We start from the raw sequence: 55889 nt of genomic DNA, 5'->3' as shown, positions 1-55889 counted from the left end.
ATGATGGAGCATCTGGGCTGCGTCGGCACGCAGGCGGTGGGCGACTGCAACATCCGGCCATGGAACGGCGAGGGATCGTGTACGCGCGGCGGCTACCCGTGTATCGCCTGCACCTCGCCGGAATTCGAGGAGCCGGGGCATACCTACACCGAGACGCCGACGATCGCCGGCATCCCGGTGGGCCTGCCCTCGGACATGCCGAAGGCGTGGTTCATGGCGCTGGCGTCGCTGTCGAAGGCGGCGACGCCGCGGCGGATCGACGTGAACGCGCATTCCGACCGCATCCGCGTCGCCCCGGCGCCGAAGCGCGAGACATGAGCGAACGGCAGCTTCTGGTCGGGCCGTTCAACCGGGTCGAGGGCGACCTTGAAATCCGGCTTGACGTGGCCGAGGGCCGGGTGGCGGCGGCCTGGGCCAACTCGCCGCTGTTCCGGGGCTTCGAGATGATGCTCACGGGCCGCGACCCGCGCGACGCGCTGACGATCACGCCGCGGATCTGCGGCATCTGCTCGATCAGCCAGTCGGCGGCGGCGGCCTTCGCGCTGGCCGAGGCGTCGGGGGCGGAGATGCCCGAGCAGGGGGCGCTGGCGGCCGCGATCCTGCACGGGGTCGAGAACCTGGCCGACCACCTGACGCATTTCGCGCTGTTCTTCATGCCGGATTTCGCGCGGCCGGTCTATGCGGGCCGGGCCTGGCACGGGCGCGCGGTGGAGGCGTTCACGGCGCAGGAGGGCTCGGTCGCGCGGGCGTTGCTGGAGGCGCGGGCGCGGCTGTTTCACATCGTGGGGCTTCTGGGCGGCAAGTGGCCGCACACCCTGGCGATCCAGCCCGCTGGGGTGACGCGGACGCCGGATGCGCGCGACAAGGTGAAGATACAGACCGCGCTGCGGGCGCATCGCCGGGCGCTGGAGACGGTGCTGTTCGGCGCGCGGCTGGAGGAGTTCGCGGCGCTGGACAGCGTGGCGGGGCTGGAGGCCTGGGGCACGGGGGCCGCGGGGCTGTTCGGCGAGATCGCGGCGGATCTCGGGCTGGCGACGCTGGGGCGCGGGCCGGGACGGTATCTGTCCTGCGGCGCGTATCCGATGCCCGAGGGCCGGGCGACGCGGGCCGGGGTCTGGGAGGCGGGCGCGCTGCGCGCGTTCGACCCGGCCGAGGTGGTCGAGGATCTGAGCCACGCGTGGATGCTGGGCGGCGCGGCGCATCCCGCCGAGGGGGTCACCGCGCCGGACGAGGACATGCGCGAGCCAGGCTATTCCTGGTGCAAGGCGCCGCGGCTGGCGGGCGGGACCGTCGAGGTCGGCGCGCTGGCGCGGCAGGTGGTGGACGGGCACCCGCTGGCCCTGGCGCTGGCGGACGAGGCCGGCGTGCGGGCGCGCATCGCCGGGCGGCTGCTGGAGATCGCGCGGACGCAGCTCTGGCTGGAGGACTGGGCGGCGCGGCTCGACCCGGCGGCGCGGTTCATGGGGGACTGGGACCTGCCGAAGGACGGGGCCGGCGCCGGGCTCGTCGAGGCGGCGCGGGGCACGCTGGGCCACTGGCTGCGGATCGAGCGCGGGCGGATCGCGGGCTACCAGATCGTGGCGCCGACGACCTGGAACTTCTCGCCCCGCGACGCCGAGGGCGTGCCGGGGCCGGTGGAGGCGGCGCTGGTCGGCTGCCCGGTGGTCGAGGCCGAGGAGACGCCGGTGGCGGTGCAGCACGTGGTGCGGAGTTTCGACCCTTGCATGGTCTGCACGGTGCACTGAGCGGGGCGGCCGGGATCCCGGCGGCTCTGCCCCCGTCCTTCGGACGCCCCCGGAGTATTTGGGCCAAGATGAAGCCATGACGTCGGGCATGCGGATCCGGGTGCGCGGGCAGGTGCAGGGCGTGGGGTTCCGGCCCTTCGTCTGGCAGCTGGCGCGGACGCACGGGGTGACGGGCGAGGTGCGGAACGACGCCGAGGGGGTGCTGGTCTTCGCCCGCGGGGCGGGGCTGGACGCCTTCGTCGCGGCGTTGTCGGCGGAGGCGCCGCCGCTGGCGCGGGTGGACGCGGTGGAGGCGGCGCCCTGCGAGGTGGCCGAGCGGGCGGACTTCGTGATCGTGGCCTCGGGCGGGCCGGGGGCCGAGACGCGGGTGACGCCGGACGCGGCGAGCTGCGCGGACTGCGTGGCCGAGATCTTCGGTGACGGGCGGCGGCGCGGCTACGCCTTTACCAACTGCACCAATTGCGGGCCGCGGTTCAGCATTCTCACCGGGCTGCCCTATGACCGCGGGCAGACGACGATGGCACCCTTCGTCATGTGCGCGGCGTGCCGGGCGGAATACGAGGATCCCGGCGACCGTCGGTTCCATGCCCAGCCGGTCGCCTGCCCGGAGTGCGGGCCGCGCGTCTGGGTCGAACGGGACGGGGTCGAGGTCGCGGGCGACTGGCTGGCGCTGGCGGCCGAGGCGCTGCGGGACGGTGGAATCGTCGCGGTGAAGGGGCTGGGCGCGTTTCACCTGGCCTGCGACGCGACCGATGCGGCGGCGGTGGCGCTGTTGCGGGCGCGGAAGCGGCGGCCGGCGAAACCGTTCGCGCTGATGGCGCCGCTGGAGGTGGTGCGGCGGTATGCGTCGGTCTCGGAGGAGGAGGCGGCGCTGCTGCAGGATCCGGCGGCGCCGATCGTGTTGCTGGAGAAGGCCGGCGCGGCACTGCCGGAGGAGGTGGCGCCGGGGCAGGCGACGCTGGGCTGGATGCTGCCCTATACGCCGTTGCACCACCTGTTGTGCGGCGCGGTCGGGCGGCCGCTAGTGATGACCTCCGGCAACCTGTCGGGCGCGCCGCAGGCGATCGGCAACGCGGAGGCGCGGGAGACGCTGGGCGGTTTCGCGGATGCCTTCGTGATGCACGACCGCGAGATCGCGCGGCGGCTGGATGACAGCGTGGAGCGGATCACGCCGCAGGGGCCCATGGTGCTGCGCCGGGCGCGCGGCCGGGTGCCGGGGACGCTGCCGCTGCCCGAGGGGTTCGGTGGGCGGCAGCTGGTGGCCTATGGCGGGCAGATGAAGGCCGCGATCTGCCTGGTGAAGAACCGGCAGGCGTTGCTGGGGCACCACCTGGGGGAGCTGGACGAGGCGCTGACCTGGGAGGCGTTCGTGCAGGCGGACCGGGATTATGCCGCGCTGTTCGATCATGCACCGGAGGCCGTGGCCTGCGACCTGCATCCGGGCTATCGCGCGACGCAGCACGCCCACGGGCTGGGCCTGCCGGTGGTGGAGGTGCAGCACCATCACGCGCATCTGGCGGCCTGCCTGGGCGAGACCGGGTGGCCGCTGGACGGGGGCCGCGTGGCGGGGATCGTGCTGGACGGCACCGGATTCGGGCGCGACCGGACGGTCTGGGGCGGCGAGCTTTTGCTGGGCGATTACAGGGGTTTCTCGCGCGAGGCTCATCTTTCGCCGGTGCCGCTGATCGGCGGGGACGTCGCGGCACGGGAGCCGTGGCGGAACGCGGTGGCGCAGCTGGATGCCGCGGGGCTGGGCGAGGTGGCCGACGCGATATTCTCCGACCGGCCGCTGGGAATGCTGCGGCAGGCGGCGGCGCAGGGCGTGAACGCGCCGCTGTCCTCCTCGGCGGGGCGCCTGTTCGATGCTTTCGCGGCGGTGCTGGGGTTTTCGGGCGCGCAGAGCTACGAGGGCGAGGCGGCGATGGGGCTGGAGGCGCTGGCGTTGCAGGCGCGAGAGCGGGGCGCGGGCTACCCGCTGGACTTGGCGGGGTCGGTGCTGGACGCGGCGCCGCTCTGGGCGCGCTGGCGGGCGGACCGGGACCGCGGCGTGGCGCCGGCGGAGATGGCGTGGCGGTTTCACGCCGGGCTGGCGCGGGGCTTTGCCGGCGCGGCGCGGCGGCTGGTGGAGACCGGCGCGGCCGAGGCGGTGGTACTCTCGGGCGGGTGCTTTCAGAACGCGCTGCTGCTGGAGTTGACAGTGCAGGCGCTGGAGGGCGTGCCGGTGCTGGTCCATCGGAAGGTGCCGGCGAACGACGGGGGGCTGGCGCTGGGACAGGCGCTGGTGGCGCTGGCCCGGCTGGAAAGCACCTGACCGGCGTCCGCGCGGGGCGGTAAGCGGGAGTCCGGCCGCGGCGGACCAATTCCATCAAGAGTATCTGGCAAGTCCCTGGAAACGCGCGCTTTTCCGGCGCTTTCCGATTCCTTCGGCGCTTCCCCTTCGCACACCGTGGCATACCGGCATGATGGCCCAACCCGCGCCCGCCGCGATGCCGGCGCGACGCAAGGCAAACGGAATGGAGGAGGGCCGACGTGAGCCGGATCGAGACATTCTACGAGGTGATGCGGAGCCAGGGGATCACCCGGCGCAGCTTCATGAAATACTGCTCGCTGACGGCGGCGGCGCTGGGGCTGGGGCCGGCCTTCGTGCCGAAGATCGCCCAGGCGATGGAGACCAAGCCGCGCACGCCGGTGATCTGGGTGCACGGGCTGGAATGCACCTGTTGCTCGGAGTCGTTCATCCGCTCGGCGCACCCGCTGGCCAAGGACGTGGTGCTGTCGATGATCAGCCTCGACTACGACGACACGCTGATGGCGGCGGCGGGCCACCAGGCCGAGGCGGCGCTAGAGGACACCATCGAGAAATACAGGGGCAACTACATCCTGGCGGTCGAGGGCAACCCGCCGCTGAACGAGGACGGCATGTTCTGCATCGTCGGCGGCAAGCCCTTCGTGGAGCAGCTGCGCCACGCGGCGAAGGACGCCAAGGCGATCATCTCGTGGGGCGCCTGCGCCTCCTACGGCTGCGTGCAGGCGGCGAAGCCGAACCCGACGCGGGCGACGCCGGTGCACAAGGTGATCACCGACAAGCCGATCATCAAGGTGCCGGGCTGCCCGCCGATCGCCGAGGTGATGACCGGCGTGATCACCTACATGCTGACCTTCGACCGGCTGCCGGAGCTCGACCGGCAGGGGCGGCCGAAGATGTTCTATTCCCAGCGGATCCACGACAAGTGCTACCGCCGGCCGCATTTCGACGCGGGCCAGTTCGTCGAGGCCTGGGACGACGAGAACGCCAAGAAGGGCTATTGCCTGTACAAGATGGGCTGCAAGGGCCCGACGACCTATAACGCCTGTTCCACGGTGCGCTGGAACGAGGGCGTGTCCTTTCCGATCCAGTCGGGCCACGGCTGCATCGGCTGTTCCGAGGACGGGTTCTGGGACCAGGGGTCGTTCTACGACCGGGTGACCGACCTGACCCAGTTCGGGGTCGAGGCGAATGCCGACCAGGTCGGCATGGCGGCGGCGGGCGTGGTCGGCGGCGGCATCGCGCTGCACGCCGCCGTCTCGGCGCTGAAATCCGCACAGAAGAAAACGCAGGACAAGCCTGCCAGCGAGGAGGTCTGATAGATGGTCATTCAAACTCCCAACGGCTTCACGCTGGACAACTCCGGCAAGCGCGTCGTGGTCGACCCGGTCACCCGGATCGAGGGGCACATGCGCTGCGAGGTGAATGTCGACGACGACAACATGATCACCAACGCGGTGTCCACGGGCACCATGTGGCGCGGGCTGGAGGTGATCCTGAAGGGCCGCGACCCGCGCGACGCCTGGGCCTTCACCGAGCGGATCTGCGGCGTCTGCACCGGCACGCATGCGCTGACCAGCGTGCGGGCGGTCGAGGACGCGCTGGGGATCACCATCCCGGACAACGCGAACTCGATCCGCAACATCATGCAGCTGAACCTGCAGATCCACGACCACATCGTGCATTTCTACCACCTGCACGCGCTGGACTGGGTCAATCCGGTCAACGCGCTGAAGGCCGATCCGAAGGCGACGTCGGAATTGCAGCAGGCGGTCAGCCCGTCGCACCCGCTGTCCTCGCCGGGCTATTTTCGCGACGTGCAGAACCGGCTGAAGAAATTCGTGGAATCGGGGCAGCTGGGGCTGTTCAAGAACGGCTACTGGGACAACCCGGCCTACCTGCTGCCGCCCGAGGCGGACCTGATGGCGACGACCCACTACCTGGAGGCGCTGGACCTGCAGAAGGAGATCGTGAAGGTCCACACGATCTTCGGCGGCAAGAACCCGCATCCCAACTGGCTGGTGGGCGGGGTGCCGTGCCCGATCAACATCGACGGCACCGGGGCCGTGGGCGCGATCAACATGGAGCGGCTGAACCTGGTGTCGTCGATCATCGACAAGTGCATCGAGTTCAACACCAACGTCTATCTGCCCGATGTCAAGGCGATCGGCGGGTTCTACAAGGCGTGGCTTTATGGCGGCGGGCTGTCGTCGCAGGCCTGCCTGGCCTATGGCGACATCCCCGAGCATGCGAACGATTTCTCGGCCGAACAGCTGCACCTGCCGCGCGGCGCGATCATCGGCGGCGACCTGGCGACGGTGCATGACGTGGATCAGCGCGATCCCGAGCAGATCCAGGAATTCGTGGATCACAGCTGGTACACCTACGGCGAGCCGGGCAAGGGGCTGCACCCCTGGGACGGCGTGACCGAGGCGAACTACGAGCTGGGGCCGAACGCCAAGGGCACGAAGACCAACATCGAGGAGCTGGACGAGGCGGCGAAGTATTCCTGGATCAAGGCGCCGCGCTGGAAGGGCCACGCGATGGAGGTGGGGCCGCTGGCGCGCTACGTCGTCGGCTATGCCTCGGGGCACGAGGAGATCAAGGGCCAGGTCGACGGGCTGTTGCGCGACATGGACCTGCCGCTGGAGGCGGTGTTCTCGACGCTGGGGCGGACGGCCGCGCGGGCGCTGGAAAGCGAATACTGCGGACGGCTGCAAAAGCATTTCTTCGACAAGCTGGTGCGGAACTGCGTCAACGGCGACACCGCCACGGCGAATGTCGAGAAGTGGGATCCGTCCACCTGGCCGAAGGAGGCCAAGGGCGTGGGCGCGACCGAGGCGCCGCGCGGCGCGCTGGGCCACTGGGTCCGGATCAAGGACGGGCGGATCGAGAACTACCAGTGCGTGGTGCCGACCACCTGGAATGGCAGCCCCCGCGATACCGCCGGCAATATCGGTGCGTTCGAGGCGTCGCTGATGAACACCAAGGTGGAACGGCCCGAAGAGCCGGTGGAGATCCTGCGCACGCTGCACAGCTTCGACCCGTGCCTGGCCTGTTCGACCCACGTCATGTCGCCCGACGGCGACGAGCTGGCCAACGTCAAGGTGCGCTGAGGGAGGATCACCATGAGACATGCAATCGCGATGTTCGCACTGACGGCCGCGCCGGCGCTGGCGCATCCGGGGCACGGGGTCGAGGGGCCGGCGCATTGGGCGCTGTCGCCGCTGCACGGGCTGGGGCTGGTCGGGGTCGCCGTGGTTCTCTGGGCGCTGCGCGCGCGTCGGAAGGAGTGAGGCGATGCCGGACGACCTGATCCATTCCCCGAACGTCAAGGTCGAGCCGCTGGTCAGTTCCCAGTTGGCCGGCGACGCGACCCACGAGGACGTGGAGAGCATCCGCCTGCGCACCAGCGTATTCGTCTACGAATGGCCGGTGCGGCTGTGGCACTGGCTGAACGCGGCGCTGATCCTAGTGCTGATCGGTTCGGGCTGGCTGATCGCCTCGCCCCTGCCGTCGATGGAGTTCGCCGAGGCGACCTTTCAGTTCGTCATGGGCTATACCCGGTTCGCGCATTTCGCGGCCGGGCAGCTTCTGACGGTGGCCTTCGCCGCCCGCATCTACTGGGCCATCGTGGGCAACCACCATTCCCGGCAGCTGTTCTACGTGCCGGTGTGGAAGAAGCGCTGGTGGCAGGAGGTGTGGTTCGAGCTGAAATGGTACGCCTTCCTCGAACGCGAGCCCAAGAAATACGTGGGCCACAACCCGCTGGCGCAGATCGCGATGTTCTTCTTCATGACCATCGGGATCAGCTTCATGATCCTCACCGGCTGGGCGCTTTACGCCGAGGGCGCGGGGCAGGGGTCGTGGCCCGACATGGCGATGGGCTGGCTGATCGGGCTGGTGGGCAACACGCAGGTGCTGCATTCGGTCCACCACCTGGGGATGTGGTTCATCGTGATCTTCATGATGATCCATATCTACGCCGCGATCCGCGAGGACATCATGAGCCGGCAGTCGATGGTGTCGACGATGATCTCGGGCACCCGGACCTTCAAGGACGACCGGCCGGACTGATCGGTTTCCAGCGGCGACGCGAAGCGGAACGGGCCTTTCGGGGCCCGTTTTTCTTTGCTGGTCGCCGGGTTTTCGGTCATCGTGTGAAATGGAAAGAAACTTTGCACGTAGTGGGCGGCCAATACTGGCCCGGCTCTGTGAAATGGCAAAAATATCAGGGGTTTGCCCGATTTCTCTCTCAGGTGGGAGAATCGCTGCCGCCCGGCGGGCGAAACCGTAGATTGGCTTCCACAGGCGGCGCGGGGGAGCGCGCCGGCGACGCGAGGGAGGGTGACATGGGGCGCAGGGCGCTGATCCTGGGTATCGGAAACCTGCTTTGGGCCGATGAGGGGTTCGGCGTGCGCTGCGTCGAGCATCTGGCCGGAACGCTGCGCTACGGCACGGAGGTGACGGTGCTGGATGGCGGGACGCAGGGCCTGTACCTGCTGCCGTTCCTGGAGGAGGCCGACGTGATGGTCGTCTTCGACGCCGTCGATTACGGCCTGGCGCCAGGCGAGATGAAGGTGGTCGAGGGCGACGAGATCCCGGCCTTCATGGGCGCCAAGAAGATGTCGCTGCACCAGACCGGGTTCCAGGACGTGATCGCGACGGCGCAGCTGATGGGGTACTGCCCCGGCGAACTGGTGCTGATCGGCTGCCAGCCCGAGGAGCTGGAGGATTACGGCGGCGGGCTGCGCGCGGTCGTGGCGGGACGGATTCCCGAGGCCGTGCGCATCGCGCGGGAGTGGCTGGCCGACCGCGGCTTCACGGCCGAGGCGGGGCGGACCGAGACCCCCGACCTGGCGGACGCCGCGATCCGGCAGGCGGCCTATGAAGACGGTCGGCCCGCCGCGGAGGAGGCCTGCCGCACCGGCGACGCGCGCTTCTTCCCGGAGCGGGCCTGATGTGCGTGGGCGTGCCCATGCGTATCGCCGCGGTGGACGGCATCGCCGGCACGACCGCCTATGGCGAGATGGTGGATTTGTCCCTGACCGGTCCGGTGGCGCCGGGCACCTGGGTGCTGACGCATCTGGGCTCGGCGCGCGAGGTGATCTCGGCCGAGGAGGCGCGGCTGATCGCCGACGCGCTGGACGGGCTGCGGTCGGTGATGGCGGGCGGCGGGGCCGGCGGGGCCTTTGCCGACCTGGAGAACAGGGACCCGGCGCTGCCGCCGCATCTGGAAGCGGCGCGCGCGGCGGGCAAGCGCGAAGCATGAGGGAGACGGGCATGGGACATCCGCTGATCGACAGGCTGACGGACGAGCTGGGCTGGCCCCGGCTGGAGACGATGGCGGAGGTGCGAGCGTGCGTGGCCGAGGGCACGCATTGCCTGTTCGTGCCGGGCGACCCGCGGCGCAACCTGGAAAGCGCCGATGTCGCGGTGATCCTGCCAGAGCTGCGGATCGCGTTCCAGCGGGCCTTCGACTGCGCCGTGGTGGGCGACGGCGCGGAGACCGAGCTGCGCGAGGCGGTGCGGGTGCTGAAGACGCCGAGCCTGATCTTCTTCCGCGACGGCGCGTTCCTGGGCGGCATCCCGAAGGTGCGCGACTGGAGCGACTACTTGGCCCGCATCCCGCAGATCCTGTCGGCCGAGCCGGCGCCCGTGGCCTGAGGAGATATCGCGATGGTTTCCAACTTTCACCTTCCCCCCGTCGGCTACGGCCCCGGCTCGCAGCCCGAGGACGAGACGCTGGAATACATGCCGCTGCCGCAGGACATGCGCACCTTCTCGGCGCATATCCCCGAGGTCGAGGACGACGCGGCGCTGGCCCCGGCGCTGACGCTGATGGGCCGGGTGGCGGCCGCGGCCGGGCGCGTGGCGCAGGGCGGGCCGGCGGACTGGTTCGACCTGTCGGGCCTGGATGCGGCGAACCGGCGGCTGGTGGCGGAGACCATGGGCGAGGGCGAGGTGGCGATGAAGCTCCGCGGCCTGCCGGCGCTGCGCGTGCAGGAAAGCGTCTTCGCCGGGATCTGGGTGGTGTCGGGCGCCGGGGTCGACGCGATCGAGGTGGCCACCGTCCCTGCGCAGGCCCGCGCCCGCGCCTTCGAGCCGTACCGGCCGCAGGACACCGCGCCCCCCGGCGCCGGGGTCGTGAATGCGCCCGCCCTGCTGGCGGAGCTGTCGGACAAGTCGCGCGCCTTCGGCGGCGACCTGCACGTGGTCAACCTGACGCTCCTGCCGCATACCGAGGAAGACCTGGCCTGGCTCGACGCGCGGATGGGCGAGGGCTCGGTCGATATCTTGTCGCGCGGCTACGGCAACTGCCGGGTCCGGGCGACGGCGATGCCGCATGTCTGGCGGGTGCAGTTCTTCAACTCGATGGACGCGCTGATCCTCGACACCTTCGAGGTCACGGAAATGCCCGAGGTCGCGCTGGCCGCGCCCGAGGATCTGGCCGACAGCGCCGGGCGGCTGCGCGACGTGCTGGAGGCGGTGCGATGAGCTTCGAGGGTAGCTATCTGGGCGCCAACGACCGGATCAGCGCGCAGGCGGTGATGGAATGCAAGATCTGCTGGACGCCCTACGACCCGGCCGAGGGCGACGATTTCCGTCAGGTGGAGCCCGGCACGCCCTTTGCCGATCTGCCCGAGGACTGGTCCTGCCCGAACTGCGACGCGCCGAAGGAGCAGTTCATGGTGCTGGAGGACCCGGGCGCGGACGCGCTGCGGGAGGCGGCGCGGATCGGCGCCGTCACCGACCGGCTGGTGGCCGATTTCCGCGAGGTCTATCACGCCAAGATGCGCGACGTACCGATCGTGAACAAGGTACTCCAGGTCGAGGCGGTGGGGTTCCGCCGCCATGGCGAGGTGCTGCTGGGCGTGCTCGTCAGCCCCTGGTTCATGAATCTCGTCATGCTGCCGGACGGCGCGGACTGGTCCGGGCTGACACCGGGCGAGAAGGAGGTTATCTCCTTTCCCTCCGGCGATTACGAGTTCCTCCACAACACGCGCGAGATGACGGGCGGATACAAGGCGTGCTCGCTGTTCTCGCCGATGGCCGAGTTCACCTCGCAAAAGCAGGCGACGGACGTGGCGCGCGCGGTGATGTCGGCGCTGTTCGACGAAGCGCACCGGGACGAGACCGACCGCGCGGCGGAAATCCGGGCGGCGCGTGAGGCGGAACTGGCTGCGGCCGAAGAGGGCACGGAGGGGGCCGATGAGGCGTTCCCCGAGGCGCCGAGTCGCCGGGCGGTGATCACCGCCGGGATGTCCGAGGGCTGATGCGCCCGGCGGGCCGCATATCCCCGCCGCTGGTGGCGGAGGCGGCGCCGGGCCTGCCGGTGGCGCGCCACGTCGCCGGGCGGTCGCCGGACGAGGTGCTGGCGCTGCTGCCGCGGCTGTTCAACCTGTGCCGGGCGGCGCAGGGGGCCGGGATCGCGGCTGCGCTGGGGCGCCCGGTGGACGCGGGCGGGATCGCGGCGGAATGCCTGCGCGACCACCTGATGAAGTTCCACGTGACCTGGCCGCGCTTCTTCGGCCGGGCGCCGGTGCCGCTGCCCGAGGGATGGGCGGAGGGCGGACGCGGGCTGCTGACCGCGCTGTTCGGAACGGACCGCGCGCCGCGCACCGCAGAGGACTTCGCCGCCTTCCGAGGAAGCGGGCGCGCGCTGGCCGATCCTCTGCGGCGGATCCGCGACAGCTTCGCGCCGCACGAGGCGGTCGCGGAGGGGCTGGCGCCGGTGACCTTCGCCACGCTCTGGGACGGCGCCCCGGTGGAGAATTCCGTGGCGGGGCGGCACGCCCGTCACCCGGTGATGGACCATGTCGCCCGCACATACGGGCGTGGGCCGCTTTGGCGCGCCACCGCACGGCTTTACGATATCGAGGCCGCCGCACTGGGACAGTTGCCGGTGATCGCGGCGGAAGACGGCAGGGCAATGGTGCCCGCGGCGCGCGGCGCCTATGGCGTGCACATCACGGTCGCCGAGGGGGTCGTGACGGAGCTGGCGCGGGTCACGCCGACCGACGCCCTGCTGGCCGAGGGCGGCATCCTCGACCGGACACTGGCCGCGCTTCCCGCCGACAAGGCCGGGCTCGGGCCGCTGCTTCTGGACATCCTCGATCCGTGCAGCCCGGTGCGGCTGCGGGAGATGGCGGATGCATGAGATGTCGCTCTGCGAGGGGATCCGCCGTGTGGTGGAGCGGGCCGCGGCCTCGGACGGGATCGCGCGGGTGACGCGGGTGCGGCTGGAGATCGGGCGCTTTGCCGGGGTCGAGAAACACGCGCTGTCCTTCGCCTGGGACATCGTGATGAAGGGGTCCAAGGCCGAGGGCGCGGCGCTGGAGATGATCGACCTGCCGGGCGTCGCGCTGTGCTACGACTGCATGAAACAGGTGGAGATCGCCGACCGGCTGGACCCGTGCCCCGACTGTGGCGGCGGCAGGCTGATGCCGGAGGGCGGCGACGAGATGCGGATCAGGGATATGGAGGTGGTCTGATGTGTACGGTTTGCGGATGCGGAGACGCGGCGGTCGAGGGGCATGGCCACGACCATGGGTCTCACCACCATCATCATCATCACCACGGCCACGATATCCATTTCGGCCGGGGCGCCGCGGGTGTCGAGGTCGGCGGGATGAGCCAGGAGCGGCTGGTCGAGATCGAGACGGGCATCCTGTCGGAGAACGATCGCTTCGCGGCGGCGAACCGGGAAAGGCTCGCTGCGCTGGGGACTTACGCGGTGAACCTCGTGTCGTCGCCGGGCTCCGGCAAGACCACGCTCTTGTGCGCCACGATCCGGGCGATGGAGGGCCCCGTGGCCGTCATCGAGGGCGACCAGCAGACCACCAACGACGCCGACCGCATCCGCGAGACGGGCGCCCCGGCGGTGCAGGTGAATACCGGCAAGGGCTGTCACCTCGACGGGCACATGGTGGGACACGCGCTGGATCACCTGGAGGTCGGCGCGGGCACGACGCTGTTCATCGAGAATGTCGGCAACCTCGTCTGCCCGGCGGCCTTCGATCTGGGCGAGGATGCCAAGGTGGCGATCCTGTCCGTCACCGAGGGCGAGGACAAGCCGCTGAAGTATCCCGACATGTTTACCGCCGCGCGGCTGGCGCTGCTGAACAAGGTCGACCTGGCGCCGCATTGTGATGTCGATCTGGACCTTTACGAGGCGAACCTAAAGCGGGTGAACCCGGGGATCGAGGTGATCCGCCTGTCGGCGCGCACCGGCGAGGGGCTGGGCGACTGGATCGGCTGGCTGCGGGCGCAGGCGGCCGCCAAGCGGGCGCCCGAGGCGGCCGAGTAGATGGCCGAGACGCTGCCCACCGTCCTGATCGTCGACGACGAGCCGCATTCGGTCGCCGCGATGCGGATGGCGCTGGAGGACGACTTCACCGTGCTGGAGGCCGCGGACGCCGCCGCGGCGTGGCGGCTGATGGAGGAGCACTGGGTGCAGGTCGTCGTCTCGGACCAGCGGATGCCGGAGAAGACCGGCATCGAGCTTCTGACCGAGGTCCGCGACCGCTGGCCGGAGACGGTGCGGATCATCGTCACCGGCTACACCGAGACGAACGACATGATCCAGGCGATCAACGACGCCGGCATCTACCAGTTCATCACCAAGCCCTGGCATCCCGACCAGCTGTTGATGGCCGTGCGCAACGCCGCGCGGCTTTTTTCGCTGGCCCGTGATCACGAGCGCGTCACGATGGAGATGCGTTACCTGGGGACGACGGCGAGCGCCAAGCTGGAAGAGCGCCGCCGTATCGCGCAGGCGGGGCTGGGCTTCGACAACGTCCTGCGCGGGGCGAATTCGCCGCTGAACGCCACCATCGGGCTGGCGCGGCACTACGCGAGCTTCGATGTCCCGGTGCTGATCACGGGCGAGCCGGGCACCGGCAAGACCGAACTGGCGCGGGCGATGCACTATGGCTCGCTGCGGGCGGACCGGCCGTTCTTCGAACTGAACTGCGCCGGGCTGTCGGACGACGTGATCGCGGCGGAGCTGTTCGGCATGAAGCGCGGGGCGGTGCCGGGCATGGTGCAGAGCAAGGTGGGGCTTCTGCAGAAGGCCGACCGGGGCACGCTGTTCCTGAACGGGATCGACGCGCTGTCGGACGCGATGCAGATCGCGCTCTTGCGCGTGGCGCAGGAGGGGGCGTTCCAGCCGGTCGGCGGCCACGAGACGATGAGTTCCGCCGCGCGGCTGCTGACCGGGGCGCATGGCGACCTGCGGGCGAAGATGGCCGAGGGCGGCTTCCGGTCGGACCTGTTCCATGCGCTCGCGGTGGGCGAGCTGCAAGTGCCGCCGGTGCGGGCGCGGCGCGGCGACGTGGCGATCCTGGCCGAGCGCTTCCTGCACGACGCGGCGCAGGAGCATGGCAAGCCGGTGCGCGGGCTGTCGAAGCCGGCGCTGGAGTTCCTGGAGGCCTATGGCTGGCCGGGCAACCTGCCGGAGCTGCGCAACGAGGTGACGCGGATGCTGATCCTGGCGCAGGACATGACGCTGGGGCCCGAGTTGATCTCGCGCCACATCCTGCAGGCCGGCCCGCAGGGCGCGACGCCGGTGGCGGGGGACCTGTGCCAGCTGGAAGGCACGCTGAAGGAGCGGGTGGAGCTGATGGAGATGCGGATTCTCGGCGAGACGCTGACCCGTCTGAAATGGAACAAGTCGAAGGCGGCGGCCGAGCTGGGGCTGAGCCGCGTGGGCCTGCGCGCCAAGCTCGACCGCTACGGGATCGAGCCGCACGCGGCCGTATCGGAGGAGGAGTGACATGTGTCTGGGTATTCCCGGCCGGATCGTGGAGATCACGGATGCGGCGCGGCTGATGGCGATGGCCGACGTCTCGGGCGTGCGGCGCGAGGTGAACGTGGCCTGCGTGGCCGGCGCGGCGCTGGACGACCTGGTGGGGGCATGGGTGCTGATCCACGTCGGCTTCGCGATGGCCGTGATCGACGAGGACGAGGCAGCGGAGACACTGGAGGCGCTGCGCGGGCTGGGCGAGGCGCAGGAGGCGCTGGAACAGATAGCGGAGGGCGCGAAAGCGTTGGCTGAACAATGAGATACGTGGAAGAGTTCAGAGACCCGAAGGCGGCCAAGAGGGTTCTGGCCGCGATCGCCCGGGTGACTGGCGAGATCGGGGCCACCGCCGAAAACCCGGTGCGGATCATGGAGATCTGCGGCGGGCACACCCATGCGATCTTCCGCTACGGCCTCGACAAGCTGACGCCCGGGGGCATCGAGTTCATCCATGGCCCCGGCTGCCCGGTCTGCGTGCTGCCGATGGCGCGGGTGGACGAATGCGTCGAGATCGCCGAGCGGCCCGGCGTGATCTTCTGCACCTTCGGCGATGCGATGCGGGTGCCGGGCACGAAGAAGTCGCTGCTGCAAGCCAAGGCCGACGGGGCGGATATCCGGATGGTCTATTCGCCGCTCGATGCGGTCGAACTGGCGCGGCGCAACCCGGGACGCGAGGTGGTGTTCTTCGGGCTGGGCTTCGAGACGACCACGCCGTCGACGGCCCTGTCGATCCAGCAGGCCGCGCGGGAGGAATTGAGCAATTTCAGCGTGTTCTGCAACCATATTACAGTGCCGCCGCCGATCCGCGCCCTGCTGGACGACCCGCATATGGTGCTGGACGGCTTCGTCGGGCCCGGCCACGTGTCGATGGTGATCGGCACGCACCCCTACGACTTCATCGCGGAGGACTACGGCAAGCCGCTCGTCGTAGCGGGGTTCGAACCGCTGGATCTGCTGCAGTCGGTGCTGATGGTGCTGGAACAGATCCGCGACGGGCGGGCGTCGGTCGAGAACCAGTATGCCCGCGTGGTGCCGGAACATGGCAATCCGGTGAGCCTGGCGGCCATCGCGGATGTCTACGAGGCGCGGCCGAGCTTCGAGTGGCGCGGCCTGGGCGAGATCGACGCCAGCGGACTGCGCATCAGGGATGCCTACAAAGCCTTTGACGCGGAAGAGAAATTCGGCATCGGTTATGCCGCCGGGCCGCGCGTGACGGAAGAGCCGGAAGGCTGCGGCTGCGGCGCCGTCATGACGGGCCGGATGAAGCCCACCGAGTGCCCGCAATTCGGGCGCGGATGTACGCCGGACACGCCGCTGGGGGCGCTGATGGTGTCCTCCGAGGGGGCCTGTGCGGCCTACTGGACCTATGGCGGCGCCCGCGCCGTGGAGGAGATGGCATGAACATGACGACGCGGGTGTCGCGGCTGCGCGGCGACCGGGTGACGCTGGCCCATGGCGGCGGCGGCCGGGCGATGCGCGACCTGATCGAGGAGGTGTTCACCGACGTGTTCCGGCCGCCCGGCCGCGAGGACCAGGCACGGCTGACCTCCGAGGCGCTGCAGGAAGCCGGCGCGCAGCTGGCCTTCACCACCGACGGCTACGTCGTGACGCCGGTGGAGTTTCCCGGCGGCGATATCGGCAAGCTCGCGGTCTGCGGCACCGTCAACGACCTTGCCGTCGGGGGCGCGCGGCCGCTGTGGCTGTCGGCCTCCTTCATCATCGAGGAGGGCTGCGAGATCGCGCTGTTGCGCCGGATCGCGGCCACCATGGCGGCCGAGGCCGAGGCGGCGGGGGTGCGCATCGTGACCGGCGACACCAAGGTGGTGGAGAAGGGCGGCTGCGACACGCTCTTCGTGACGACCTCGGGCGTGGGGGCGATTCCGCCGGGCCGCGATATCGCAGCGGTGAACATCCGGCCGGGAGACGTGGCGATCGTGAACGGTGTCCTGGGAGACCACGGCGCGACGATCCTGGCCGCGCGCGGCGACCTCGCGCTGTCGACGCCGATCGAAAGCGACTGCGCGGCGCTCGGTCACCTGATGGAGGACGTGATCGCCGCCGCGCCCGGCATGCGGGCGGCACGGGACCTGACGCGCGGCGGGCTGGCCTCGGCCCTGAACGAGATGGCGGCGGAGGCCGGCGTCACGGTGGAACTGAGCGACGAGGCGCTGCCGATCCGGCCCGAGGTGCGCGGCATGTGCGAGATCCTGGGGCTCGACCCGCTGTACCTGGCGAACGAGGGGCGGGCGGTGCTCTTCGTGCCCGAGGCGCAGGCCGAGGCGGCGCTGGCCGCCATGCGCGCGCGCCCGGAGGGCGAAGGCGCGGCCGTCGTCGGCCGAGCGGTCACGGCCGGTCGGATCCCGGTGGTGACGAAGACGGCGTTCGGCGGAACGCGCATCGTGGACATGCTCGTGGGCGAGCAATTGCCGCGCATCTGCTAGCCGCTCGGTCTGCCGCTCCGGCGTGCGGTCGTTCGGAGCGGCACAGGAAGACTGCCACCGTCCCGCCGCCTTGCTCGCCGCCCGGCGAAGGTGACGGTGCCGCCGAGACTTTGCCGATCCGGGGCGGGCCTATCAAATCAGCATGTTGCGGGGGTCGGCGATCAAACCCGAATAGTGGGCCAGGAAGCGCGCGGCATCGGCGCCATTGATGACGCGGTGGTCGTAGGTCAGGTCCAGGGGAACCATCGGCACCGGGCGCGGCGTGTCTCCGTCCCAGACGGTCACGGTCTCGGTTCGGGTGATGCCGAGGATGGCCACCTCGGGCGGGTTGACGATGGGCGTGAAGGCCGTGCCGCCGATCCCGCCGAGATTGGTGATGGTCATCGAGGCACCGCCCATCTCGTCGGGGCCGATCTTGCGCGCCTGGGCGCGGGCGGCGAGGCCGGCGATCTGGGCCGCGATCTGCCATAGGCCCTTGCGGTCGGCCTCGCGGATCACCGGCACCATCAGCCCGTGGGGCGTGTCCACGGCAATCCCGACATGCACGTAGTCCTTGAGAATGAGCGTTTCGCCGTCCGCGGACAGCGAGGCGTTGAAACGCGGGAAGGCGCGCAGGGCGCGGGCGAGGGCGGCCACGTGGAAGGCCAGCGCGGTGAGCCGGACGCCGCGCTGCCGGGCTTCCGCCTTCCACGCCTCGCGCAGACGCTCGATGGCGCCGACATCGGCCCGGTCGTGATGCGTGACGGCCGGGATCAGCGCCTGCGCGGCGGCGAGGTTCCTCGCGGCCACCTGCGCGAACCGGCTCGTGGGCTCCTCGGTGACCGGGCCGTAAAGGCCGTGGTCGACCTCCCAGTAGGAGGTGTCGCCGGCGGCCGGGGCCGGGGCGCCGCCGGAGATGTCCTCGGGGCCGATGGTGGTGCGGCCGAGCCGCTCGGCGAGCGTCTCGATGTCCACGCCCTTCTCCCGCGCGAGGCGCCGGGTGGAGGGGCTGGCGGTGATCTCTGTCATGTCCTCGCCCTACCAGTTGGCCGAAATGTACTGGGTTTCCATGAACTCCAGCATGCCCTCGTGCCCGCCCTCGCGGCCGAGGCCCGATTGCTTGGTGCCGCCGAACGGCGCCGCGGGGTCCGAGACAAGCCCGCGGTTCAGCCCGACCATGCCGTAGTCCAGCCGTTCGCAGACCTGCAGCGCGCGCTTGAAGTCCTCGCTGAAGACATAGGCCACGAGGCCGTACTCGGTGTCGTTGGCGCGCCGGATCGCGTCGTCTTGGTCGGTGAAGGTCTGGATCGCGGCGACGGGTCCGAAGATCTCGTCATGCACGCACTCGGCCGTGTCGGGCACGTTCGACAGCACGGTCGGTGGATAGAAATAGCCGGTGCCCTCGGGCGCCGTGCCGCCGCATTCCACGACGGCCCCCTTGGCGACCGCGTCGTCGACGAAGGCGGCGACCTTGTCGCGGGTCTCGGCATTCACCAGCGGGCCGACATCGACCGACGGATCGGTGCCGTCGCCCATCTTCAGGGCGCGCATGCGCTCGGCGAGACGGCGGGTGAAGTCGGCCGCGATGTCTTCGTGCATGTAGATGCGGTTGGCGGCGGTGCAGGCCTCGCCCAGGTTGCGCATCTTGGCGAGCATCGTGCCCTCGATCGCGATGTCGAGGTCGGCGTCCTCGAATACCAGAAGCGGCGCGTTGCCGCCCAGCTCCATCGCGGGCTTCAGCACCTGGTCGGCGGCACCCTTCAGGAGCTTGCGGCCGGTGCCGGTGGAGCCGGTGAAGCTGACCACGCGCACGCGCGGATCGTGCAACATGTGATCGACCAGCGCGCCCGTCCGTTTCGACGGCAGGACGTTGACGAGGCCCGGCGGCACGCCGGCCTCCGCCAGGAGCGGCATCAGCGCCAGCATCGTCAGCGGCGTCTCCGAGGCCGGCTTGATGACGACGCCGCAGCCGGCGGCGAGCGCCGGCGCGATCTTGCGCGTGCCCATCGCCGCCGGGTAGTTCCAGGGCGTCACCAGCACCGCCAGGCCGGCGGGCTTGTGCTGGACCACGATCCGCGCGCCGGAGGCGGGGGCGTGGGTGATTATGCCGTCGGCGCGCACCGCCTCTTCGGCGAACCAGCGGAAGAACTCGGCGGCATAGGCGGCCTCGCCGCGGGCATCCACGCCGGCCTTGCCGTTTTCAAGCGTGATGTAGCGGGCGAAGTCGTCGAGCCGCGCGGTCATCAGCTCCCACGCGCGGCGCAGCACCTCGGAGCGTTCGCGGGGCGTGCGGGCGGCCCAGTCGGCCATGGCGCGTTCGGCGGCGTCCAGCGCGGCGTCGGCATCGGAAATCTCGGCCGACGCGACCGAGGCCAGCACGGTTTCGGTGGCGGGGTTGATGACATCGAAGCGCTCGGGTGTCGTGCGCCATTCGCCGTCGATGTAGAGATCAGTGAAGTCCATGTCGGTCCCTGGATGTCAGAGCAGGTGGCGGAGCGGCTGCTCCACCCGGCCCGCGAAGTCGGAAAGAAGCCGGATCGCCGCCGTCGCGTCGAGATGCGCGGGGCTGCATTCCAGCGTGATGATCAGGCCGTCCCCGTTGGTGGACAGCGTCAGGACGGGGGTCGCCTCGCCGCCCATCTCGACGGTGCGCAGCGGGCTGCCGCGCAGGTCGCGGAGCGTGAGCGCCGGGGCGTCCTCTGTCGCGGCGACCTGCGACAGGGCCCGGCCGGCCGGCGTGGCGAAGACGGTGGATTTGCCGTGCCGTTCCACCGCCACCGCGCCCGGTTCGGGCAGCGAAGCGGCGGCGAGGCCTGCCAGGATCGCGTCGGCATCGTCGAGGCCGTGTGCCTCGGCGGCCCAGGCGACGAAGTCGGGCAGGCCGTCCGTCGCGGTTTCGGCGGTGAGGCGGCGGCCGGACGCCGGACCCTGAGGCGCCGGCGCGGCGGAGGGAAGCGCCTTCAGCGCCTCCAGATCGCGGACGTGGTAGGGCTGTTCATGGCCGGCGTCGACCAGCCGCCGAAGATCGAGCCCCTGTTCCAGCGCCAGCCGCCGCGCCTTGGGCGAGGCGAGGATGCGGCCGTCGCTGCGCGGCGGCGCGGCGGGACCGGACGCTGGGGCAGGGCGCTTTTCCGTCTTCGGGACGGGCAGCGCGTCACCGGGCGCGGCAGGCTCGGCGGTCGGCGCCGGCGTGTCGCGGGCAGAGCGGGCGACGGGCGCGGCGGGCTTGTCGGCGCTGATGATCGCCACCGGGTCGCCCACGGGCACGTCTTCGCCGGCCTCGGCCAGCGTCGCCGCGAGGAAGCCGTCGCAGCCCGCCTCGACCTCCATCGTGCTCTTGTCGGTCTCCACCTCGAACAGGATGTCGGAGGCGGCCACGGCGTCGCCGGGGGCCTTCAGCCAGCTGACCAGCTGGCCGGTATCCTGCGCCATGCCAAGCTGCGGCATCGTCACGGCGTGGCCCTCGGGCAGATCGCCGGACGCCGGGGCCTCTTCGGGCACGTCGGTGACGGGTGCGGGGCTGTCGTCCTCCGCGCTGTCGGAAATCCGGGCGATCACCGTGCCCACCGGCACGTCCTCGCCCGCGGCCGCCGTGACGCCGGTGAGAAAACCCGCCGCCTGTGCCTCGACCTCCATGGTGGCCTTGTCGGTCTCGACCTCGAACAGCGCGTCGCCCTTGGCGACAGCATCGCCCGGCGCCTTGAACCAGGACACGATCTTCCCCGCGTCCTGCGCCATGCCGAGCTGGGGCATCGTCACGTCATGCGGCATGGATCATCTCTCCGCCGCACAGCCTGCGGGCGTTCTCGACCACGCGGTCGGGGGTCGGCACAGTCAGGTCTTCGAGCGCGGGGCTGAAGGGCACGGGCACGTCCATCGCGCCCATGCGTAGGACCGGCGCGTCGAGATGGTAGAATGCCTTCTCGTTCAGGCGCGAGGCGATTTCGGCGGTCACGCCGTAGCTCTGGTGGCCCTCGTCGATGACGATGGCGCGGGAGGTCTTCCTGACGCTGTCCAGAAGCGTCTTGTCGTCCAGCGGCACGATGGTGCGCGGGTCGATCACCTCGGCGCTGATGCCTTCTCCGGCCAGGGCGTCGGCGGCCTTCTCGGCGATCTGCACCATGGAGGAGGTGCCGATCAGGGTGATATCGGACCCCTCGCGCTTCACCTTCGCCTCGCCGAACGGGATCAGGTACTCCTCCTCCGGCACCGGCGCCTTGTCCTGGTACATCAGCTTGTCCTCGAAGATGACGACCGGGTTGTTGTCGCGGATCGCGGTCTTCATCAGGCCCTTGGCCTCGTAGGCCGAGGATGGCATCGCCACTTTCAGCCCCGGGATATGCGCGACGATCGCCTGCAGCGACTGCGAATGCTGCGCGGCGGAGCGGCGGGTCGCGCCCATGTTCGTGCGCAGCACCATCGGCACGGTCAGCTTGCCGCCCGACATGTAATGCTGCTTCGCCGCCTGATTGCAGAGCTGGTCCATCACCAGGTAGATGAAATCGCCGAACATCAGATCGACGACCGGCCGCGCGCCGGTCATCGCCGCGCCCACCGCCAGGCCGACGAAGCCGGGCTCCGAGATCGGCGTGTCGATCACGCGGCCGGTGCCGAACTCCTCGACCAGCCCGGACAGCACCTTGAACGGCGTGCCCGCCTCGGCGACGTCCTCGCCCAGGATGAAGACCGTCTCGTCGCGGCGCATCTCCTCGGCCAGCGCCTCGTTCACGGCCTGGGACAGTGTGATCTCTCGCATTTTGCGCTCCTCAGTCCGCGTAGACATGCATGTCGACCTCTTCGGCCGGCGGGTAGGCGGCGGCCTCGGCATAGGCGACGGCTTCTGTGGCGTCGGTCTCGATCTCGGCGTTCATCGCCTCGATCTCGTCTTCCGAGGCGATGCCCTCGGAGACCAGCCAGCCGCGGAACCGGATGATCGGGTCGCGGTTCTCCTTCCAGTCCTTTTCCTCGTCCTTGGACCGGTAGTATTCGCGGTTGATGTCGCCGACGTGGTGGCCGTGGTAGCGGTAGGTCATCAGCTCGATGAAGAACGGGCCCTCGCCCTTGCGCGCGCGCTCGGCCAGCTTGCGGGTCAGGTCGTTCACGGCCAGCACGTCCTGCCCGTCGACCTGGTGGGATTCGATGCCGAACGCCTCGGCGCGGGCCATGATGGATCCGGCGGCGATCTCGTCGGTCTTCGTGTACTCGGAGTAGCCGTTGTTCTCGCAGGCGTAGATCACCGGCAGCTTCCAGAGCGCCGCCATGTTCATCACCTCGTACCACAGCCCCTGCGCCGTCGCGCCGTCGCCGAAGAAGCAGACGGTGACGTCGTCCTTGCCCTGCAGTTTCGCCCGCAGCGCCGAGCCCGTGGCGATGCCCATCGAGCCGCCGACGATGGCATTGGCGCCAAGGTTGCCGTGGTTCTGGTCGGCGATGTGCATCGAGCCGCCCTTGCCGCGGCAATAGCCCTCGGCCTTGCCCAGAAGCTCGCAGAACATCTCCCTGAACTCGGCCCCCTTGGCGACGCAGTGGCCGTGGCCGCGATGGGTCGAGGTGATGCGGTCGTCATCCGTCAGCGCCTCGCAGATGCCGACGGCGACGGCTTCCTCGCCGGAATACATATGCGTCAGCCCCGGCATCTTGGCCGACAGGTAGAGCTGGTTGGCGTTGTCCTCGAAGGTGCGGATGCGGACCATCTGCCGGTACATCCGCAGGTAGTCCTCGGTGTTTGTCTTTGCCTTGGCCATGGGATCCTCGCGCCGTGCGTCAGTATCGGTTGGCGATCGGCAGGTCTTCGGCCGGGAACAGGCTGATGACCTCGCAGCCGGTCTCGGTCACGACGACCTCTTCCTCGATCCGCGCGGCGGAGTAGCCGTCGGCAGCCGGGCAGTAGGTCTCGAGCGCGAAGACCATGCCGGTCTGGATCTCCATCGGGTGGTCGAGCGACACGGCGCGGCTGATGATCGGCCGCTCGTGCAGCGCCAGCCCCAGCCCGTGGCCGAATTGCAGCCCGAAGGCGGCGTCCTCGCTCGGGAAGCCGAACTCCTCGGCCTTGGGCCAGAGCTTGGCCACGTTGTCCGTGGTCACCCCGGGCCGGATCGCGTCGATCGAGGCGTCGATCCATTCGCGCGCCTTCACGTAGGCGTCGTTCTGTGCCGGCGTCGCGCGGCCGATGTTGAACGTCCGGTAGTAGCAGGTGCGATAGCCCTGGTAGCTTTGCAGGATGTCGAAGAAGGCCTGATCGCCGGGGCGGAAGTAGCGGTCGGTGAAGTTGTGCGGATGCGGATTGCAGCGCTCGCCCGAGATCGCGTTGATCGCCTCGACGTCGTCGCTGCCCATCTCGTAGAGCATCTTGTTGGACAGCGCGACGATGTCGTTCTCGCGTACGCCGGGCTTCAGCTCTTCCCAGATCATGTGGTAGACGCCGTCGACCATGCTGGCGGCCTGCGTCAGCAGCTGGATCTCGTCCCAGTTCTTGATCTCGCGCGCCGCCAGCATGATCTGCTGGCCGTCGACGACCTTCAGCCCCTCTTCCTGCAGCGCGTGGAACATCGCCGTTTCGGCATAGTCCACGCCCACCGGCATGTCGGCCATGCCCGCCTCCTTGATCAGCTGGGCGATCTGCTTGGCGTATTTGCGCATCAGCCCGAATTCCGGCGGGATCGTGCCGCGCATGCCCACGACGCCGGCCAGGCAATGGTCGGGCTCCAGCCAGTCGGAAAAGAGCTTGTGGTGCATCGCGGCCGAGCCGAAATCCCACACGTAGGGGCTGTCGTCCCCGGTCAGCAGGCAGAAACGGCACATCTTGTCGCGTTCCCACTCGCCGATCTTCGTGGCGCTGACGTAGCGGATGTTGTTCACGTCGAAGAGCAGCAGAGTGCCGGCCTGCGAGTTTTGCAGCGCCTGCCGGGTCCGGGCGAGGCGGTAGCGGCGCAGGCGGTCATGGTCGATCCGGCGTTCGAAATCGACCGACATGTGCCCCGAGGCGGGCAGGCGCTCGCGCCATTCCCAGTTGGGGTCGAGATCCTGCGGCGTCAGCAGGTTGGGCATGAGAGCTCGGGTCATTGGGCAACTCCGTTGGGTGCGTGCTCGCACGCTCCGTTTCTTGTTGGATGGGATGGGAAGGTGCGTGAAATCACGCACCCGACAGCGTCACTGGATGCACCAGCCGCCGTCGATGTGGATCATCTGGCCGGTCATGTAGTCGCTGTCGTCGCTGGCCAGGAACGACGCGGTGCCGGTGATGTCGTCGGGATAACTGACCCGCTTGATCTGCAGCGCGTCGCGGACGATGTCCTCGTAGGCCTGCCCCTCGCGGTCCTTGAAGCCGATATCGACGAGATCCTTGTCGAGTTGCTCCCAGAGCGGCGTGACGACGACGCCGGGGGCATAGCCGTTGACGGTGATGTTGTGCTCGGACAGGCCGATCGCGCCGCAATGGGTCAGGGCGAGGCAGCCGTATTTCGAGGTGCAGTACACGGTCACGTCCACCAGCGGCTTGCGGCTGGCGATGGAGCCCACGTTGATCAGCTTGTAGGGGTGATCCTCCATCGGGCCCTGCGCGATCATCTGGCGGGCCACCTCCTGCATGCCCAGCCACATCGCCTTGGTGTTGACGTTCATGATCATGTCCCAGTTGTCTTCGTCGATATCCATGAAGAACCGGGGCTTGTTCAGGCCGGCATTGAACAGGCCGACATTGATGGACCCGAAGGCGTCGACCGTGGCGGCGACGGCGGCGGCGTTGTCCGCGCGCTCGGTCACGTCCATCCGCACGGCGATGGCCTTGCCGTTGCCGGCGGCGTTGATCCGCTCGGCCGTCTTTTTGGCCTCGTCGCCGTCGAGATCGCCGACGCAGACATTGGCGCCCTGGGCGGCGAAGACCTCGGCATTGGCCGCGCCCATGCCGCGGGCGGCGCCCGTGATCAGGATGTTCTTGCCGTCAAGGCGTTTCGGGTCCATGTGATCCTCCCTATGTGACCGGTCTTCGCAGGGCTTCTTCGGCCCGCGCCTGGGCGCGCGCCAGGGCTTCGGACGGTGTGACGAAGCCGCGAAGCATGTCGTGCAGTTCGTGGCCGCAGATCGTGAAGAGCTCCGAGATCTGCGGGATCGGCGGGCGTGGCCAGAATTGCAGCTCGTCGCGCCAGGACATCTGGTCGACCGTCTCGAAGATCGGCGACAGGCGCCTGACCTCGGGGTCGGAGCCCACCGAGTAGCGCGGCGCCGTGCGGCTGCCGTTCTGGGCATAGAGCTTCTGCGCGGCGGGCGAGGTGAAGGAGACCAGCGCCTGCACGGTATCCGGCACGCGGTCCTCCGCGAGGTTCGCCGGGACGCACAGAACATAGCCCCCCACCGGCGCGATGGGCATTCCGTCGGGGCCGTGCGGGTGCGGCAGGTATCCGGTTCGGCCATGGGCCGGGCAGGCGCTGTCCAGCTCGAAATACGGGGCGAGAAGGGTATAGCCGTAGGCCATCGCCACCTTGCCGGCGGCATAGGGCCTGACCCGCTCGTACCAGGACATCGACAGGATGTCGGGCGGCGAATACGCCAGCAGGTCCATCAGGTATTCCGCCGCCGCGAGGGCGCGGTCGCTGTCGAGCATCGGCCGGACATCGTCGCGCGCCAGGTGGTCGGCGTCGAAGGCGCCGGCGATCTCGGGGATGTCGATGACCGGTTGGCCGAAATCGGCGCAGGTCATCATGAAGGTGTGCCCGAGCGCCGTGCCGCGGGCCGCGTTCCAGGCCACGCCATAGCGGCCGCGGCGGGGATCGTGGAAATGCCGCGCCGCCGCGATGACCGCGTCGGTGGTGGCGGGCGGCTCCAGGCCGGCCTCGGCGAACCAGTCCTTGCGGTAGAACATCAGCTCGGGCGTGGTCTGGCTGGGCACGCCATAGGGGACGCCGTCCCAATGGGCGGCACGCCAGCCGGCAGTGTGAAAGTCGCTGGGGTCCAGGCGCGCGATGTCCATGATCTCGGGCAGGGGGCGGATGACGCCCTTGGCGACGAACTCGCCCAGCCAGGGCAGATCGACGGCGATCAGGTCGTAGCGGCTGCGCGCCAGGGTGGCATTGCGCAGCCCCTCTTCGCGGAGCCGGTCGATCGAGAAGGCGCGCTGGCTGATATCGGTGCCGATGATCTGCTCGAACTGCCGCTTGAGGGTCTCCATGACCATGAAGGTCGGGTCGCCGTGGACGAGTATGCGGATGCCGCCGGGCAGCTTCAGCGCCTGCGGCAGCGCGCTGGGCGGCGGGATCGTCGCCTGTCCGGGCTGGTAGGAGCCGCCGAAATAGTAGTCGTTGGTGCGGTCGGGACGCTGCGCGCCGCCGAAGGCGCCGCGGCCGATCCTGTTGATCCGGTCCGCCAGCTGGTTGAAGGATTGCAACAGCTGCGGGCTGGGGTGCAGCGAGAAGCTCTTGCCCGATTTCGTGCGCGGGCGCTGCACGACCAGTCCGGCCGACTGGATCTCGGCCAGCTTGCGGGTGCCCGTGGCATAGGGCACGCCGGACGCCGCGATCATGGCCGAGGGCGACACGAGCCGCCCGTCGAAATGACACTGCAGCAGGTGCAGCAGCATGTTCATGTGCGGGTTCGGCGTGGTCGGGTCGATCGAATTGTCGATTTCGATGAAGATGTCGTTCAGGAAGCGGACGACGCGCTCGACCTCGGGATTCGCCGTCGCGACCTCGCCGGCCGCGACCTCCGGCACGACCTGTCCGGAATGAATATTTGTGGCGGCGGTCTGTTGCATGTCACCGGAGCGTTGGGGTCTGTCAGCGTGTTTGCGGGAGCGGGTCATGATGCCTCGGTCCAGGATGTTCAGATTGATACGATTCAAATATCGCGATCTGATCCAATCTGGATACGTGAAAGTCCAAAATGGATAATTCGGGACGTTCGAAACGCGGCAGAATCGCGCTGGATAGGGGAAGATTGCTGAAGGGGCCGGTCCGCCCCGGCTGGGAGGACAGCCGCAGTCAAGAACCGAAGACCCACAGGGACGACCCAAAGGGAGGATACCCAATGAAGATTTCGACCAGGTTCGCGCTCGTCTGCACGACCGCGCTGCTCGGCTCCGCTGCCGCCGCCGACACCATGACCATCGGCATCACGCAGAACAATGTCGGCGTCGACAGCTACCAGACGACCTATGAACAGGCGTTCATCGCCGCCGCCGAGGCCAACGAGAACGTCGAGGTGGTAGTGCTGGACGCCGGCGGCGACGTCGCCCGCCAGATCGCCCAGATGGAAGACCTGATCCAGCAGCAAGTCGACGCCATCATCATCTGGCCGACCAACGGCGAAGCAGTGATCCCCGCCGTCCGCAAAGCGTACCAAGCGGATATTCCGGTCATCGTGACCAACTCCAACATCGCCGAGCAGGGCTTCGACTTCGTCGCCTCCTTCTCGGGGCCCGACAACATCACCCAGGGCGCGCGCTCCGCCGAGATCATGTGCGACCGCTTCAAGGAGCTCGGCATCGAGGACGAGGCCCGGATCGTGCAGATCAGCGGCCAGCCCGGCTATACCACGGCCATCGAGCGGGCGAAGGGCTTCGAGGACCGTCTGCCCGAGGTCTGCCCGAACGTAACCCTGGTGGAGACCCAGCCCGGCGACTGGAACCGCGAGAAGTCGCAGCAGGTGATGGAAGCCTTCCTCGTCAAGTACGACGACATCGACGGTGTCTACGCCGGTGACGACAACATGGGCGTCGGCGCGCTGAACGCCGCCCGCGCCGCGGGCCGGGCCGAGGACATCGTCTTCGTCGGCGCGACCAACTTCGCCGTGGGCTACGACGCGATGGCGGACGGCGATTACTGGGGCTCGATCTACCAGTCGCCGGTAGACGACGCCGAGGCCGCGCTTCAGACCGCCATCGACGTGCTCAACGGCGAGGACGTGCCGTTCCTGAACTACTTCGACACGCCGAAGATCACCCAGGACAACATGGACGAGTTCGACAAGCCCGTCTTCTGATCACCTCCCTGGATGCGCGGGGCGGGTCCTGCCGCCTCGCGCGTTCCCTCAACGCACCAGGAACAAGCTGACGAAAGGGCGGCACCATGGCTCGTGTCTCGGGACGGTCGTGCATCGTCACCGGTGCCGCGCAGGGCATCGGACGCGCCATCGGCGAGGCGCTGCTGGACGAAGGCGCGCATGTCTGCTTCGCCGACATCAACGGGGCCAAGGCCGCCGCGGTGGCCGAGGAGAACGCGGACCGCGCGGCGCGGGCGAAGGCGAAGGTTACCCATGCCGCGGTCGACGTGACCGACCGCGAGCAGGTCCGGGCGATGATCGCCCACACGGTCGCGCAATTCGGCCGGCTGGACGTGAAGTTCAACAATGCGGGCGTGAACCGGCCGATGAACTTCCTCGACGTGACCGAGGAGAACTGGACCTTCATCATGGGCGTGAACGGGCTTGGCTGCCTGATCGGAATGCAGGAAGCCGCGCGGCAGATGATCGCCCAGGGCCGCGACGACAGCGGCATGGCGGGCAAGATCATCAACACCGCCTCCATCGCCAGCCGCCAGGGCTTCGACAACGTGGCGCCCTACTGCGCCAGCAAGTGGGCCGTGGTCTCGCTAACCCAATCCGGCGCTCGCGACCTGGCCAAGCATGGTATCACGGTGACGGGGTTCGCGCCGGGCGTGGTCGCGACCGAGATGTGGGAGCAGGTCGACAACGACCTGATGCAGATCGGCGCCGCCGACCGTCCCGGACAGGCGATGGAGGAATTCTCGGCCGAGATACTGAAGGGTCGGGTGGCGACGCCGGGCGACGTCACCGGCACCACGACGTTCCTGGCCGCGCGCGACAGCGATTACATGACGGGGCAGATCGTCATGATCGACGGAGGCATGACGCTGGTCTGACCGGCGCCGATGCCCACATGGGGAGGAGCAAATGGCGGAGTTGACGAAGCAGGGGCTTGGCCGGTTTTTCGCGCGGCAGGGTATCCTTGTCGCCTTCGTGGTCTTCATGATCGTGTTCGCGCTGGCGACGCCGCGGTTCATCGACATCGACAACATCGCGGGCGTGGTCCGGTCGTCGGCGATCCTCGGCGTCATGGCGCTCGGGGTGACGTTCGTGGTGATCGGCGGCAATCTCGACCTGTCGGTCGGCTCGATGATGTCGTTCTCGACGATCGTGGTGCTCGACCTGCACGACAAGCTGGGGCCGGCGCTGGCGATCCCGGCGATGTTCGGGCTGACGCTCTGCCTCGGCGCGTTCATCGGTTTCCTCGTGGGATACCTGAAGCTCAACTCGCTGATCGTGACGCTGGGGATGCTCTCCGCGATCCACGGGCTGACGCTGACCTGGTCGGGCGGCAAGAACATGGACATCGCCGACAAGGACGCCACCTGGTTCGGCGTGTTCGGGCAGGGCTATGTGGCGGGCGTTCCCTCGCCCATCGTGATCTTCGCGCTGCTTGCCCTGGTGCTGGGCGTGATCCTGTCGCGCACGCCGTTCGGGCGGAAGGTCTATGCCGTGGGCGGCAACGGCACGGCGGCGACCTTCTCGGGCATCCCGCGCGCGCGGGTCGTGTTCATGACGTACCTCGTCTCGGCCTTCTGCGTTGCGACGGCGGGGCTGATCCAGGCCAGCCGCAGCATGGGCAGCCAGAACACCGTGGGGCAGGGGCTGGAGCTCGAAGTACTGGCCGCGGTCATCCTTGGCGGCGCGTCGCTGCTCGGCGGCGCCGGCACCGTGTTCAAGACCGTCATCGGCGTGCTGATCCTGGGGTTCATCCAGAACGGCCTGCTGCTGATGGGGCTCGCGTTCTACGCGCAGTATGTCGTGACCTGGGTGATCATCATTCTCGCGGTCTGGCTCGACATCGCCGCCAAGCGCGGCCGCCTCTGGTCGCCCATCGCGTGAGGGAGAAAAGACGATGAAAAAGGACTCCCGCGCCAACCTGATCAAGCAGGGCGCCATCTGGGCCTTCATCGTGGTGGAGCTCGCGTTCTTCTCCATCGCGGGAGAGTTCCTGTCGGTCACCGACACGGCCTTCATGGATTTCGACAACATGCTGCTGCTGCTCAAGCAGTCGGCGCCCATCGGGATCATCGCGCTGGGCATGACGATCATCATGATCAACGGCAATATCGACCTCAGCGTCGGCGCCACTTTCGCGCTCGCCGCCGTCGTCCTGCTGGACAGCATGAGCTGGCCCTTCATGCAGGCCCTTGGCGACTGGGCGATCCCGCTGGCCTGGGGCTTCGCGCTGCTGACCGGCGTGGTGCTGGGGGCGATCAACGGGCTGATCGTTTGGAAGACCGGCGTCGACGCCTTCATCGTCACGCTGGGCTCGATGCTGGGCTACCGCGGCCTTGTCTTCATGTATAACGGCGAGCAGCCGACGAGCCATCTCAACTGGACGCTGGTGGACTTCGCCGAGGCGCAGTTCCTCGGGCTGCACACCGCCACGTGGTTCCTCTTGGGCACGGCGCTGATCCTCTGGCTGGTGATGACCCGCACGGTCCACGGCCGCAATGCCTATGCCATCGGCAACAACCGCGAGGCGGCGGTGAACGCGGGGATCCGGGTCGGTCCGCATTTCCTGATCAACTTCATGCTCATCGGGTTCCTGGCCGCGCTGTCGGCCGTGGTGTTCTACTCCGAGAGCGGCTCGGTGAACCCCAATGACGGGATGCTCTACGAGCTCTGGGCGATCACCGCGGTGGTGCTGGGCGGCACCAAGCTGGCCGGCGGCTACGGCTCGATCGTCTCGACCCTCGGCGGGGTCATCGCGATCCAGCTCCTGCGCAAGGGACTCGGCCATATCGGGGCCGATACCGAGACGGTGAACCTCGTCATCGGGCTGATCCTGATCTCGGTGCTGTTTCTCGACCGGCAACTGAACCGCAAGGGCAGGGAGGACCTGAAGACATGACCGATACCACACCGGCCCTGCGCCTCGACGGGATCGTCAAGACCTTTCCCGGCGTGCGCGCCCTCGACGGGGTGTCGCTGGAGCTTCTGCCCGGCGAGGTCCACGCCCTGATGGGCGAGAACGGCGCCGGCAAGTCGACCCTGATGAAGGTGCTGGGCGGCATCCACCAGCCGGACGCGGGGACCATCTACATCGCCGAGACGCCGGTGGTGATGACCTCGCCCCAGCAGGCCAAGCGCGAAGGCGTGGTCTTCATCCATCAGGAACTCAGCCTCGCCGACGAGCTGACCGTGGCCGAGAACATCTTCCTGGGCGAGTTGCCGCGCAAGAGCCTCGGCCGGGTCGACTGGCAGACCCTCTACGGCAATACCGACCGGATCCTGAAGACGCTCAATGTCGGCTTCGACGCCCGGACGCGCGTGGGCGATCTGTCCATCGCCAACCAGCAGATGGTCGAGATCGCCCGCGCCCTGACGGTCGATCCGCGCGCGGTGATCTTCGACGAGCCGACCGCCTCGCTGACCGACGCCGAGAAGGTCGTGCTGTTCGAGGTGATCGCGGACCTGCAGTCGCGCGGCGTGGGCGTGATCTACATCTCTCACCGGATGGAGGAGATCTTCAAGATCACCGACCGGATCAGCGTGCTGCGCGACGGGCAGTATCGCGGCACCCTGAACACCGCCGAGACCGACGAGGAAGAGGTCACGCAGCTGATGATCGGCCGCAAGCTCGACCTCAGCCGGAACGAAAGCCATCACGAGATGGGCGATGTCGCACTGGAGGTCCGCAACCTCAGCTGCGGCGACCTGTTCCGCGATGTCAGCTTCACGGTCCGCCGTGGCGAGGTCGTGGGCTTCTACGGCCTCGTCGGGGCTGGGCGGACCGAGATCGCCGAGACGATCTTCGGCCTGCGCGATCCCTCGGGCGGGCAGATCCTGCTCAACGGGGAAGAGGTGCGCATCCACTCGCCGCAGGACGCGATCCGGCGCGGCATCTCGCTGGTGCCCGAGGACCGCAAGGGGCAGGGCCTGATCCTCGGCATGAACTGTCGCGACAACATGACCCTGCCGCAGGTCGACGACATGACCGCCGGGCCGTTCGTCAGCGACGGCGCCGAGGTGGCGATCTTCGATCAGTACCGCGACAAGCTGGACATCCGCACGCCCGGCTGGCGGCAGATGGTCGGCAACCTGTCGGGCGGCAACCAGCAGAAGATCGTCATCGGCAAATGGCTGTCGATGCGGCCCGAGGTGCTGATCGTGGACGAACCGACGCGCGGGATCGACGTCGGCTCGAAGTCCGAGATCCACAACCTGATCCGCGATCTCGCGGCGCAGGGCTATGCCGTCATCGTGATCTCTTCCGAGATGCCCGAGGTGCTGCATGTCTCCGACCGGATCGTGGCGATGTATTCCGGCCGCGTCATGCGCGAGTTCACGTCCGAGGAAGTGACGGAGGACAGCCTGATCCAGGCGATCTCGGGCATCGGCGGCGACAAGGTGGCCTGACGGGCGTCACGGGACATGGCCTGAGCCGGGGCTCGGTCGCGACCGGCCGCCTTACGTCGCCGCCGTCCCGGCTAGGTGAGACCGGTCGAGGGAGAACCCGCGGCCAAGTTCGTCGCCTTGCTCGCGCGTGAACCGGGCGGTGCCGCAATAGGCCGCCCGTCCGGCGACCCGAACGCGGGAGACGGGCGACGTCCCTGTGGAGTCGAGCGCTTCGAGAGTTGCGGTGAACTCCGACCCTAAGACGCTCTGGAACAGGTAGCTGTCGCCGGTACTCGCCTCGCCGCGTGCCGCCGCCAGGGCGACGCGCGCGGTAACGCCCGACCCGGTCGGGCAGCGGTCGACCTGACGGCCGGCGAAGACGCACAGGTTCCGGCTGGTGCCGTCGCGCCCCGTGCCACCATCGGTCAGGATGGTGCCGTAGATGAACCCGAGGTCGGGATCGTCGGGATGGTCGAGCGACACGGCCCCGCTCACCGCCGCGCTGATCGCGGCGGCACGCTCCACCAGCACGGACAGGGGAGTCGTCCGCAGGTCCAGACCCAGGCGCCCGGCGGGCAGGATCGCGTAATAGGCGCCGCCATAGGCCACGTCCAGCCTGACCGTCCCGTGACCCGGCAGGGGCACGTCGATGTCGAGCGCCTCCGCGAAGGCCGGCACGGAGACAAAGCTGACATCGCCGCTGCGGAGCCCGTCGCCGGTGCGCGTCACCTCGACGGTCGCCGTCACCCGCCCGCAGGGCAGCTGCATCCTGACCTCGGTCTTCGGCGTCCGCGCTTCGACAAGGCCGTGGTCGACCGCGTAGCGTCCCAGGGCGATCACGGCATGACCGCACATCGTCGAATAGCCCGCGTTGTGCAGGAAAAGGACGGCGAGGTCGGCGCCGGGCAGATCGGGTTCCACGAAGACCGCGGCGTACATCCCGTCATGGCCCCGCGGCTCGTGGATGATGAAACGGCGCAGGTGATCTAGATGCTCCGCGGCATAGCGGCGCTTGTCCAGAATCGTGGCGCCCTTCACCTCGGGCCAGCCCGCGGTGACGATCCGCAGCGGCTCGCCTCCGGTGTGCATCTCGACCGTTTCGATCGCGTCGGGATAGGTCATGCCGCGATCAGCGCCTCCGCGCGGGCGCGGGCGCCGTCCTCCAGCGGGGCGGAGCGACGCTTCGCGAGGTCGAAGCGGACGGTCGTCACCCGCGCCTCGGCCTTGAGCGCGCCGGTCTGGCTGTCGGTCATCGCGTGGCGGTAGGTGACGGAGCTGCGGCCGACCTTCTCGACCCGCGTCGTCACCGTCAGCAGCGTGCCCGCCGCCGTCTCGTCGCAGAAATCGGTCTCGATCCGCACATCCGCCCAGCCCAGGCCCTCGTCCGGGTCCGGCCCGGCCAGGTGGCCGAGGAACTGAAAGGAGGCGTCGTCGAACAGCCCGGCGTAGTGCCGCACGTTCATGTGGCCCATCTGGTCGCACTGCCACGGCTGGGCGACGGAGAGGAGCGTCGCGCGCCCCATCAGAACGCCACCTCGGCGCCGCCCTTCAGGTCGAGCATGTCGCGCGCCTCGTCGGGGCTCGCGATCTCCAGCGACAGTTCTTCGAGGATGCGGCGGATCTTGGCGACCTGCGCCGCGTTGGTGGGTGCCATTTCGCCCTTCGACAGGTAGAGCGAGTCCTCCAGCCCCACGCGCACGTTGCCCCCCATGATCGCGCCGATGGTGCAGAGGTTCATCTGGTGCCGGCCCGCGGCAAGGATCGACCACCGGTAAGCGTCGCCGAACAGCCGGTCGGCAGTGCGCTTCATGTGCATCAGGTCTTCGGGGTCCGGGCCCAGCCCGCCGAGCAGGCCGAAGATCGTCTGCACGAAGAGCGGCGGTTTCACCAGGCCGCGCTCCAGGAAATGCGCCAGGGTGTAGAGATGGCCGATGTCGTAGCATTCGAATTCGAACCGCGTGCCGTAGGCGTTGCCGACCTCGCGGATCACCCGCTCGATCTGCTCGAAGGTATTGGACACGATCCCGGCGCGGGTGGCTTCGAGATAGTCCTTTTCCCAGTCGTGCTGCCACTCGGGATACTTCTGCGTGATGTGGAACAGGCCGATGTTCATCGACCCCATGTTGAGCGAGCAGAGTTCGGGCCGGGCCGCGTGCGCCGCCTCCAGCCGCTCGTCCAGGCTCATCTTCAGCCCACCGCCGGTGGAGATGTTCATCACCGCGTCCGACTGCTGCCTGATCCGCGGCAGGAACTGCATGAACAGGCGCGGATCGGGCGAGGGCTTGCCGGTTTCCGGATCGCGGGCGTGCAGGTGGACGATCGCCGCGCCCGCCTCGGCCGCGCCGACGGCCGCCTCGGTGATCTCGTCGGGCGTGACCGGCAGGTGCGGGCTCATCGTCGGCGTGTGGATCGAGCCGGTGACGGCGCAGGTGATGATGACCTTTCCGGACATTCGGTTTTCCTCCTCAGGGCTTCAGGGCGCGGCCGTCACGGGCGGCCCAGCCCAGCCGCACCTCCGTGCCGGCGTCACGTTCGGCGCGGCCGGTCTCGGCCGGCGCCTTCACGACGATGGGATCGCCTTGGTCGGGCCGGAGGACGAGGCGCAGGTGGTCGCCGACATAGATCGCCTCGCGCAGGGTGGCGGAAAGCTCGACTTCCGCGCGGCCCTGCGGGTCCAGCAGCCTGATCCGCTCGGGCCGGACCGAAACGACGACGCGCTCGCCGGGTGCGATGCCCTCGACCGCGTCGACCGCGATCTCCTGGCCGAGATCCAGCGTCACCCGGCCCCGGGCGGACAGCACGCCCGGCAGGCGGTTGTTCTCGCCGATGAAGCCGGCGACGAAGCTGGTCTCGGGCCGGTCGTAGAGCGCGCGGGGTTCGGCGACCTGCTGGACCTCGCCGTCGCAGAACACCGCGACCCGGTCGGACATGGTCAGCGCCTCGGTCTGGTCGTGGGTGACGTAGACGAACGTGACCCCGAGCCGGTCGTGGATCGCCTTGAGCTCGAACTGCATCTGTTCGCGCAGCTGCTTGTCGAGCGCGCCGAGCGGCTCGTCCATCAGCACCAGCGAGGGTTCGAAGATCAGCGCCCGCGCCACGGCGACGCGCTGCTGCTGACCGCCTGACAGCTGATCGGGCCGGCGGTCGCGAAGGCCGGGCAGCTGCACGAGGTCCAGCATGGCGTCCACGCGGCGGTCGATCTCGTCGCGCGGCGTCCTGCGGACGCGCAGGGGGTAGGCGAGGTTCTGCGCCACGGTCATGTGCGGGAACAGCGCGTAGTTCTGGAAGACCAGACCGATGTCGCGCTTGTTGGCCGGGACGCGGTCGATGCGGCGACCGTCGATCTCGATCTCGCCCGCGGTCGGCTGTTCGAACCCCGCGAGCATCATCAGCGCCGTCGTCTTGCCCGAACCCGACGGGCCGAGCAGTGTCAGGAACTCGCCGCGCCGGACGGCCAGGTCGAGTCGGTTCACCGCGAGCGCATCCGCGCCGTAGCTCTTGCTGACCTCGCGAAAGACCACATGGTCTTCGCCCTGCACGGACGTGTCGCTCATCATTGCGGGCTTTTCCGCGACGGTGCCGGTGCGGCCGCCTTGGCCACCCGGCGCAGGATGACCTCGCCCGCGTCGGACAGGTCGAGCGCTACCGCCTGGCGGGCCCGCGGCCCGTCGCCGGCGCGCAGGGCGGCCAGGATGTCGCGGTGATGCTCGAAGCCGAAGCGGATGGTCGCATCCTCGCGCATCACGTTCAGCCAGGGCCCGGCGCGCAGCCAGAGCCGTTCGATGATCTGTATCAGCGTGTCCGACCGCGCGGCGCGGTAGATGGCGAAGTGGAAGTCGCGGTTCAGCGCGAGGTAGCTTTCGGTCAGCCCCTGCTCGATCCGCGCCTCCATCTCGTCGTTGATCGCGACCACCGCCGCCACCTCTCGGCCGGTCATCGTCGCCGCGGCCCATTCCGCCGCGCTGCCCTCGATCATGCAGCGGATGCGCACCAGGTCCGTCACCGCCTCGACCGTGACCTGGGGGACCACGACCCCGCGGTTCGGGGTGTCGGTGACGGCATCCTCCGCCACCAGCCGCCGCAGCGCCTCGCGCACCGGCATGGCGCTGGTTTCGAAGCGCTCCGCCAGGTCGCGCACGACGAGGCGCTCGCCGGGTTCCACGCGGCCGTCCATCAGCATTCGGCGCAGCGCGTTGTAGACATGGGTCTGCGCGGTGACATGGGGCGCGGCGGTCAGGTCGGCGGGATCGGACACGTCAGGGTCTCCGGGGCAGGTGGCGGGCGTGATCGGCGAGGATGGTGTCGAGCGCGGCCAGGAACTCCGCCGCGTCCCCGTCGCCGAAGGGCAGCGAGAGGGCGATCATCCCCCGCGGCGCGATGTGGAACCCCGCCAGCAGAAGCTCGGCATGCAGCAGGGACAGGTGCCGGGGATCGGCCGCATCCAGCGGCGCGGGCGTCGTGATCGGACCGGGAACGAAATGGATGTTCATCAGCGAGCCGCGTCCCGTGACGCAGGCCGCCAGCCCGTGCCGGTCGAGCGCCGCCGCGATCCCCTCGCGCAGCCTCTCGCCGGTGTCGTTCATCGCGGCGACGGCGGGTTCGGTCAGCACGTTCATGAAACCGGCATAGCCGGCCGACATGGACAGCACGTTGTTGTTGAACGTCCCCCCGTGCGAGAAGGCGCCGGGCCGGGACGGATCGAACCGGTCGATGATCTCGGCGCGGCCGCCGAAGACGCCGAAGCTGGCCCCGCCGCCGAGGTACTTGCCCATCGTCAAGAGATCCGGCGCGATCCCGTGCGCGCCGTGCAGCCCGCGATAGTCGAGGCGCGAGGTCATGACCTCGTCCAGGATCATCAGCGCCCCCGCCGCCCGGGTTTCTTCACGGATCATCGCGAGGAACTCGCGGTCGGCCGGGATGCAGCCGCCGCCGCCCATCATCGGCTCCAGGATCACCGCGGCCAGGTCGTCGGCGCGCTCGCGGATCAGGGCGCGGGTGGCCGCGATGTCGTTGTAGGTCGCGAAGGCGAAGGGGAAGGGCAGGTTCAGCTCCGAGCCGCCATGCGCGAAGGTCAGCACCCCGCCGTGATAGCCTTCGGCCATGGCGATGATCGTGCCGCGTCCGGTGACGGCGCGGGCGGTCGAGAGCGCCATGATGTTGGCCTCGGTGCCGGAGTTGCAGAAGCGCACCCGTTCGAAGCCCGGAAACCGGTCGACCAGCGCCGCGGCATAGCGCGCCTCGACGATGTTCGGCGCCCCGAGCGCGATGCCGCCGTCCACCGCGGTCTTGAGCGCCGCGGCGATCACCGGATCGGAATGGCCGTAGAGCCCGGCGGAGTATTCCGACACCAAGTCGACCATCTCGACCCCGTCCAGCGTGGTGACGCGGCAGCCCGCCCCGCCGGTGAAGGTGAGCGGGAAGGGGTCGTAATACAGCACGGCCCGGGTGTTGCCGCCGGGCAGGGCCGCCGCCGCCGCCCGGTGCCGCGCCAGGCTTTGCGGATGCGCCGCGGCCAGGCGGGCGCGGGCATCCTCCAGCGCCGATTCGAGGCCGGAATTCAGCAATGCGGGGGCCGGTTCCTGCGACATTGGATCAAAAAATTCCCTATCGGATCGTCCATTAAATATAGGCTTGCACGTTGGCTCTTGCGCCGCAAGCAGGAATCATGCTCTAATTTGATCAAATAAACAAAACGGGGAGCACCGAAGATGATGACGACCACACCGCGCCTTGCGGCGCTTACTGCCGTCCTCGCAGCACTGTCCGTGCCGGCCCATGCGGCCGAGATCACGGTGGTCGGCTGGGGCGGCACCTGGGACGAGGCCTACAAGGAAGGCGTCTGGGACGTTTTCGAGGGAGAGACCGACCACACCATCGTCATGGAGGAATGGGCGGGCGAGCTCGCCAAGGTCCGGGCGCAGGTCCAGTCGGGCAACATCACCTACGACCTCGTCGCCGCCGAGGCGCCCTCGGTCGAGATCGGCTGCGCCGAGGGGCTCTTCGTTCCGCTGAGCGAAGAGATCACCGGCCCGGCCGACAGCTATCTTCCCGGCACGCTGCACGAATGCGGCGTGGCGTCGGACACCTGGGCCACGGTGCTGGCCTATGACAAGGACGCGGTCGGCGGGACCGAACCGACGAGCTGGGCCGACTATTTCGATGTCGAGGCGATCCCGGGCAAGCGCGGCGTGCTCGCGCAGGCGCAATACACGCTCGAGAACGCCCTGATGGGCGACGGGGTGCCGGCGGACGAGGTCTACGAGGTGCTGTCGACGCCCGAAGGCGTGGACCGGGCCTTTGCGAAGCTCGACTCGATCCGCGACCATATCGTGTGGTGGAACACGACGACCCAGGCGGTGCAGAACCTCAGCTCGGGCGAGGTGGTCATGACCGACCTATACAACGCGCGGGTCACCAACGAGGTGCAGAACGAAGGCAAGAACTGGGGTATCGCGTGGGAGGCCGGGTTCTTCTACGGTACCGACATGTGGGCCGTGGTGGCCGGCGCCCCGAACGAGGAGGCGGCGATCGAGCTGGTGAAATGGTTCTCCGAGCCCGAGCACCAGGCCGGGTTCTCCAGGCTCTACGCCTACGGCACCGGGCGCAGGGAGGCGGCGGAGTTCGTCTCGGCCGAGCAGCTCGAACACCTGCCGTCCTCGCCGGCGCACGCGCCGCACGGCGTCGAGTACGACACCGATTTCTGGGTCGAGAACAAGGAAGCACTCGAAGCCCGCTTCAAGGCCTGGCTCGGGCAGTGACGCCGGCTGTCGGCGTATCCGGGCGGAGGGGCGAGCGTCTGCTCGCCCTTCTCGTGCTGCCGGCACTCGTCTTCGTGCTGGCGGTCTTCGTGGTGCCGGTCGCGCGGTTCCTGTCGCTGGCGGTCGACAATGCCGAGCTGGGGCTGGGGCTGTCGAGAACCGTGGCCGCTCTAGACGCCGAACCGCCGGCCGAGGGCGAGGTGCCCGGCGAGGCCGCCTTCGCCGCGCTCGTCGCGGACTTGGCGGCGGCGCGCACGGCGCAGCAGGACGCGCTGATCGCGCAGGCGCTGAACCAGCGGATGGTCGGCACCCGGTTCCTCGTCATCAAGACCGCCCGCGACGCGGCGCGGGGCGAGTTCGCGGCGCCCTTCAAGCCCGCGGTGCTGGCGGCGCACCCGGACTGGGCGGACCCTGAGATCTGGCGGACCATCGCCGCGAATGGCGGGCGGCTGACCGATTACCACCTGCTGGCCGCGCTCGACCTGCGCCGCGACGCCGCCGGCGACATCGCGCAGGCGCCGCCCGAGGCGACGCTCTTCCGCCAGCTGCTCGGCCGCACCGTCTGGATCTCGGTCGTCGTCACCGCCGCCTGCGCGCTGCTCGCCCTGCCGCTGGCGAGCGCCATCACCGCCGCGCCGCCGGGCTGGAGCCGCGTGCTCTTCGCCCTCGTGCTCTTTCCGCTCTGGTCGTCGCTGCTGGTGCGCACGGTGATCTGGATCATCGTCCTGCAACGCAACGGGCCGGTGAACGCCGCGCTGGTGGCGACCGGGCTGACCGACGCGCCGATGACCCTGATCTACACGCGCTTCTCGCTCTACCTCGCGATGATCCAGGTGCTGTTGCCGCTGATGGTCCTTTCGGTCGTCTCGGTCATGCGCCGGGTGCCGCCGAGCTACATGAAGGCGGCGCTGTCGCTGGGGGCGCCGTGGTTCACCGCCTGGCGGACGGTGCAGCTGCCGCTGATCCTGCCGGGCCTGATGGCGGGCAGCGCCATCGTCTTCGTCTTCGCCATCGGCTATTACGTGACGCCGCTGCTGGTCGGCGGGCCGGGCGACCAGATGATCTCGTCGATGATCGCCTTCTACACCAACCGGACGCTGAACTGGGGGCTGGCGGCGGCGCTGTCGGTGCAGGTCCTGGCCCTGCTTGCGGCGATGACGCTGACCGGGCTGGCGCTGCGTGCGCTCGCGCGGCGGAGCGTGCCGGCATGAGCGCGGCGCGCCTCCGCTCCGTCGCGATGTACGCCCTGGCGGCGCTGATCCTGTGCTACATGCTGGCGCCGCTCCTGCTGGTCTTCCCGATGTCGCTGACCTCGGGCAACACGCTTCAGTTCCCGGTGCGCGGCTATTCGCTGCGGTGGTACGAGGAGCTGATCGCCGACGGGCGCTGGCTGGCGGCGCTGAAGGTCTCGATGATCGTCGGCGCGCTGTCGACCCTGCTGGCGCTGACGCTGGGTATTCCGGCCGCCATCGCGCTGGCCTGGGGCCGCTTCCCCGGCAAGCGCATCGTCTCCGCCATCCTCGCCGCGCCGATCGTCACGCCGATCGTGATCGTCGGCGTCGCGGCCTATTTCTTCTTCTCGCGCATCGGGCTGGTCGGCGACCGCGTCTCGATCGCGCTGATCCATGCCGCCATCGCGTTGCCGGTGGTCGTGTCGACCGTCGCGGCCTCGCTCACCACCTTCGACCGCAACCTGCTGCGCGCCTCCGCGTCCCTCGGGGCGGGCACGTTGCGGGGCTTTTTCGAGATCTTGCTGCCGCTGATCGCGCCGGGGGTGGCGGCGGGGGCGATCATCGCCTTCATCATCTCCTTCGACGAGGTGGTGGTGGCCAGCTTCCTCTCGGTCGGCGCCGACCGGACGCTGCCGCGGATGATCTTCTCGGGCGTGCGCGAAAGCGTGAGCCCGGCGGTGGCGGCGGTCTCGGTGGTGCTGATGACCTTCTCGGCGCTGCTGCTGGCGCTGCTCGGCTGGCTCCAGTCGCGCGGACGGAGGCGGGGGAGATGAACCGGATGGACGCCGTCAGGGCGGCGGAGGCCGAGATGACCGAATGGCGCCGGGCCTTTCACGCCGCGCCCGAGCTCGGCTTCGAGGAAAGCGGGACGGCGGCACGGGTGGCGGCGCTCTGCCGCGGTTTCGGGCTGGAGGTGACCGAAGGGGTGGGCGGCACGGGCGTCGTCGCCACCCTGCGCGGCACGCGCGGGGACGGGCGCGCCATCGGGTTGCGGGCGGAGCTGGACGCGCTGCCGATGCAGGAGGCTTCGGGGCGCGACTGGTGCTCGGGCCGCGACGGGATCAGCCATGCCTGCGGGCATGACGGCCACATGGCGATGCTCCTGGGCGCGGCGCGGGCGTTGGCGGCGGCGCCGGACATTGCGGGCACCGTGCGTTTCATCTTTCAGCCGGCCGAGGAAGGGCTGGGCGGGGCGCGGGCGATGCTGGCGGACGGCCTTTTCGACCGCTTCCCCTGCGACGAGATCTATGCCGCCCACAACTGCGATGCGCCGCTGGGGCAGGTGATCGTTCATCACGGCCCGATGGCTGCCGCGGCCGACCGGTTCGAGATCGTGCTGGAGGGGCAGGGCGGACACGGGGCGGAGCCGCACCGCGCGCAGAACCCGCTCCCCGCCGCCGCGCGGCTGCTGCTGGCGCTGGAAAGCCTGCCGGCCCGCGTCACCGACGCCCGCCGGCCCGCCGTGCTGACCGTCGGCGCGATCCGCGGCGGCGAGGCCTTCAACGCCATCCCCGACCGCGTGCGCCTGGCCGGCACCATTCGCGCCCTGGACGAGCAGGCCCGCGCCACGCTCGAAGCCGCGCTGCGCCGCCATGTCGCCGCGCAGGCCGAGGCGGAGGGGCTGACGGCCCGGCTCGACTATGCCTCGCCCTTCGCCGTCACCCGCAACAGCGACGCGGAGGCCGATCACGTCATCGCCGCCGCCCGCGACCTTTTCGGCGCGGCGGCCGTCACCGTCGATCCTCCGCCCGAGATGGGGTCGGAGGATTTCGGCTTCATGCTGGCCGAGCGCCCCGGCTGCTGTTTCCTGCTCGGCCAGGGCGACGACGACCATCGCGCGGTCTGCCACGACCCGCGCTTCGACTTCAACGACCGCCTGCTGACGATCGGCGCGGCGCTCTGGGTGCGCCTGGTGGAGCGGAGGACGGGATGCGTCTGAGCGATGCCGACGTGGCGGCGCGCCCGTCGCACTGGCTGCGACAGGCGCTGGCCGAAGATCGCGCCCTTGAGCCGCCGCTCGACGGCACGGTGCAGGCGGATGTCTGCGTCGTCGGGGGCGGCTACATGGGGTTGTGGACCGCGATCCGGCTGGCCGATGCGGGGCGGTCCGTTGTGCTGCTGGAACGCGATATCTGCGGCGGCGGGCCGAGCGGGCGGAACTCGGGCATGCTGCTGTCGGCCTGGTCGAAAATCGGGGCGCTCGCCGCGCACGGGACCGGTGCGGCGGCATTGGAGGTCATCCGCGCCTCCACCGAGATGATCGGCGAGATCCGCGATTTCTGCGCCGAGGAGGGGATCGACTGCTGGTTCGATCCGGTCGGCTGGGTCTGGGGCGCGACCTGCGCGGCGCAGGACGGCGCCTGGACCGACGCGCTGGACCGCCACGACAGGCTCGGCGCCCCGCCGCCCGCCCGCCGGGTGAGCGGAGAGGAGATCGCGGCGATGACGGGCAGCCGGGCGATGGTATCCGGCGTGTTCGACGCGACGGCGGCGACGGTGCATCCCGGCTTTCTGGCGCGGGGGCTGCGGGCGGCGGCGCTGCGGCGAGGCGTGCGCATCCACGAGCGTAGCGCGATGACCGGCTTTACCCGGCAGGGGGAGCCGGTCGTGACTACAGCCGGGGGCACCGTCCGGGCGGGGCATCTCGTCCTTGCGATCAACGCGCATTCCGCGGGCATCCCGGAACTCGCCCCGGCGATCTTCAACATCGCCTCCGACGATTGCGCCTCCGAGCCGATGCCCGAGACCCTGGAGAGCGCCGGCTACACGCGCGGGCCGCTGATGATCGACAGCCGCGTTTTCGTCGCGGGCTGGCGGGTCACCCGGGACGGCCGGCTGAACGCCGGCGTCACCGGCGGCGCCATCGGCTTCGGCGGGCGGGTGGACCGGCGCTTCGACGCGCCCTCGCCGCGGGTCGAGGCCATCCGCGCCGCGCTGCGGTTCGGCCACCCTGCGCTGGCGGACTTCCCGCTGGCAACGGCGTGGCGCGGCGCCATCGACCGGACGGCCTCGGGCCTGCCGCTCTTCGGGCGGTTCGCGGGCAATCCGCGCATTCTCTACGGCTACGGCTTCTCGGGCAACGGGATCGGCATGACCTGCCTGGGCGGCCGGCTGATCGCCGACATGATCCTGGAGCGCGACACCCCGCTGATGGGCACGCCGCTGGTGCGGCCGATCCGGCGGGGCTTCCCGCCCGAGCCGTTCCGGTTTCTCGGCGCGCATGTCGTGCGCCACGCGGTCCGGGCGCAGGACCGGGCGGAACAATCGGGTCGCCGGCCCGCGGCCCCCTGGCGGGTGCTGGCAGGGCTCGCGCCCTCGGGCGTCACGCCGTCGAAGGCCAACATCAAGGAGGATCAGCCATGACCGGAGCGCAGGTGTTCCACGCCGCCGACCGCCACCTGAAACCCGCCGTCACCGAGACGGGCACGACGATGATCGCGCGCGAGATCGGCACGCCGCTCAGCCGTCACATGGGCGCGGGCATTGAGGTGCTGGATGGCGTGACGATCGACTGGACCGTCACCTATGACGAGGTGCTGTTCATCCACTCGGGCCGGCTCACGGTCGAGTTCGACGGCACCCGCCACGACTGCGCGCCGGGCGACATCGTCTGGCTGCCGAAGGGCACGTCGCTGCGCTATATCGCCGAGGGGCGGGCGGAGTATTTCTACGCGCTCTATCCCGTCGACTGGGCGGCGCGCCAGGGGGTCGAGGAGCCGTAGGGAAAGGCGGCGGGTCCGGCTTGGTGCGCCCAGGCGCGGGCGATCACGACCGGAGCTGTCAGAGCTATGAGACCCGGTTTCGGTTCGGACAATGGCTCTGCCCTTCCCGGCCGACAGGTCGAGTTGCCGGGCGTGGACGAGCTCTGCGACGCTGATCGCGCGGTTCGTGTCGGGCGCCCGGAACAGGCCGTCGGAGAAACTCACCTCCGCGCGCGGCACCCCGAAATGGGCGGCGGCGGCGTCGGTCAGCCGATCCAGAACCTCGTCGGCCGCGTGGCGCAAGGCACGTCGATCTCCACCGCCTCGGCGGCGTCGAGCGCCTGCACCCGGCTGTCCGCGACGATTGCGAGGATCGGCTGGCCCGCATAGTGCACCGCCCCGTCCGCCAGGGGCGGGTAGGGCGGTACATGAACGGCCTGACCGTCGGACGTGGCGGGCAGACGCGACGGGCCGAGATGACCGACCCCGGCGGCCGCCATCTCCGCCGCTCCGAGCACGGCCCGAACGCCAGGCATCGCGCGGGCCGCGGCCACGTCCAGCCGCGCGATCCGGCCGGCGGCCACATCGCTGCGCAGGAACACCATCTCGGCGCAGCCGTCCGGGCGGGTGTCGTCGGTGTAGCGGCCCGCCCCCCGCAGGAGCGGTGCGTCCTCGTGCCGGGCGATCTCGTCGCGCATTCCGTTCACTCGGCCGCCCGCGTGTCCTTCGCGGCGTCAAGGTGATCCACCACCTCGTCGACATGCATCACGTCCGCGTATTTGTGGTGCAGGTCGAAGAGATTGACCTTATGGATCAGGTCGTGCCGGTCGAACGTGCATTCCTCGACCAGCGAGACGTGCAGGCCGTTCGAATAGGCGTCGACGCAGGAGGCCCTTACGCAGCCCGAAGTGGTCTCGCCGCAGACGATGACGCTTTGCACCCCCAGTATGTTCAGGTGCGAGATCAGCGGCGTGCCCGCGAAGATGCTGGCGCGCTGCTTCTTGATGACGACGTCGCCCTCTTCCGGCGCGAAGTCCGGCCAGATCTCGAAATCCTCGGCGGTCGTCGGGCGCATGTTCCGCCGCGTGGGGCCGACGCCCCTGGGCGCGTTCATCGGACGGAAGTCGCTGGTGCAGTAGAAGATCGGAACGCCTGCCGCGCGGGCGGCGGCGATCAGGCGCCTGGTCGGTTCGATCGCCTCGTGGGCATGGATCCCGCAGCTGCTGGGATAGTCGTCCTGCAACTCCACCGGCGGTTTCGCCCCGCCCCGGTAGGCGAGGTTGTAGAGGTCGATCAGCAAGAGCGCCGGGCTCGGGCCGACGAAGGTTTCGCGCGTGTAGGCGGAATAGATCTGCAGGAGGTCGTCGGGGACGATGTCCTTCCAGGCGTGGTCTTCGAAGCGGTCCGGGGTCATTGCGGTCTCCTTGTGTATCCGGTCAGTCGATGCCGGCCAGCACGACCAGCACCTCGGCGAACAGCCCGGCGAGAAGCGGCAGCGCGGCGCAGGACGCCATGCGCAGCGCGACGAAGCGCCAGCCCATGATCGGCGCCTCGTAGGCGAGCAGGCGGTGCAGGGCGAAGACGGACCAGCCGGCGATCAGCGCGACCAGCTGCGGCAGGCCGGCGCCGCCCTGCATGAAGACGATGGCGATGGGGAACGAGGTCATCGGTCCGCCCGGCAGCAACCCGCCGATGCCGGAGGCCAGCAGGATGCCCAGGACGCCGGACTCGGCGCCGATCAGGTCGCTGAGCACGGCGACCGGGACGATCTGCACCAGAAAGGACGCCGCGAGCAGCGCGAAGGGCAGCCGCAGCATCAGCGTCTTCGCGGTTCCGAGCGCCGTGTCCCCGGCATGGACGAGGCCCTGTCGCCCCTCGCGCCGCCAGACGAAGGCGGCAAGGACGAAGACGGCGAGCCAAATGAAGACGACGGCGGCGATCATTCCGCGGGCGCCTTCGCCAGTTCGAAGGCGCGCAGCCGCGAGATGTAGCGCGCCAGCAGGCCCGCGAGCATCGGCAGCGGCAGGCAGGCGACGAGGCGGATCCAGGTGAACTCCGCCCCCATCAGCGGCAGTTCCCAGACGATCAGGCGGTTGAACCCCAAAAGCGACCAGGCGGCTATGTAGGCGATCAGCGCGCCCGCATCCGCCCCCGCCGTCCACAGCGCGTAGACCAGCGGGAACGAGGTGAACGGCCCGCCCGGCGTCAGCGCTCCGGCCAGCGTGGCCAGCGCCAGCCCGCGCGCCCCCGACCCGGCGCCGAGCATCCCGGCGACGCGCTCCTTGCTGACCAGCCGCGTCACCAGCCCGCCGATCAGCAGACCCGCCGCCAGCTGCGGCAGGATCCCCAGAAGCAGCAAGCCGGCATGGCTCAGCGCCTCCAGCACGGCGGGCGGCCCCTTGAGCAGCAGGCACAGCGTTCCGGTGACAAGGGCGAGGGCGATGAACACGATGTCGGTCTTGGCAATCTTCATGCGCAATGCGGCTCCAGGCTGGGCGGCCGCCGGCGCCGTACCGGCGGCTTCGTTCCTTCCGGAGGCTCACCCGGCGGCACGACTCATGCCGGCACCGGAGGGAAGGTCGGACATACCTTGACTTAATCCGTTCAGATATTCGACCACATCGTCGGAGGGCAAGATGTCGGCGTATCTGGCGGGCAGGGCCGCCGACCCCGAGGGCGCGCGCCTCGACAGCTTCGCGAAGACCCGCGGCAGGAAGGCGGCTCTGGACGTCCTCAGAGGATCAGTAAAGCGCGAAGGAGATCGGCGCGGCCGGTCGCCCCATCGGAAACCCGTCGCAGCCCCTCGCAGCCGGGCAATGGCTCACCCAGGCTCCTGCCACGATGGTCCTGCGTCATCGACGACCCAGGAGCGGACCACTTCCGTGGCCCATCCCTCGCAGTCCGCCGCCAGCTTCTCGGGCAGGTCGGCGTCGGAATACATCGCGTCCAGGTCGGCGAGCGAGGCGATGCGGACCGGGGCGGTTCGCGACAGCTTGGTGTGGTCGGCCACCAGGACCGTGCGGCGGGACTGGCGCAGGATGGCCTGGCTGACGCTGACCTCCTGGATGTCGAAATCCAGCAGGTCGCCGTCGGCATCCAGTGCCGAGCACCCGATCACCGCGCAGTCGAACTTGAACTGGCGGATCGTCCCGGTGGCCAGCGGGCCCACCAGCCCGCCGTCGGCGCGGCGCAGCTGGCCGCCGGTCACCACGATCTCGCAATCGGTGTTGGCCGCAAGGATGTTGGCGACGTTCATGTTGTTGGTGACGACCAGCAGATCGCGGTGGTGCAGCAGCTCCCGGGCGACGGCCTCGGTGGTGGTGCCGATGTTGAGAAACAGCGAGATGCCGTCGGGGATGTCGGCGGCGCAGGCCCGGGCAATGGCGCGCTTGGTGTCGGCATTGAGAGCGCGGCGCTCCTCGTAGCCGATATTGCTGGTCCCCGACGGCAGGACCGCGCCGCCATGCACGCGGTCCAGCCGGCCGGCCTCGGCCAGGTCGGTCAGGTCGCGGCGGATGGTCTGCAGCGTGACGCCGAAATGCGCGGCCAGCCGCTCGACCGTGACCTTCCCGTCGCGGCGGGCGATCTCCAGGATCTCGGGGTGGCGGAGGGTCTGTGACATTTTCGTTCGCGTTCGTTTCGGCCCGGCGCCGCGCCCAACGGAACGGCTGTCAACAGAATCAACACATGGGCGAAAATGGCAACAGCGAATTGGGTTTGGCCCGTCCGGCGGCGGCGGTTCGGTCCGTAGCGCCCCACAAGGCCCGGAAAACCTTCACAAAAATCCGTTTCGAACATTTACGAAAACAAACAACTTGCGTTTTTTCGTTCTTCGTCACAGTTTCGTGGCAGGACGCGCATGGAGGAGGGCCGCGTGGCGAACCGTTCGGATACCGGGATCAGCGATCTTTTTATCGTCGGTGGCGGCATCAACGGCTGCGGCATCGCCCGTGACGCGGCGGGCCGCGGGCTCTCGGTGACGCTCGTCGAGATGAACGACCTTGCCTCGGCCACGTCCTCGGCCTCGACGAAGCTGTTCCATGGCGGGCTGCGCTATCTGGAATATTTCGAGTTCCGGCTGGTCCGCGAGGCTCTGGTCGAACGCGAGACCCTGCTGCGCGCCATGCCGCATATCAGCTGGCCCATGCGGTTCGTGCTGCCGTACCACGCGGACATGCGCTTCGATGCGGAGACGCCGACCTCGAAGCTGCTCTCCGTCGCGATGCCCTGGACGAAGGGGCGGCGCCCGGCATGGCTGATCCGGCTGGGCCTGTTCCTTTACGACACCCTGGGCGGGCGCAAGATCCTGCCGGGCACGACGACGCTCGACCTCAGAGACGCCCCAGAGGGCGCGCCGCTGCAGGAGCGTTTCGCCAAGGCCTACGAGTACTCCGACTGCTGGGTCGAGGATTCGCGCCTGGTCGTGCTGAACGCCCGCGACGCCGCGGCGCGCGGCGCGCAAATCCTGACCCGCCGGCAGATGGTCGGCGCCCGCCGCGAGGGCGACATCTGGCGCATCGAGACCCGCGACACGGAAACCGGCGACACCGCCAGCCACCGCGCCCGGATGCTGGTCAACGCCGCCGGGCCCTGGGTGGGCGACGTGATCCAGTCCAAGGTCCGGCTGAATTCCGGCGACGGGGTGCGCCTGGTCCGCGGCAGCCATATCGTGACCCGCAAGCTCTATGATCACGACAAGTGCTACTTCCTGCAGGGCACCGACGGCCGGATCATCTTTACCATTCCCTACGAGCGCGACTTCACCCTGATCGGCACCACGGACGCCGAACACGACGATCCGTCGAAAAAGCCCGAATGCACGCCCGCCGAACGCCGCTATCTGCTTGATTTCGCGAACCATTACTTCGAACGGCAGCTGGGCGAGGCGGATATCGTCTGGACCTATTCCGGCGTGCGCCCGCTTTACGACGACGGGGCGAGCAGCGCGACGGCGGCCACGCGCGACTACACGCTCAAGGTCGAGACCGACGGCGGGGCGCCGGTGCTCAACGTGTTCGGGGGCAAGATCACGACCTACCGGCGGCTGGCCGAAAGCGCCCTGCGCCGGATCGGCGACCACCTGCCCGTGTCCCGCGGGCCCTGGACGGCCGGCGTGCCGCTGCCGGGCGGCGACTTTCCCGTCGATGGCGTGGCGGATCTGATGGCCGGCCTGCGCCGCGACTACCCGTTCTTGTCCCACGACTGGGCACTGCGGCTCGTGCGCGCCTACGGCACCGAGGCCCGCGCGATCCTGGGCGACGCGGCGAACGCCGGCGACCTCGGCCGCGACTTCGGCGCGACCCTGACCGAGGCCGAGCTTCGCTGGCTGATGTCCCGCGAATTCGCGCGCCGCGCCGAGGACGTGATCTGGCGCCGCAACAAGCTCGGCCTGAGGCTGGACCCGGCCCAGGTCGCGACGCTGGAAGACTGGATGGCCGAGACCGGCAGCCGCGCCGACGCCGCGGAATGAGGAGGAGACCGGGATGACGCTTGAACTGAAAGGGGTGACCAAGAGCGTGGAGGGCCAGGTGCACATCCATCCCACGGACCTGACGCTGGAGAAGGGCACGATGAACGTGCTCCTCGGGCCGACGCTGTCGGGCAAGACCTCGCTGATGCGGCTCATGGCCGGGCTGGACGTCCCCAACAGCGGCCGCGTCTACTGGCGCGGCGAGGACGTGACCGGGATGCGGGTGCAGGACCGCAAGGTCGCCATGGTCTACCAGCAGTTCATCAACTATCCCTCGATGACCGTCTTCGAGAACATCGCCTCGCCGATGCGGCTGCTGGGCCTCGACCGCGCCGAGATCGACCGCCGCGTCCGCGAAAGCGCCGAGCTGATGCAGCTGACCCCGTTGCTGGAGCGCAAGCCGCTCGAACTGTCGGGGGGCCAGCAGCAGCGCTGCGCTCTGGCGCGGGCGCTGGTCAAGGACGCGGGCCTGGTGCTGCTCGACGAGCCCCTGGCCAACCTGGACTACAAGCTGCGCGAGGAACTGCGCGTCGAGATCCCCAAGATCTTCGAGGCGGCGGGCTCGATCTTCGTCTATGCCACCACCGAGCCGGAGGAGGCGCTGCTGCTGGGCGGCAACGTCGCCACCCTATGGGAGGGGGCCATCACCCAGTTCGGCCCCACCCCCGAAGTCTATCGCCAGCCGGTCGACGCGACGACGGCGCGGGTCTTCAGCGATCCGCCGATGAACTTCCTGCCGATCTCCAAGACCGGCGACCGCATCATGTTCGGCGAGGGCCAGAGCGCCCCGGCCGCGGGCAAGCTGGCCGAGCTGGCCGACGGGCGCTACACGGCCGGGTTCCGGCCCAACCACCTGGAGATCGACCGGCACACCGCCGACGCGATGCGGTTCCGCGCCACGCTCAACGTCACCGAACTGACCGGGTCCGAGACCTTCGTGCACCTGGACCACCACGGCGAGCGCTGGGTCGGCCTGATCCACGGGATACACGACCTGACGCTGGGCGAAGAGCTGAGCGTCTGGCTGGATCCGCGCCATGTCTACGTCTTCGCCGAGGATGGCGGGCTCGTCGCCCCTGCCGCCTACGCGCTGGCCGCCTGAGGGAGGAACCGATGGCCAAGATCACGCTCGACAATCTCGCGCATTCCTACCTGCCCAACCCGGCATCCGAGGAGGACTACGCGCTCAAGGAGCTCAACCACGACTGGCAGGACGGGGCGGCCTATGCCCTGCTGGGGGCGTCGGGCTGCGGCAAGTCGACCCTTCTCAACATCATCTCGGGGCTGTTGCAGCCCAGCCAGGGGCGTATCCTGTTCGACGGGCACGACGTGACCCATGCGCCCACAACGGAACGCAACATCGCCCAGGTGTTCCAGTTCCCGGTCGTCTACGACACCATGACCGTCCGCGACAACCTGGCCTTCCCGCTGCGCAACCGCGGCCGGGACGAGGCCTATGTCGCCGAGCGCGTGCAGGAGATCGCGCGCATGATCGGCATGGAGGACATGCTGCGCCGCAAGGCGCGCGGGCTGACCGCCGACGCCAAGCAGAAGATCAGCCTCGGCCGCGGCATGGTGCGCCAGGACGTCAACGCGCTGCTCTTCGACGAGCCGCTGACGGTGATCGACCCGCACATGAAGTGGGAGCTGCGCACCCAGCTCAAGAGCCTGCACCGCGACTTCGGCCACACCATGATCTACGTCACCCACGACCAGACCGAGGCGCTGACCTTCGCCGACAAGGTCGTCGTGATGCATGACGGGCGCGTGGTGCAGATCGGCACGCCCGAAGAGCTGTTCGAGCAGCCCGAGCATACCTTCGTGGGCTATTTCATCGGCTCGCCGGGCATGAACGTGATCCCGGCCAGGATCGAGGGCGACAAGGCCATCGTCAACGGCACAGAGATCGAACTGGGCCACGCCTACCGGCCGCAGGAGGGCAAGCTCGAGATCGGCGTGCGCCCGGAATACGCGCGGCTGTCGCAGGCCGAGGGCCTGCCGGTAAAGGTGCGCCGGGTCGAGGATGTCGGCCGGCACAAGGTCGTCCGGGCCGACTTTTTCGGCCACGACATCAACATCATAGCCGGCGAGGACGACCATGTCGGCGCCGACATGAACCGCGTCACCTTCGACGCGGACCACGTCAACGTCTACGCCGACGACTGGCGGGTCGCCCCGTCGGAGCGCACCACACCTGCCGGGGAGGCCGCGTGATGAACAAGACCGTCAATCAAAAGGCCTGGTTCCTGGTTCTTCCGGTTCTGCTGCTGGTCGCCTTCTCGGCGGTGATCCCGCTGATGACCGTGGTCAACTACTCGGTGCAGGACACCTTCGGTCAGAACCAGTTCTTCTGGGCCGGGCTGGCGTGGTTCGAGGAGATGCTCGCCTCCGAGCGGATGTGGAACGCGCTGTGGCGCCAGATGATGTTCTCGGGGATCATTCTGGTGATCCAGGTGCCGCTGGGCATCTTCGTCGCGCTGAACATGCCCAAAAGCGGCGCCTGGTCCACGGTTTGCCTGGTGCTGATGTCGCTGCCGCTGCTGATCCCGTGGAACGTGGTCGGCACCATCTGGCAGATCTTCGGCCGCGTCGATATCGGTCTTCTCGGCTACACGCTCGACGCGCTCGGGCTGGAATACAACTACACGCAGGACACGCTGGATGCCTGGGTGACGCTGATCGTCATGGACGTCTGGCACTGGACGTCGCTGGTGGCGCTTCTGGCCTTCGCCGGGCTCAAGTCGATCCCCGACGCCTACTACCAGGCGGCCAAGATCGACCAGGCGAGCCGCTGGAAGGTGTTCCGCTACATCGAGCTGCCCAAGATGAGCGGCGTGCTGACCATCGCGATCCTGCTGCGCTTCATGGACAGCTTCAAGATCTACACCGAGCCCTTCGTCGTCACCGGCGGCGGACCGGGCAACGCCACCACGCTGCTGTCCATCGACCTCGTGAAGATGGCGCTGGGGCAGTTCGACCTCGGCCCCGCGGCGGCGTTCTCGATCATGTATTTCCTCGTGATCCTTCTCGTCTCGTGGGTGTTCTACACCGTGATGACCAACCTCGATAAGCAGGAGGGCTGACCCATGGCCGACATGACCGCGACCCAGCCGGACATCCGCCCGCGGGGCCTGCCCCGGATCAACAGCCGCATCGTGGTGATGGGCCTCTACCTCGTGTTCCTGATGCTGCCGATCTACTGGCTGCTGAACATGAGCCTGAAGACCAACGCGGAGATCCTGAACACCTTCACCCTGTGGCCGCGCGATCTGACCTTCGCCAACTACGCCACGATCCTGACCGACCCGGCCTGGTACATGGGCTATGTCAACTCGATCATCTACGTCACCCTGAACACGGTGATCAGCCTGGCGGTGGCGCTGCCGGCGGCCTACGCCTTCTCGCGCTATCACTTCATGGGCGACAAGCACCTGTTCTTCTGGCTGCTGACCAACCGCATGGCCCCGCCCGCGGTCTTCGCGCTGCCCTTCTTCCAGCTCTACAGCTCGGTCGGGCTCTTCGACACGCATATCGCGGTCGCGCTGGCGCACACGCTGTTCAACGTCCCGCTGGCGGTCTGGATCCTGGAAGGCTTCATGCGCGGCGTGCCCAAGGAGATCGACGAGACCGCCTATATCGACGGCTACGGCTTCGGGCGCTTCTTCGTGAAGATCTTCATGCCCCTGATCGCCAGCGGCATCGGCGTCGCGGCCTTCTTCTGCTTCATGTTCTCCTGGGTGGAGCTTCTGCTGAGCCGGACGCTGACCACCGTCAACGCCAAGCCCATCGCGGCGATCATGACCCGCACCCAGGGCGCCAGCGGGATCGACTGGGGCGTCCTCGCCGCGGCCGGGGTGCTGACCATCCTGCCCGGCGCGCTCGTGATCTACTTCGTCCGCAACTACATCGCCAAGGGCTTCGCCCTGGGCCGCGTGTAAGCCGAAAAGGGGAGGACTTCCAATGGACTGGATGGCATGGACCTGGCCGACGGCGATCTTCTTCATAGTCATTGCCGGGCTGCTGATCACCTTCTCGGTGCTCGCGATCAAGTTCCCGGAGACCCCGCGCCGCGGCATCCTGCGGATCGAGACGACACGCGGTGACCGGCTTTTCATCACGCTCGTGGGCTCGGCCTTCATCAACTTGGCCTGGCTCGGGATCGTGGGGGCACAGCAACCCTATGCCCTCATCGTCTGCCTCGCCTACGCCCTCGCGGTTTTCCGCTGGGTCTAGGCAGGCGCTGACACGGCCGGAAAAGGAGGGGGCCGGCCACGCAACAAGACCCCCTCGCACGATGGTTCAAAGGGAGGATATCATATGAACCGCAAGCTGAAACTGACCACCGCGACGGCCGCGCTCTTCGCGCTCGCAGGCCCGGCGATGGCCGACATGGAAGACGCGATCGCCTTCCTCGACGAGGAGATCGGCGAGCTGTCGGCGCTGACCCGGGCCGAGCAGGAGGCCGAGATGCAGTGGTTCATCGACGCCGCCGAGCCCTTCCGGGGCATGGAGATCACGGTCGTCTCCGAGACGATCACCACCCATGAATACGAAAGCCAGGTTCTCGCCCCGGCCTTCACCGCGATCACCGGCATCGAGGTGACCCACGACCTGATCGGCGAGGGCGACGTGGTCGAGAAGCTGCAGACCCAGATGCAGACCGGCCAGAACGTCTATGACGCCTACATCAACGACTCCGACCTGATCGGAACCCACTGGCGCTATCAGCAGGCCCGCAACCTGACCGACTGGATCGCGGGCGAGGGGGCCGATGTCACCAACCCCAACCTGAACCTCGACGATTTCATCGGGCTGGAGTTCACGACAGGGCCGGACGGCAAGCTCTACCAGCTGCCCGACCAGCAGTTCGCGAACCTCTACTGGTTCCGCCACGACTGGTTCACCGATCCCCAGACCATGGCCGATTTCGAAGAGGAATACGGCTACGAGCTGGGCGTGCCGCAGAACTGGTCGGCCTACGAGGACATCGCCGCATTCTTCACCGGGCGCGACATGTCCTATGTCGGCGGCCCCGAGGAGGGGGTCTTCGGCAACATGGACTACGGCAAGAAGGACCCCAGCCTCGGCTGGCGCTACACCGACGCCTGGATGTCCATGGCCGGCATGGGCGACGTGGGCGAGCCCAACGGCCTGCCGGTCGACGAATGGGGCATCCGCGTGAACGAGAACTCGCAGCCCGTCGGCTCCTGCGTGGATCGCGGCGGCGCGACCAACGGCCCCGCGGCGGTCTATGCCGTCGAAAAGGCGATCGAGTGGCTGGAGAAATACTCTCCGCCGGCCGCGGCCGGCATGACCTTCTCGGAGGCCGGCCCGGTGCCCGCACAGGGCAATATCGCCCAGCAGATGTTCTGGTACACGGCCTTCACCGCCGACATGGTGGGCGAGGGCGCCGATGCCGTGCTCTACGAGGACGGCACCCCGCGCTGGCGCATGGCGCCGAGCCCGCACGGTGCCTACTGGGAAGAGGGCATGAAGGTCGGCTACCAGGACGCCGGCTCCTGGACGCTGATGAAATCGACCCCGGTCGACCGTGCCAAGGCGGCCTGGCTCTATGCCCAGTTCGTCACCTCGATGACGGTGGACGTGAAGAAGAGCCACGAGGGCCTGACCTTCATCCGCGAGTCCACGATCAACCACGAGAGCTTCACCGAGCGGGCCCCGGAGCTGGGCGGGCTGGTCGAGTTCTACCGCTCGCCGGCGCGCGTGCGGTGGTCGCCGACCGGGACCAACATTCCCGACTACCCGAAGCTGGCGCAGCTGTGGTGGCAGAACATCGGCGACGCCATGTCCGGTGCCAAGACCCCGCAGGAAGCCCTCGACGCGCTGTGCGAGGACCAGGAGAGCGTTCTCGAGCGGCTTGAGCGGGCCGGGGTCCAGGGCGATCTCGGGCCGGAGCTGAACGAGGAGCGCGACCCCGAATACTGGCTCAACGAGCCGGGTGCGCCCAAGCCGGAACTCGACAACGAGGATCCGGAACCGGTCACCGTGCGGTACGAAGAACTCATCGAGTCCTGGCAGTAAGCTGCCCGCCGGCCGGAGCGCCCCGCGCGCTCCG

56 protein-coding genes (1 of these 56 running past the window's edge) are annotated in these 55889 nt (G+C 69.0%); 37 read left to right on the top strand and 19 right to left on the bottom strand.

What is annotated here, in order from left to right; genetic code table 11:
• From P1J78_RS05775 to hypE, 19 genes are all read left to right on the top strand, one after another.
• Window positions 1-318, top strand: partial view of an NADH-quinone oxidoreductase subunit B family protein gene (locus P1J78_RS05775; RefSeq protein ID WP_275566379.1) — the end only. The gene continues 672 nt to the left of window position 1, outside the view; the window shows 318 of its 990 coding nt (coding positions 673-990); its start codon lies off the left edge, out of view; the stop codon is at window positions 316-318.
• Window positions 315-1745 (top strand): nickel-dependent hydrogenase large subunit, encoded by a 1431-nt coding sequence (locus P1J78_RS05770; protein WP_275566378.1) that lies wholly within the window; start codon window positions 315-317, stop codon window positions 1743-1745. Before P1J78_RS05775 ends, P1J78_RS05770 begins: the two co-directional genes overlap by 4 nt.
• A 76-nt stretch (window positions 1746-1821) precedes the next feature.
• Complete coding sequence (hypF, locus tag P1J78_RS05765; protein WP_275566377.1) at window positions 1822-4056, top strand: carbamoyltransferase HypF; 2235 nt, start codon at window positions 1822-1824, stop codon at window positions 4054-4056.
• A gap of 218 nt (window positions 4057-4274) precedes the next feature.
• The gene (locus P1J78_RS05760; protein WP_275566376.1) at window positions 4275-5369 is read left to right on the top strand and encodes a hydrogenase small subunit; all 1095 of its coding nucleotides are present in this window, start codon (window positions 4275-4277) and stop codon (window positions 5367-5369) included.
• Window positions 5370-5372: 3 nt separating this feature from the next.
• Window positions 5373-7166: a nickel-dependent hydrogenase large subunit gene (locus tag P1J78_RS05755; RefSeq protein ID WP_275566375.1), complete on the top strand. Its 1794-nt coding sequence runs from the start codon at window positions 5373-5375 to the stop codon at window positions 7164-7166.
• 12 nt (window positions 7167-7178) lie between these two features.
• Window positions 7179-7346, top strand: coding sequence for a hypothetical protein (locus tag P1J78_RS05750; RefSeq protein ID WP_275566374.1), 168 nt, complete (start codon window positions 7179-7181; stop codon window positions 7344-7346).
• A 4-nt stretch (window positions 7347-7350) separates the two neighbouring features.
• Window positions 7351-8127 (top strand): Ni/Fe-hydrogenase, b-type cytochrome subunit, encoded by a 777-nt coding sequence (gene cybH / locus P1J78_RS05745; protein WP_275566373.1) that lies wholly within the window; start codon window positions 7351-7353, stop codon window positions 8125-8127.
• Window positions 8128-8402: 275 nt separating this feature from the next.
• Window positions 8403-9011, top strand: coding sequence for a HyaD/HybD family hydrogenase maturation endopeptidase (locus tag P1J78_RS05740; RefSeq protein WP_275566372.1), 609 nt, complete (start codon window positions 8403-8405; stop codon window positions 9009-9011).
• Window positions 9011-9322: a HypC/HybG/HupF family hydrogenase formation chaperone gene (locus P1J78_RS05735; protein ID WP_275566371.1), complete on the top strand. Its 312-nt coding sequence runs from the start codon at window positions 9011-9013 to the stop codon at window positions 9320-9322. Before P1J78_RS05740 ends, P1J78_RS05735 begins: the two co-directional genes overlap by 1 nt.
• An 11-nt stretch (window positions 9323-9333) precedes the next feature.
• On the top strand, window positions 9334-9717 hold the full coding sequence (locus P1J78_RS05730) for a thioredoxin domain-containing protein (protein ID WP_275566370.1): 384 nt from the start codon (window positions 9334-9336) through the stop codon (window positions 9715-9717).
• 12 nt (window positions 9718-9729) lie between these two features.
• On the top strand, window positions 9730-10548 hold the full coding sequence (locus tag P1J78_RS05725) for a hydrogenase expression/formation protein (protein ID WP_275566369.1): 819 nt from the start codon (window positions 9730-9732) through the stop codon (window positions 10546-10548).
• Window positions 10545-11327, top strand: a complete 783-nt coding sequence (gene hybE, locus P1J78_RS05720) for a [NiFe]-hydrogenase assembly chaperone HybE (RefSeq protein ID WP_275566368.1) — start codon at window positions 10545-10547, stop codon at window positions 11325-11327. The genes P1J78_RS05725 and hybE overlap by 4 nt, the downstream gene beginning before the upstream one ends.
• Window positions 11327-12211, top strand: a complete 885-nt coding sequence (locus tag P1J78_RS05715; RefSeq protein ID WP_275566367.1) for a hydrogenase expression/formation protein HupK — start codon at window positions 11327-11329, stop codon at window positions 12209-12211. The genes hybE and P1J78_RS05715 overlap by 1 nt, the downstream gene beginning before the upstream one ends.
• On the top strand, window positions 12204-12545 hold the full coding sequence (gene hypA / locus P1J78_RS05710) for a hydrogenase maturation nickel metallochaperone HypA (protein ID WP_275566366.1): 342 nt from the start codon (window positions 12204-12206) through the stop codon (window positions 12543-12545). Before P1J78_RS05715 ends, hypA begins: the two co-directional genes overlap by 8 nt.
• Complete coding sequence (hypB, locus tag P1J78_RS05705) at window positions 12545-13360, top strand: hydrogenase nickel incorporation protein HypB (RefSeq protein ID WP_275566365.1); 816 nt, start codon at window positions 12545-12547, stop codon at window positions 13358-13360. The genes hypA and hypB overlap by 1 nt, the downstream gene beginning before the upstream one ends.
• Window positions 13361-14827, top strand: a complete 1467-nt coding sequence (locus P1J78_RS05700) for a sigma-54-dependent transcriptional regulator (RefSeq protein WP_275566364.1) — start codon at window positions 13361-13363, stop codon at window positions 14825-14827.
• A 1-nt stretch (window position 14828) separates the two neighbouring features.
• Window positions 14829-15116 carry a HypC/HybG/HupF family hydrogenase formation chaperone gene (locus tag P1J78_RS05695; RefSeq protein ID WP_275566363.1) on the top strand — a complete coding sequence of 96 codons (288 nt, stop codon included), beginning with the start codon at window positions 14829-14831 and terminating at the stop codon, window positions 15114-15116.
• Complete coding sequence (hypD, locus tag P1J78_RS05690; RefSeq protein ID WP_275566362.1) at window positions 15113-16255, top strand: hydrogenase formation protein HypD; 1143 nt, start codon at window positions 15113-15115, stop codon at window positions 16253-16255. Before P1J78_RS05695 ends, hypD begins: the two co-directional genes overlap by 4 nt.
• Window positions 16252-17295, top strand: coding sequence for a hydrogenase expression/formation protein HypE (gene hypE, locus P1J78_RS05685; RefSeq protein WP_275566361.1), 1044 nt, complete (start codon window positions 16252-16254; stop codon window positions 17293-17295). Before hypD ends, hypE begins: the two co-directional genes overlap by 4 nt.
• 132 nt (window positions 17296-17427) lie before the next feature.
• Here hypE and P1J78_RS05680 read toward each other — a convergent pair whose 3' ends face one another.
• The 8 genes from P1J78_RS05680 to P1J78_RS05645 all read right to left on the bottom strand — a co-directional run bounded on the left by P1J78_RS05680 (window position 17428) and on the right by P1J78_RS05645 (window position 27019).
• Window positions 17428-18303 carry a 2-oxo acid dehydrogenase subunit E2 gene (locus P1J78_RS05680; protein WP_275566360.1) on the bottom strand — a complete coding sequence of 292 codons (876 nt, stop codon included), beginning with the start codon at window positions 18301-18303 and terminating at the stop codon, window positions 17428-17430.
• A 9-nt stretch (window positions 18304-18312) separates the two neighbouring features.
• Window positions 18313-19737, bottom strand: a complete 1425-nt coding sequence (locus tag P1J78_RS05675; RefSeq protein ID WP_275566359.1) for an NAD-dependent succinate-semialdehyde dehydrogenase — start codon at window positions 19735-19737, stop codon at window positions 18313-18315.
• 15 nt (window positions 19738-19752) lie between these two features.
• Window positions 19753-21045 carry a biotin/lipoyl-containing protein gene (locus tag P1J78_RS05670; RefSeq protein ID WP_275566358.1) on the bottom strand — a complete coding sequence of 431 codons (1293 nt, stop codon included), beginning with the start codon at window positions 21043-21045 and terminating at the stop codon, window positions 19753-19755.
• Window positions 21035-22030, bottom strand: a complete 996-nt coding sequence (locus P1J78_RS05665) for an alpha-ketoacid dehydrogenase subunit beta (RefSeq protein WP_275566357.1) — start codon at window positions 22028-22030, stop codon at window positions 21035-21037. The genes P1J78_RS05670 and P1J78_RS05665 overlap by 11 nt, the downstream gene beginning before the upstream one ends.
• A 10-nt stretch (window positions 22031-22040) precedes the next feature.
• Window positions 22041-23018: a thiamine pyrophosphate-dependent dehydrogenase E1 component subunit alpha gene (locus P1J78_RS05660; RefSeq protein WP_275566356.1), complete on the bottom strand. Its 978-nt coding sequence runs from the start codon at window positions 23016-23018 to the stop codon at window positions 22041-22043.
• Between the two features lie 19 nt (window positions 23019-23037).
• Window positions 23038-24336: a M24 family metallopeptidase gene (locus tag P1J78_RS05655; protein ID WP_275566355.1), complete on the bottom strand. Its 1299-nt coding sequence runs from the start codon at window positions 24334-24336 to the stop codon at window positions 23038-23040.
• 87 nt (window positions 24337-24423) lie between these two features.
• Window positions 24424-25233: an SDR family NAD(P)-dependent oxidoreductase gene (locus P1J78_RS05650; RefSeq protein WP_275566354.1), complete on the bottom strand. Its 810-nt coding sequence runs from the start codon at window positions 25231-25233 to the stop codon at window positions 24424-24426.
• A 10-nt stretch (window positions 25234-25243) separates the two neighbouring features.
• Window positions 25244-27019 (bottom strand): ABC transporter substrate-binding protein, encoded by a 1776-nt coding sequence (locus P1J78_RS05645; RefSeq protein WP_275566353.1) that lies wholly within the window; start codon window positions 27017-27019, stop codon window positions 25244-25246.
• Window positions 27020-27291: 272 nt separating this feature from the next.
• Between P1J78_RS05645 and P1J78_RS05640 the strand changes: the two genes are divergently transcribed.
• The 5 genes from P1J78_RS05640 (at window position 27292) to P1J78_RS05620 (ending at window position 32673) form a co-directional block, all read left to right on the top strand.
• Window positions 27292-28245 (top strand): sugar ABC transporter substrate-binding protein, encoded by a 954-nt coding sequence (locus tag P1J78_RS05640; RefSeq protein WP_275566352.1) that lies wholly within the window; start codon window positions 27292-27294, stop codon window positions 28243-28245.
• A gap of 86 nt (window positions 28246-28331) precedes the next feature.
• The gene (locus P1J78_RS05635) at window positions 28332-29144 is read left to right on the top strand and encodes an SDR family NAD(P)-dependent oxidoreductase (RefSeq protein WP_275566351.1); all 813 of its coding nucleotides are present in this window, start codon (window positions 28332-28334) and stop codon (window positions 29142-29144) included.
• A gap of 31 nt (window positions 29145-29175) precedes the next feature.
• Complete coding sequence (locus P1J78_RS05630; protein WP_275566350.1) at window positions 29176-30150, top strand: ABC transporter permease; 975 nt, start codon at window positions 29176-29178, stop codon at window positions 30148-30150.
• 13 nt (window positions 30151-30163) lie between these two features.
• Window positions 30164-31165: an ABC transporter permease gene (locus tag P1J78_RS05625; RefSeq protein ID WP_275566349.1), complete on the top strand. Its 1002-nt coding sequence runs from the start codon at window positions 30164-30166 to the stop codon at window positions 31163-31165.
• A complete protein-coding gene (locus tag P1J78_RS05620; RefSeq protein ID WP_275566348.1) occupies window positions 31162-32673 on the top strand; it encodes a sugar ABC transporter ATP-binding protein in 1512 nt (503 codons plus the stop codon). The genes P1J78_RS05625 and P1J78_RS05620 overlap by 4 nt, the downstream gene beginning before the upstream one ends.
• Before the next feature lie 51 nt (window positions 32674-32724).
• Here the strand turns inward: P1J78_RS05620 and P1J78_RS05615 are convergent, their stop codons facing one another.
• Genes P1J78_RS05615 through P1J78_RS05590 form a run of 6 tightly spaced genes read right to left on the bottom strand, consistent with a single transcriptional unit; the run spans window position 32725 to window position 38240 of the window.
• Window positions 32725-33774 (bottom strand): proline racemase family protein, encoded by a 1050-nt coding sequence (locus P1J78_RS05615; RefSeq protein WP_275566347.1) that lies wholly within the window; start codon window positions 33772-33774, stop codon window positions 32725-32727.
• Entirely contained in the window at window positions 33771-34175 is a 405-nt protein-coding gene (locus tag P1J78_RS05610; protein ID WP_275566346.1) for an acyl-CoA thioesterase, read from the bottom strand. The genes P1J78_RS05615 and P1J78_RS05610 overlap by 4 nt, the downstream gene beginning before the upstream one ends.
• Complete coding sequence (gene kce, locus P1J78_RS05605; protein ID WP_275566345.1) at window positions 34175-35104, bottom strand: 3,5-dioxohexanoate:acetyl-CoA acetone transferase; 930 nt, start codon at window positions 35102-35104, stop codon at window positions 34175-34177. Before kce ends, P1J78_RS05610 begins: the two co-directional genes overlap by 1 nt.
• Before the next feature lie 13 nt (window positions 35105-35117).
• Window positions 35118-36206 carry an ABC transporter ATP-binding protein gene (locus P1J78_RS05600; protein ID WP_275566344.1) on the bottom strand — a complete coding sequence of 363 codons (1089 nt, stop codon included), beginning with the start codon at window positions 36204-36206 and terminating at the stop codon, window positions 35118-35120.
• Window positions 36206-36907, bottom strand: a complete 702-nt coding sequence (locus P1J78_RS05595; RefSeq protein ID WP_275566343.1) for a GntR family transcriptional regulator — start codon at window positions 36905-36907, stop codon at window positions 36206-36208. Before P1J78_RS05595 ends, P1J78_RS05600 begins: the two co-directional genes overlap by 1 nt.
• Window position 36908: 1 nt before the next feature.
• Window positions 36909-38240 (bottom strand): aspartate aminotransferase family protein, encoded by a 1332-nt coding sequence (locus P1J78_RS05590; protein ID WP_275566342.1) that lies wholly within the window; start codon window positions 38238-38240, stop codon window positions 36909-36911.
• A 120-nt stretch (window positions 38241-38360) separates the two neighbouring features.
• Between P1J78_RS05590 and P1J78_RS05585 the strand changes: the two genes are divergently transcribed.
• The 6 genes from P1J78_RS05585 to P1J78_RS05560 are packed head-to-tail and all read left to right on the top strand — an operon-like array spanning window position 38361 to window position 44364.
• The gene (locus P1J78_RS05585) at window positions 38361-39410 is read left to right on the top strand and encodes an ABC transporter substrate-binding protein (protein ID WP_275566341.1); all 1050 of its coding nucleotides are present in this window, start codon (window positions 38361-38363) and stop codon (window positions 39408-39410) included.
• 53 nt (window positions 39411-39463) lie between these two features.
• Window positions 39464-40621 (top strand): ABC transporter permease, encoded by a 1158-nt coding sequence (locus P1J78_RS05580; protein WP_275566340.1) that lies wholly within the window; start codon window positions 39464-39466, stop codon window positions 40619-40621.
• Complete coding sequence (locus P1J78_RS05575; RefSeq protein WP_275566339.1) at window positions 40618-41415, top strand: ABC transporter permease; 798 nt, start codon at window positions 40618-40620, stop codon at window positions 41413-41415. The genes P1J78_RS05580 and P1J78_RS05575 overlap by 4 nt, the downstream gene beginning before the upstream one ends.
• On the top strand, window positions 41412-42581 hold the full coding sequence (locus P1J78_RS05570) for an amidohydrolase (RefSeq protein ID WP_275566338.1): 1170 nt from the start codon (window positions 41412-41414) through the stop codon (window positions 42579-42581). The genes P1J78_RS05575 and P1J78_RS05570 overlap by 4 nt, the downstream gene beginning before the upstream one ends.
• Entirely contained in the window at window positions 42572-44005 is a 1434-nt protein-coding gene (locus P1J78_RS05565) for an NAD(P)/FAD-dependent oxidoreductase (protein WP_275566337.1), read from the top strand. Before P1J78_RS05570 ends, P1J78_RS05565 begins: the two co-directional genes overlap by 10 nt.
• A complete protein-coding gene (locus tag P1J78_RS05560) occupies window positions 44002-44364 on the top strand; it encodes a EutQ-related cupin domain-containing protein (RefSeq protein ID WP_275566336.1) in 363 nt (120 codons plus the stop codon). The genes P1J78_RS05565 and P1J78_RS05560 overlap by 4 nt, the downstream gene beginning before the upstream one ends.
• 245 nt (window positions 44365-44609) lie before the next feature.
• Here the strand turns inward: P1J78_RS05560 and P1J78_RS05555 are convergent, their stop codons facing one another.
• From P1J78_RS05555 to P1J78_RS05535, 5 genes are all read right to left on the bottom strand, one after another.
• A complete protein-coding gene (locus P1J78_RS05555; RefSeq protein ID WP_275566335.1) occupies window positions 44610-45041 on the bottom strand; it encodes a hypothetical protein in 432 nt (143 codons plus the stop codon).
• Window positions 45042-45046: 5 nt separating this feature from the next.
• Window positions 45047-45757, bottom strand: a complete 711-nt coding sequence (locus P1J78_RS05550) for an isochorismatase family protein (RefSeq protein ID WP_275566334.1) — start codon at window positions 45755-45757, stop codon at window positions 45047-45049.
• Window positions 45758-45779: 22 nt separating this feature from the next.
• Window positions 45780-46286 (bottom strand): hypothetical protein, encoded by a 507-nt coding sequence (locus P1J78_RS05545; protein ID WP_275566333.1) that lies wholly within the window; start codon window positions 46284-46286, stop codon window positions 45780-45782.
• Entirely contained in the window at window positions 46283-46816 is a 534-nt protein-coding gene (locus P1J78_RS05540) for a hypothetical protein (RefSeq protein ID WP_275566332.1), read from the bottom strand. The genes P1J78_RS05545 and P1J78_RS05540 overlap by 4 nt, the downstream gene beginning before the upstream one ends.
• Window positions 46817-47164: 348 nt before the next feature.
• Window positions 47165-47965: a DeoR/GlpR family DNA-binding transcription regulator gene (locus P1J78_RS05535; RefSeq protein WP_275566331.1), complete on the bottom strand. Its 801-nt coding sequence runs from the start codon at window positions 47963-47965 to the stop codon at window positions 47165-47167.
• Between the two features lie 252 nt (window positions 47966-48217).
• On the opposite strand from P1J78_RS05535, the gene glpD reads away from it, so the two are divergent.
• From glpD to P1J78_RS05500, 7 genes are all read left to right on the top strand, one after another.
• Window positions 48218-49813, top strand: coding sequence for a glycerol-3-phosphate dehydrogenase (gene glpD / locus P1J78_RS05530; protein WP_275566330.1), 1596 nt, complete (start codon window positions 48218-48220; stop codon window positions 49811-49813).
• 13 nt (window positions 49814-49826) lie between these two features.
• Complete coding sequence (locus tag P1J78_RS05525; protein WP_275566329.1) at window positions 49827-50915, top strand: ABC transporter ATP-binding protein; 1089 nt, start codon at window positions 49827-49829, stop codon at window positions 50913-50915.
• Between the two features lie 11 nt (window positions 50916-50926).
• A complete protein-coding gene (locus P1J78_RS05520) occupies window positions 50927-52027 on the top strand; it encodes an ABC transporter ATP-binding protein (RefSeq protein WP_275566328.1) in 1101 nt (366 codons plus the stop codon).
• Window positions 52027-52896 carry a carbohydrate ABC transporter permease gene (locus P1J78_RS05515; protein WP_275566327.1) on the top strand — a complete coding sequence of 290 codons (870 nt, stop codon included), beginning with the start codon at window positions 52027-52029 and terminating at the stop codon, window positions 52894-52896. Before P1J78_RS05520 ends, P1J78_RS05515 begins: the two co-directional genes overlap by 1 nt.
• Before the next feature lie 12 nt (window positions 52897-52908).
• A complete protein-coding gene (locus tag P1J78_RS05510) occupies window positions 52909-53751 on the top strand; it encodes a carbohydrate ABC transporter permease (RefSeq protein WP_275566403.1) in 843 nt (280 codons plus the stop codon).
• Window positions 53752-53773: 22 nt separating this feature from the next.
• The gene (locus P1J78_RS05505) at window positions 53774-54046 is read left to right on the top strand and encodes a DUF2160 domain-containing protein (RefSeq protein ID WP_275566326.1); all 273 of its coding nucleotides are present in this window, start codon (window positions 53774-53776) and stop codon (window positions 54044-54046) included.
• Window positions 54047-54130: 84 nt separating this feature from the next.
• Window positions 54131-55855 carry an ABC transporter substrate-binding protein gene (locus tag P1J78_RS05500; RefSeq protein WP_275566325.1) on the top strand — a complete coding sequence of 575 codons (1725 nt, stop codon included), beginning with the start codon at window positions 54131-54133 and terminating at the stop codon, window positions 55853-55855.
• Window positions 55856-55889 lie beyond the last annotated feature (34 nt).

Origin of the sequence: Psychromarinibacter sediminicola (assembly GCF_029168335.1) — a bacterium.
GTDB classification, from domain to species: Bacteria; Pseudomonadota; Alphaproteobacteria; order Rhodobacterales; family Rhodobacteraceae; genus Psychromarinibacter; species Psychromarinibacter sediminicola.
Note: the sequence above shows the minus strand (reverse complement) of the source record. Positions and strands in the feature narration are given on the sequence as shown.

Bases quoted from the DNA above. Each gene is read 5' to 3' on its own strand.
- P1J78_RS05770 (WP_275566378.1), top strand. From the start codon at position 315: ATGAGCGAACGGCAGCTTCTGGTCGGGCCGTTCAACCGGGTCGAGGGC.
- hypF (WP_275566377.1), top strand. From the start codon at position 1,822: ATGACGTCGGGCATGCGGATCCGGGTGCGCGGGCAGGTGCAGGGCGTG.
- P1J78_RS05755 (WP_275566375.1), top strand. From the start codon at position 5,373: ATGGTCATTCAAACTCCCAACGGCTTCACGCTGGACAACTCCGGCAAG.
- P1J78_RS05750 (WP_275566374.1), top strand. From the start codon at position 7,179: ATGAGACATGCAATCGCGATGTTCGCACTGACGGCCGCGCCGGCGCTG.
- cybH (WP_275566373.1), top strand. From the start codon at position 7,351: ATGCCGGACGACCTGATCCATTCCCCGAACGTCAAGGTCGAGCCGCTG.
- P1J78_RS05740 (WP_275566372.1), top strand. From the start codon at position 8,403: ATGGGGCGCAGGGCGCTGATCCTGGGTATCGGAAACCTGCTTTGGGCC.
- P1J78_RS05735 (WP_275566371.1), top strand. From the start codon at position 9,011: ATGTGCGTGGGCGTGCCCATGCGTATCGCCGCGGTGGACGGCATCGCC.
- P1J78_RS05730 (WP_275566370.1), top strand. From the start codon at position 9,334: ATGGGACATCCGCTGATCGACAGGCTGACGGACGAGCTGGGCTGGCCC.
- P1J78_RS05725 (WP_275566369.1), top strand. From the start codon at position 9,730: ATGGTTTCCAACTTTCACCTTCCCCCCGTCGGCTACGGCCCCGGCTCG.
- hybE (WP_275566368.1), top strand. From the start codon at position 10,545: ATGAGCTTCGAGGGTAGCTATCTGGGCGCCAACGACCGGATCAGCGCG.
- P1J78_RS05715 (WP_275566367.1), top strand. From the start codon at position 11,327: ATGCGCCCGGCGGGCCGCATATCCCCGCCGCTGGTGGCGGAGGCGGCG.
- hypA (WP_275566366.1), top strand. From the start codon at position 12,204: ATGCATGAGATGTCGCTCTGCGAGGGGATCCGCCGTGTGGTGGAGCGG.
- hypB (WP_275566365.1), top strand. From the start codon at position 12,545: ATGTGTACGGTTTGCGGATGCGGAGACGCGGCGGTCGAGGGGCATGGC.
- P1J78_RS05700 (WP_275566364.1), top strand. From the start codon at position 13,361: ATGGCCGAGACGCTGCCCACCGTCCTGATCGTCGACGACGAGCCGCAT.
- P1J78_RS05695 (WP_275566363.1), top strand. From the start codon at position 14,829: ATGTGTCTGGGTATTCCCGGCCGGATCGTGGAGATCACGGATGCGGCG.
- hypD (WP_275566362.1), top strand. From the start codon at position 15,113: ATGAGATACGTGGAAGAGTTCAGAGACCCGAAGGCGGCCAAGAGGGTT.
- hypE (WP_275566361.1), top strand. From the start codon at position 16,252: ATGAACATGACGACGCGGGTGTCGCGGCTGCGCGGCGACCGGGTGACG.
- P1J78_RS05680 (WP_275566360.1), bottom strand. From the start codon at position 18,303: ATGACAGAGATCACCGCCAGCCCCTCCACCCGGCGCCTCGCGCGGGAG.
- P1J78_RS05675 (WP_275566359.1), bottom strand. From the start codon at position 19,737: ATGGACTTCACTGATCTCTACATCGACGGCGAATGGCGCACGACACCC.
- P1J78_RS05670 (WP_275566358.1), bottom strand. From the start codon at position 21,045: ATGCCGCATGACGTGACGATGCCCCAGCTCGGCATGGCGCAGGACGCG.
- P1J78_RS05665 (WP_275566357.1), bottom strand. From the start codon at position 22,030: ATGCGAGAGATCACACTGTCCCAGGCCGTGAACGAGGCGCTGGCCGAG.
- P1J78_RS05660 (WP_275566356.1), bottom strand. From the start codon at position 23,018: ATGGCCAAGGCAAAGACAAACACCGAGGACTACCTGCGGATGTACCGG.
- P1J78_RS05655 (WP_275566355.1), bottom strand. From the start codon at position 24,336: ATGACCCGAGCTCTCATGCCCAACCTGCTGACGCCGCAGGATCTCGAC.
- P1J78_RS05650 (WP_275566354.1), bottom strand. From the start codon at position 25,233: ATGGACCCGAAACGCCTTGACGGCAAGAACATCCTGATCACGGGCGCC.
- P1J78_RS05645 (WP_275566353.1), bottom strand. From the start codon at position 27,019: ATGCAACAGACCGCCGCCACAAATATTCATTCCGGACAGGTCGTGCCG.
- P1J78_RS05640 (WP_275566352.1), top strand. From the start codon at position 27,292: ATGAAGATTTCGACCAGGTTCGCGCTCGTCTGCACGACCGCGCTGCTC.
- P1J78_RS05635 (WP_275566351.1), top strand. From the start codon at position 28,332: ATGGCTCGTGTCTCGGGACGGTCGTGCATCGTCACCGGTGCCGCGCAG.
- P1J78_RS05630 (WP_275566350.1), top strand. From the start codon at position 29,176: ATGGCGGAGTTGACGAAGCAGGGGCTTGGCCGGTTTTTCGCGCGGCAG.
- P1J78_RS05625 (WP_275566349.1), top strand. From the start codon at position 30,164: ATGAAAAAGGACTCCCGCGCCAACCTGATCAAGCAGGGCGCCATCTGG.
- P1J78_RS05620 (WP_275566348.1), top strand. From the start codon at position 31,162: ATGACCGATACCACACCGGCCCTGCGCCTCGACGGGATCGTCAAGACC.
- P1J78_RS05615 (WP_275566347.1), bottom strand. From the start codon at position 33,774: ATGACCTATCCCGACGCGATCGAAACGGTCGAGATGCACACCGGAGGC.
- P1J78_RS05610 (WP_275566346.1), bottom strand. From the start codon at position 34,175: ATGGGGCGCGCGACGCTCCTCTCCGTCGCCCAGCCGTGGCAGTGCGAC.
- kce (WP_275566345.1), bottom strand. From the start codon at position 35,104: ATGTCCGGAAAGGTCATCATCACCTGCGCCGTCACCGGCTCGATCCAC.
- P1J78_RS05600 (WP_275566344.1), bottom strand. From the start codon at position 36,206: ATGAGCGACACGTCCGTGCAGGGCGAAGACCATGTGGTCTTTCGCGAG.
- P1J78_RS05590 (WP_275566342.1), bottom strand. From the start codon at position 38,240: ATGTCGCAGGAACCGGCCCCCGCATTGCTGAATTCCGGCCTCGAATCG.
- P1J78_RS05585 (WP_275566341.1), top strand. From the start codon at position 38,361: ATGATGACGACCACACCGCGCCTTGCGGCGCTTACTGCCGTCCTCGCA.
- P1J78_RS05575 (WP_275566339.1), top strand. From the start codon at position 40,618: ATGAGCGCGGCGCGCCTCCGCTCCGTCGCGATGTACGCCCTGGCGGCG.
- P1J78_RS05570 (WP_275566338.1), top strand. From the start codon at position 41,412: ATGAACCGGATGGACGCCGTCAGGGCGGCGGAGGCCGAGATGACCGAA.
- P1J78_RS05565 (WP_275566337.1), top strand. From the start codon at position 42,572: ATGCGTCTGAGCGATGCCGACGTGGCGGCGCGCCCGTCGCACTGGCTG.
- P1J78_RS05560 (WP_275566336.1), top strand. From the start codon at position 44,002: ATGACCGGAGCGCAGGTGTTCCACGCCGCCGACCGCCACCTGAAACCC.
- P1J78_RS05555 (WP_275566335.1), bottom strand. From the start codon at position 45,041: ATGCGCGACGAGATCGCCCGGCACGAGGACGCACCGCTCCTGCGGGGG.
- P1J78_RS05550 (WP_275566334.1), bottom strand. From the start codon at position 45,757: ATGACCCCGGACCGCTTCGAAGACCACGCCTGGAAGGACATCGTCCCC.
- P1J78_RS05545 (WP_275566333.1), bottom strand. From the start codon at position 46,286: ATGATCGCCGCCGTCGTCTTCATTTGGCTCGCCGTCTTCGTCCTTGCC.
- P1J78_RS05540 (WP_275566332.1), bottom strand. From the start codon at position 46,816: ATGAAGATTGCCAAGACCGACATCGTGTTCATCGCCCTCGCCCTTGTC.
- P1J78_RS05535 (WP_275566331.1), bottom strand. From the start codon at position 47,965: ATGTCACAGACCCTCCGCCACCCCGAGATCCTGGAGATCGCCCGCCGC.
- P1J78_RS05525 (WP_275566329.1), top strand. From the start codon at position 49,827: ATGACGCTTGAACTGAAAGGGGTGACCAAGAGCGTGGAGGGCCAGGTG.
- P1J78_RS05520 (WP_275566328.1), top strand. From the start codon at position 50,927: ATGGCCAAGATCACGCTCGACAATCTCGCGCATTCCTACCTGCCCAAC.
- P1J78_RS05515 (WP_275566327.1), top strand. From the start codon at position 52,027: ATGAACAAGACCGTCAATCAAAAGGCCTGGTTCCTGGTTCTTCCGGTT.
- P1J78_RS05510 (WP_275566403.1), top strand. From the start codon at position 52,909: ATGACCGCGACCCAGCCGGACATCCGCCCGCGGGGCCTGCCCCGGATC.
- P1J78_RS05505 (WP_275566326.1), top strand. From the start codon at position 53,774: ATGGACTGGATGGCATGGACCTGGCCGACGGCGATCTTCTTCATAGTC.
- P1J78_RS05500 (WP_275566325.1), top strand. From the start codon at position 54,131: ATGAACCGCAAGCTGAAACTGACCACCGCGACGGCCGCGCTCTTCGCG.